The 53725-nt window shown below is 68.0% G+C and carries 55 protein-coding genes and 2 pseudogenes (1 of these 57 only partly in view); 28 read left to right on the top strand and 29 right to left on the bottom strand.

The features are described from left to right. Together HMPREF2581_RS24475 and HMPREF2581_RS24470 are read left to right on the top strand one after the other, a co-directional pair. Positions 1–256, top strand: the 3' end of a protein-coding gene (locus HMPREF2581_RS24475) for an acyl-CoA dehydrogenase family protein (protein WP_003082447.1). 884 nt of this gene lie to the left of the window's left edge; 256 of the gene's 1140 nt are visible here — the last part of the coding sequence; the start codon falls outside the window, past its left edge; its stop codon occupies positions 254–256. A gap of 88 nt (positions 257–344) precedes the next feature. Further along, complete coding sequence (locus HMPREF2581_RS24470; RefSeq protein ID WP_003140523.1) at positions 345–1526, top strand: CaiB/BaiF CoA transferase family protein; 1182 nt, start codon at positions 345–347, stop codon at positions 1524–1526. A gap of 1 nt (position 1527) precedes the next feature. On the opposite strand, the gene HMPREF2581_RS24465 is transcribed toward HMPREF2581_RS24470, so the two are convergent. From HMPREF2581_RS24465 to HMPREF2581_RS24455, 3 genes are all read right to left on the bottom strand, one after another. Continuing rightward, positions 1528–2025, bottom strand: coding sequence for a SprT family zinc-dependent metalloprotease (locus tag HMPREF2581_RS24465; protein ID WP_003140522.1), 498 nt, complete (start codon positions 2023–2025; stop codon positions 1528–1530). Between the two features lie 167 nt (positions 2026–2192). After that, the gene (locus tag HMPREF2581_RS24460) at positions 2193–2792 is read right to left on the bottom strand and encodes a Yip1 family protein (protein ID WP_003082455.1); all 600 of its coding nucleotides are present in this window, start codon (positions 2790–2792) and stop codon (positions 2193–2195) included. Between the two features lie 158 nt (positions 2793–2950). Next, on the bottom strand, positions 2951–3544 hold the full coding sequence (locus HMPREF2581_RS24455) for a DNA-J related domain-containing protein (RefSeq protein ID WP_003140521.1): 594 nt from the start codon (positions 3542–3544) through the stop codon (positions 2951–2953). 102 nt (positions 3545–3646) lie between these two features. Between HMPREF2581_RS24455 and ttcA the strand changes: the two genes are divergently transcribed. Then, positions 3647–4471 (top strand): tRNA 2-thiocytidine(32) synthetase TtcA, encoded by an 825-nt coding sequence (gene ttcA, locus HMPREF2581_RS24450; RefSeq protein WP_003082462.1) that lies wholly within the window; start codon positions 3647–3649, stop codon positions 4469–4471. A gap of 46 nt (positions 4472–4517) precedes the next feature. Beyond that, positions 4518–5189 carry a DNA-3-methyladenine glycosylase I gene (locus tag HMPREF2581_RS24445; RefSeq protein WP_003140493.1) on the top strand — a complete coding sequence of 224 codons (672 nt, stop codon included), beginning with the start codon at positions 4518–4520 and terminating at the stop codon, positions 5187–5189. Between the two features lies 1 nt (position 5190). On the opposite strand, the gene HMPREF2581_RS24440 is transcribed toward HMPREF2581_RS24445, so the two are convergent. Beyond that, complete coding sequence (locus HMPREF2581_RS24440) at positions 5191–6609, bottom strand: basic amino acid/polyamine antiporter (protein WP_003140492.1); 1419 nt, start codon at positions 6607–6609, stop codon at positions 5191–5193. Between the two features lie 104 nt (positions 6610–6713). Continuing rightward, positions 6714–7478 carry a dimethylargininase gene (ddaH, locus tag HMPREF2581_RS24435; protein WP_003086612.1) on the bottom strand — a complete coding sequence of 255 codons (765 nt, stop codon included), beginning with the start codon at positions 7476–7478 and terminating at the stop codon, positions 6714–6716. A 210-nt stretch (positions 7479–7688) separates the two neighbouring features. Here ddaH and ddaR point away from each other — a divergent pair, with 210 nt between their 5' ends. The 5 genes from ddaR to HMPREF2581_RS24410 all read left to right on the top strand — a co-directional run bounded on the left by ddaR (position 7689) and on the right by HMPREF2581_RS24410 (position 11853). After that, positions 7689–9089, top strand: coding sequence for a transcriptional regulator DdaR (ddaR, locus tag HMPREF2581_RS24430; RefSeq protein ID WP_003140491.1), 1401 nt, complete (start codon positions 7689–7691; stop codon positions 9087–9089). A gap of 12 nt (positions 9090–9101) precedes the next feature. After that, entirely contained in the window at positions 9102–9872 is a 771-nt protein-coding gene (locus HMPREF2581_RS24425) for an NAD-dependent deacylase (RefSeq protein ID WP_003133706.1), read from the top strand. 65 nt (positions 9873–9937) lie between these two features. Then, the gene (locus HMPREF2581_RS24420) at positions 9938–10555 is read left to right on the top strand and encodes a C40 family peptidase (protein ID WP_003082470.1); all 618 of its coding nucleotides are present in this window, start codon (positions 9938–9940) and stop codon (positions 10553–10555) included. An 82-nt stretch (positions 10556–10637) separates the two neighbouring features. Continuing rightward, positions 10638–11171: a C40 family peptidase gene (locus tag HMPREF2581_RS24415; RefSeq protein WP_003086623.1), complete on the top strand. Its 534-nt coding sequence runs from the start codon at positions 10638–10640 to the stop codon at positions 11169–11171. A 19-nt stretch (positions 11172–11190) separates the two neighbouring features. Continuing rightward, positions 11191–11853: an O-methyltransferase gene (locus HMPREF2581_RS24410; protein ID WP_003086626.1), complete on the top strand. Its 663-nt coding sequence runs from the start codon at positions 11191–11193 to the stop codon at positions 11851–11853. 7 nt (positions 11854–11860) lie between these two features. Here HMPREF2581_RS24410 and HMPREF2581_RS24405 read toward each other — a convergent pair whose 3' ends face one another. Beyond that, the gene (locus tag HMPREF2581_RS24405) at positions 11861–12775 is read right to left on the bottom strand and encodes a LysR family transcriptional regulator (RefSeq protein ID WP_003082475.1); all 915 of its coding nucleotides are present in this window, start codon (positions 12773–12775) and stop codon (positions 11861–11863) included. Between the two features lie 300 nt (positions 12776–13075). Between HMPREF2581_RS24405 and ycaC the strand changes: the two genes are divergently transcribed. The 7 genes from ycaC to HMPREF2581_RS24370 all read left to right on the top strand — a co-directional run bounded on the left by ycaC (position 13076) and on the right by HMPREF2581_RS24370 (position 19946). Beyond that, positions 13076–13693, top strand: a complete 618-nt coding sequence (gene ycaC, locus HMPREF2581_RS24400; RefSeq protein ID WP_003082476.1) for an isochorismate family cysteine hydrolase YcaC — start codon at positions 13076–13078, stop codon at positions 13691–13693. 142 nt (positions 13694–13835) lie between these two features. Then, positions 13836–14243 carry an OsmC family protein gene (locus HMPREF2581_RS24395; protein WP_003140490.1) on the top strand — a complete coding sequence of 136 codons (408 nt, stop codon included), beginning with the start codon at positions 13836–13838 and terminating at the stop codon, positions 14241–14243. Positions 14244–14271: 28 nt separating this feature from the next. Then, positions 14272–14829, top strand: coding sequence for an NAD(P)H-dependent FMN reductase (locus HMPREF2581_RS24390; protein WP_003140489.1), 558 nt, complete (start codon positions 14272–14274; stop codon positions 14827–14829). Between the two features lie 26 nt (positions 14830–14855). Continuing rightward, positions 14856–15803, top strand: coding sequence for a pirin family protein (locus tag HMPREF2581_RS24385; RefSeq protein WP_003140488.1), 948 nt, complete (start codon positions 14856–14858; stop codon positions 15801–15803). A 159-nt stretch (positions 15804–15962) separates the two neighbouring features. Continuing rightward, positions 15963–16436 carry an SRPBCC family protein gene (locus tag HMPREF2581_RS24380; RefSeq protein ID WP_003082488.1) on the top strand — a complete coding sequence of 158 codons (474 nt, stop codon included), beginning with the start codon at positions 15963–15965 and terminating at the stop codon, positions 16434–16436. A gap of 2 nt (positions 16437–16438) precedes the next feature. After that, complete coding sequence (gene kefB / locus HMPREF2581_RS24375; protein WP_003086638.1) at positions 16439–18280, top strand: glutathione-regulated potassium-efflux system protein KefB; 1842 nt, start codon at positions 16439–16441, stop codon at positions 18278–18280. A 166-nt stretch (positions 18281–18446) separates the two neighbouring features. After that, positions 18447–19946: a flavin-containing monooxygenase gene (locus tag HMPREF2581_RS24370; protein WP_003140487.1), complete on the top strand. Its 1500-nt coding sequence runs from the start codon at positions 18447–18449 to the stop codon at positions 19944–19946. 16 nt (positions 19947–19962) lie between these two features. Here HMPREF2581_RS24370 and HMPREF2581_RS24365 read toward each other — a convergent pair whose 3' ends face one another. The 15 genes and pseudogenes from HMPREF2581_RS24365 to HMPREF2581_RS33365 form a co-directional block, all read right to left on the bottom strand. After that, positions 19963–20898 carry a DedA family protein/thiosulfate sulfurtransferase GlpE gene (locus HMPREF2581_RS24365; protein WP_003109223.1) on the bottom strand — a complete coding sequence of 312 codons (936 nt, stop codon included), beginning with the start codon at positions 20896–20898 and terminating at the stop codon, positions 19963–19965. Positions 20899–21078: 180 nt separating this feature from the next. Further along, positions 21079–21777, bottom strand: a complete 699-nt coding sequence (locus tag HMPREF2581_RS24360) for a pirin family protein (RefSeq protein ID WP_003140486.1) — start codon at positions 21775–21777, stop codon at positions 21079–21081. A 117-nt stretch (positions 21778–21894) separates the two neighbouring features. Continuing rightward, positions 21895–22530 carry an alpha/beta fold hydrolase gene (locus HMPREF2581_RS24355; protein WP_003140485.1) on the bottom strand — a complete coding sequence of 212 codons (636 nt, stop codon included), beginning with the start codon at positions 22528–22530 and terminating at the stop codon, positions 21895–21897. Then, complete coding sequence (locus HMPREF2581_RS24350) at positions 22527–23756, bottom strand: MDR family MFS transporter (RefSeq protein WP_003082502.1); 1230 nt, start codon at positions 23754–23756, stop codon at positions 22527–22529. Before HMPREF2581_RS24350 ends, HMPREF2581_RS24355 begins: the two co-directional genes overlap by 4 nt. After that, positions 23753–24712, bottom strand: a complete 960-nt coding sequence (locus HMPREF2581_RS24345; protein ID WP_003082503.1) for a clavaminate synthase family protein — start codon at positions 24710–24712, stop codon at positions 23753–23755. Before HMPREF2581_RS24345 ends, HMPREF2581_RS24350 begins: the two co-directional genes overlap by 4 nt. After that, a complete protein-coding gene (locus HMPREF2581_RS24340; RefSeq protein ID WP_003140482.1) occupies positions 24709–26307 on the bottom strand; it encodes an asparagine synthase-related protein in 1599 nt (532 codons plus the stop codon). Before HMPREF2581_RS24340 ends, HMPREF2581_RS24345 begins: the two co-directional genes overlap by 4 nt. Continuing rightward, on the bottom strand, positions 26307–27785 hold the full coding sequence (locus tag HMPREF2581_RS24335; RefSeq protein WP_003086670.1) for an ANL family adenylate-forming protein: 1479 nt from the start codon (positions 27783–27785) through the stop codon (positions 26307–26309). Before HMPREF2581_RS24335 ends, HMPREF2581_RS24340 begins: the two co-directional genes overlap by 1 nt. A gap of 9 nt (positions 27786–27794) precedes the next feature. Next, complete coding sequence (locus tag HMPREF2581_RS24330) at positions 27795–28541, bottom strand: class I SAM-dependent methyltransferase (RefSeq protein ID WP_003112447.1); 747 nt, start codon at positions 28539–28541, stop codon at positions 27795–27797. Continuing rightward, positions 28538–29905, bottom strand: coding sequence for a 2-isopropylmalate synthase (locus HMPREF2581_RS24325; protein WP_003086676.1), 1368 nt, complete (start codon positions 29903–29905; stop codon positions 28538–28540). Before HMPREF2581_RS24325 ends, HMPREF2581_RS24330 begins: the two co-directional genes overlap by 4 nt. After that, entirely contained in the window at positions 29902–30780 is an 879-nt protein-coding gene (locus tag HMPREF2581_RS24320; RefSeq protein WP_003082507.1) for a phytanoyl-CoA dioxygenase family protein, read from the bottom strand. The genes HMPREF2581_RS24325 and HMPREF2581_RS24320 overlap by 4 nt, the downstream gene beginning before the upstream one ends. Then, positions 30777–31391 carry an alpha/beta fold hydrolase gene (locus HMPREF2581_RS24315; RefSeq protein WP_003109228.1) on the bottom strand — a complete coding sequence of 205 codons (615 nt, stop codon included), beginning with the start codon at positions 31389–31391 and terminating at the stop codon, positions 30777–30779. Before HMPREF2581_RS24315 ends, HMPREF2581_RS24320 begins: the two co-directional genes overlap by 4 nt. Then, complete coding sequence (locus HMPREF2581_RS24310; RefSeq protein WP_003109229.1) at positions 31385–32647, bottom strand: hypothetical protein; 1263 nt, start codon at positions 32645–32647, stop codon at positions 31385–31387. Before HMPREF2581_RS24310 ends, HMPREF2581_RS24315 begins: the two co-directional genes overlap by 7 nt. Continuing rightward, positions 32644–34464 carry a non-ribosomal peptide synthetase gene (locus tag HMPREF2581_RS24305; RefSeq protein WP_016254133.1) on the bottom strand — a complete coding sequence of 607 codons (1821 nt, stop codon included), beginning with the start codon at positions 34462–34464 and terminating at the stop codon, positions 32644–32646. Before HMPREF2581_RS24305 ends, HMPREF2581_RS24310 begins: the two co-directional genes overlap by 4 nt. A gap of 719 nt (positions 34465–35183) precedes the next feature. Then, the gene (locus HMPREF2581_RS24295; RefSeq protein ID WP_003140475.1) at positions 35184–36341 is read right to left on the bottom strand and encodes a murein transglycosylase A; all 1158 of its coding nucleotides are present in this window, start codon (positions 36339–36341) and stop codon (positions 35184–35186) included. 86 nt (positions 36342–36427) lie between these two features. After that, a pseudogene (locus HMPREF2581_RS33365) lies at positions 36428–36613 on the bottom strand (LysR family transcriptional regulator); the annotation flags it as partial. Between HMPREF2581_RS33365 and HMPREF2581_RS33645 the strand changes: the two are divergent. Continuing rightward, a pseudogene (locus tag HMPREF2581_RS33645) lies at positions 36596–36744 on the top strand (hypothetical protein); the annotation flags it as partial. The pseudogenes HMPREF2581_RS33365 and HMPREF2581_RS33645 sit on opposite strands and share 18 nt — an antisense overlap. A 3-nt stretch (positions 36745–36747) precedes the next feature. Here HMPREF2581_RS33645 and HMPREF2581_RS24285 read toward each other — a convergent pair. Then, positions 36748–37635 (bottom strand): LysR substrate-binding domain-containing protein, encoded by an 888-nt coding sequence (locus HMPREF2581_RS24285; RefSeq protein ID WP_003109234.1) that lies wholly within the window; start codon positions 37633–37635, stop codon positions 36748–36750. Positions 37636–37766: 131 nt separating this feature from the next. Between HMPREF2581_RS24285 and HMPREF2581_RS24280 the strand changes: the two genes are divergently transcribed. From HMPREF2581_RS24280 to HMPREF2581_RS24265, 4 genes are read left to right on the top strand one after another with little or no spacing between them, the layout of a single operon-like run. Continuing rightward, complete coding sequence (locus HMPREF2581_RS24280) at positions 37767–38807, top strand: agmatine deiminase family protein (protein ID WP_003109235.1); 1041 nt, start codon at positions 37767–37769, stop codon at positions 38805–38807. 3 nt (positions 38808–38810) lie between these two features. After that, a complete protein-coding gene (gene aguB, locus HMPREF2581_RS24275) occupies positions 38811–39722 on the top strand; it encodes an N-carbamoylputrescine amidase (RefSeq protein ID WP_003086694.1) in 912 nt (303 codons plus the stop codon). After that, positions 39719–40831: an extracellular solute-binding protein gene (locus tag HMPREF2581_RS24270; RefSeq protein ID WP_003109236.1), complete on the top strand. Its 1113-nt coding sequence runs from the start codon at positions 39719–39721 to the stop codon at positions 40829–40831. The genes aguB and HMPREF2581_RS24270 overlap by 4 nt, the downstream gene beginning before the upstream one ends. Beyond that, positions 40828–41949 carry an agmatine deiminase family protein gene (locus HMPREF2581_RS24265; protein ID WP_016254134.1) on the top strand — a complete coding sequence of 374 codons (1122 nt, stop codon included), beginning with the start codon at positions 40828–40830 and terminating at the stop codon, positions 41947–41949. The genes HMPREF2581_RS24270 and HMPREF2581_RS24265 overlap by 4 nt, the downstream gene beginning before the upstream one ends. Positions 41950–41965: 16 nt before the next feature. Here the strand turns inward: HMPREF2581_RS24265 and HMPREF2581_RS24260 are convergent, their stop codons facing one another. After that, positions 41966–42571 (bottom strand): NAD(P)H-dependent oxidoreductase, encoded by a 606-nt coding sequence (locus HMPREF2581_RS24260; RefSeq protein WP_003140470.1) that lies wholly within the window; start codon positions 42569–42571, stop codon positions 41966–41968. 105 nt (positions 42572–42676) lie between these two features. Between HMPREF2581_RS24260 and HMPREF2581_RS24255 the strand changes: the two genes are divergently transcribed. Both HMPREF2581_RS24255 and HMPREF2581_RS24250 read left to right on the top strand, forming a co-directional pair. Beyond that, positions 42677–43285: a TetR/AcrR family transcriptional regulator gene (locus HMPREF2581_RS24255; protein WP_003133652.1), complete on the top strand. Its 609-nt coding sequence runs from the start codon at positions 42677–42679 to the stop codon at positions 43283–43285. A 38-nt stretch (positions 43286–43323) separates the two neighbouring features. Beyond that, positions 43324–44172 (top strand): aminoglycoside phosphotransferase family protein, encoded by an 849-nt coding sequence (locus tag HMPREF2581_RS24250; protein WP_003140467.1) that lies wholly within the window; start codon positions 43324–43326, stop codon positions 44170–44172. A gap of 76 nt (positions 44173–44248) precedes the next feature. Here HMPREF2581_RS24250 and HMPREF2581_RS24245 read toward each other — a convergent pair whose 3' ends face one another. Both HMPREF2581_RS24245 and HMPREF2581_RS24240 read right to left on the bottom strand, forming a co-directional pair. After that, positions 44249–44599, bottom strand: coding sequence for a hypothetical protein (locus HMPREF2581_RS24245; protein ID WP_003086702.1), 351 nt, complete (start codon positions 44597–44599; stop codon positions 44249–44251). 109 nt (positions 44600–44708) lie between these two features. Then, on the bottom strand, positions 44709–45515 hold the full coding sequence (locus HMPREF2581_RS24240) for an AraC family transcriptional regulator (RefSeq protein WP_003082516.1): 807 nt from the start codon (positions 45513–45515) through the stop codon (positions 44709–44711). A 133-nt stretch (positions 45516–45648) separates the two neighbouring features. On the opposite strand from HMPREF2581_RS24240, the gene HMPREF2581_RS24235 reads away from it, so the two are divergent. From HMPREF2581_RS24235 to HMPREF2581_RS24220, 4 genes are read left to right on the top strand one after another with little or no spacing between them, the layout of a single operon-like run. Further along, on the top strand, positions 45649–45846 hold the full coding sequence (locus HMPREF2581_RS24235) for a DUF1656 domain-containing protein (RefSeq protein WP_003082517.1): 198 nt from the start codon (positions 45649–45651) through the stop codon (positions 45844–45846). Between the two features lie 12 nt (positions 45847–45858). Further along, complete coding sequence (locus HMPREF2581_RS24230) at positions 45859–46767, top strand: efflux RND transporter periplasmic adaptor subunit (RefSeq protein ID WP_003109241.1); 909 nt, start codon at positions 45859–45861, stop codon at positions 46765–46767. Then, on the top strand, positions 46767–48806 hold the full coding sequence (locus HMPREF2581_RS24225) for an FUSC family protein (RefSeq protein WP_003140463.1): 2040 nt from the start codon (positions 46767–46769) through the stop codon (positions 48804–48806). Before HMPREF2581_RS24230 ends, HMPREF2581_RS24225 begins: the two co-directional genes overlap by 1 nt. Continuing rightward, positions 48803–49060 (top strand): DUF2790 domain-containing protein, encoded by a 258-nt coding sequence (locus tag HMPREF2581_RS24220; RefSeq protein ID WP_003107483.1) that lies wholly within the window; start codon positions 48803–48805, stop codon positions 49058–49060. The genes HMPREF2581_RS24225 and HMPREF2581_RS24220 overlap by 4 nt, the downstream gene beginning before the upstream one ends. 21 nt (positions 49061–49081) lie before the next feature. Here HMPREF2581_RS24220 and HMPREF2581_RS24215 read toward each other — a convergent pair whose 3' ends face one another. Next, positions 49082–49585: a thioredoxin family protein gene (locus HMPREF2581_RS24215; RefSeq protein WP_003112042.1), complete on the bottom strand. Its 504-nt coding sequence runs from the start codon at positions 49583–49585 to the stop codon at positions 49082–49084. A 191-nt stretch (positions 49586–49776) separates the two neighbouring features. Between HMPREF2581_RS24215 and HMPREF2581_RS24210 the strand changes: the two genes are divergently transcribed. Then, a complete protein-coding gene (locus tag HMPREF2581_RS24210) occupies positions 49777–50559 on the top strand; it encodes an AraC family transcriptional regulator (protein ID WP_003133644.1) in 783 nt (260 codons plus the stop codon). A 2-nt stretch (positions 50560–50561) separates the two neighbouring features. Here the strand turns inward: HMPREF2581_RS24210 and HMPREF2581_RS24205 are convergent, their stop codons facing one another. The 3 genes from HMPREF2581_RS24205 to HMPREF2581_RS24195 all read right to left on the bottom strand — a co-directional run. Then, on the bottom strand, positions 50562–52073 hold the full coding sequence (locus HMPREF2581_RS24205) for an MDR family MFS transporter (protein WP_003112040.1): 1512 nt from the start codon (positions 52071–52073) through the stop codon (positions 50562–50564). Next, positions 52063–53214: an HlyD family secretion protein gene (locus HMPREF2581_RS24200; protein WP_003140460.1), complete on the bottom strand. Its 1152-nt coding sequence runs from the start codon at positions 53212–53214 to the stop codon at positions 52063–52065. Before HMPREF2581_RS24200 ends, HMPREF2581_RS24205 begins: the two co-directional genes overlap by 11 nt. Then, the coding region (locus tag HMPREF2581_RS24195; protein WP_139181926.1) for a TolC family protein at positions 53211–53725 on the bottom strand (515 nt) is incomplete at its 5' end. The genes HMPREF2581_RS24195 and HMPREF2581_RS24200, both read right to left, overlap by 4 nt.

The raw sequence follows: 53725 nt of genomic DNA, 5'->3' as shown, positions 1-53725 counted from the left end.
GCAGGTTTTCACCGACCGCTGCGTGATGGACCACAACCAGAAGAAGCTGTCCCCCGAGGTCGCCGCCGAAGCCAAGCTGTTCACCACCGAGCTGCTGGGCAAGGTGGTCGACGAAGGCGTGCAACTGCATGGCGGCTGGGGCTACATGTGGGAGTATCCGATTTGCAGGATGTACGCCAACGCCCGCATCCAGCGGATCTTCGCCGGTACCTCGGAGATCATGAAAGAGATCATCAGCCGCGGCATGAAGCTCTGACGCCACGGCCATGTCGCGCCGCGCGGCGGGTGGATAGGCTGCTCGGCAGGCGATCCCGACCAATGCCCGGCGACCCAGAGGAGGGAGCATGAAAGGCCCGTTGTCATCGTTGAAAGTGCTGGATTTCTCGACCCTGTTGCCGGGGCCGTTCGCCTCGCTGCTGCTGGCCGACATGGGGGCCGACGTGCTGCGCGTGGAGTCGCCCGGGCGCATGGACCTGGTGCGGGTGCTGCCGCCGCACGTCGATGGCACCTCGGCCAGCCATGCCTACCTGAACCGCAACAAGCGTTCCATCGGCCTCGACCTGAAGCGGCAGGGCGCACGCGAGGTGGTGCTGGAGCTGGTACGCGAATACGACATCGTCCTCGAACAGTTCCGTCCGGGGGTGATGGACAAGCTCGGCGTCGGCTACGAGGCGCTGAAGGCGGCGAACCCGCGACTGATCTACGTGGCCATCACCGGCTACGGCCAGACCGGGCCGTACCGCGAGCGCGCCGGGCATGACATCAACTACCTGGCGCTGGCCGGCGTCGCCAGCTACACCGGGCGCCGCGAGCGTGGCCCGTTGCCGCTGGGGGTGCAACTGGCGGACCTCGCCGGTGGTTCGTTGCATGGCGTGATGGGCCTGCTGGCGGCGGTCATCCACCGGCAGCAGACCGGCGAGGGGCAGTTCGTCGACATCAGCATGACCGACTGCGCCTTCAGCCTGAACGGCATGGCCGGCGCAGGCTATCTCGCGGCCGGGGTCGAGCCGGAGATGGAGGCGCTGGCGCTGAACGGCGGCAGCTTCTATGACTACTACCGCACCCGCGATGGCCGCTGGTTCTCGGTGGGCAGCCTGGAACCGCAGTTCATGCAGCAATTCTGCGCCGCCATCGGCCGCCCGGAACTGGCCGCCCGCGGCCTGTCGCCGAAGCCGGAAGAGCAGCGGGCGCTGAAGCGCGAGATCGAGATGGAGTTCGAGAAACGCGACTTCGCCGAATGGCAGGCGGTGTTCGCCGCCCTGGATGCCTGCGTGGAGCCGCTGCTGCCGCTCTCCGAGGCGCTGGAGCACCCGCAGTTGCAGGCGCGCGGGCTGGTCGCCCGGGTGCCGCTGGCGGACGGCGGCAGCCAGGCGCAGATGGCCTGTCCGATCAAGTTTTCCGCCGGCCTGTCGGCGCCTCGCCACATCGGCGCGGCGCTCGGCGCCGACACCGTGGCGGTGCTCGAAGGCCTGGGCTACTCCGCCGAACGGATCGCCGAGCTGAAGGCGGCCGGGGCCATTGCCTGAATCACTCGCGGAGCACTTCGCCGGTGAACACCAGGGTCGCCTTGCAGCGCCGGCAGTAGTAGCGGCGCCCCTTGGCCACCAGGGTGTGGCGTTGCGGGGAGAACGGGAACTCGTTGTGCTCCGGGCAATGGCAGCGGTACAGGTAGCGGGTGGTGGCGCGGCGCTTGACCGCGTAGGTGTGGCAGCGGTCCGGCGGCAGGCCGTAGATGCCGCGCATGATCAACTGCCACTCCTCGCCGTGGGGGCGGATGCGCGGGCCGAACAACTGGTGCGCGATCAGGTGCGCGACTTCGTGGGCCACGGTCTGTTCCAGGAAGTGCTCGCGATTCTCGCGGTACAGCTGGGGATTGAAGCGCAGCAGGTTCTCGTCGAGGTGGGCGACCCCGGCTTTCTGGCCGCGCAGGCGGAAGCTGACGGTCGGGCGGGGGAAGCTGCGTTGGAAGAAGTGTTCGGCCTGCCGATAGCAGGCCTCGACGCGGGCGTTGAGGTGTTCGGGCATTCGGGAAGACTCCAGCAGCGGGCGATTATGCCGGAGACAGGAGGGCGGGCGCAGGCGTCGGGACGACCGCTCGTCCGGGGTGCAGGATCAGGCAAGCGCGGCGGCGGGCAAGAAAAAACCGGGCGGCGGTTACCCGCGGCCCGGTCGTACGATGCGTTCGCTGGACGTCAGCTGGTGTATTCCGGGCCGACCCCGCTGCCCCAGAGGATCACCGACAGGGCGATCATCGCCACCAGCACCACCAGGCCCACCGCCAGCACCGAGCTGGAGAACAGGAAGCCTTCGTCCTTGTGGATGTTCATGAAGGTGGGAATCCCCACGTAGAGCAGGTAGACCGTGTAGCTGATCGCCGCCACCCCGACGATCATTCCCAGCCAGAGGTGCGGATACAGCGCCGCCAGCCCGGCGATGAACAGCGGCGTGGCGTTGTAGGCGGCGAACACGATGCACTGGGTCAGGCTCGGGTTGGCGTCGTAGGTCCGCGCCATCCAGTGGATGAACGCGCCCATCACCGCCACCCCGGCGAGCATCGCCAGGTAGGTGAGGACCGTCATCTGCAACGCGCTGGCCTGGGTCAGCTTGACCGGATCGCCGCCGCCGACCACCCAGCCGACCTGGGTCGTGCCGATATAGGCGGAAATCGCCGGAATGGCAGCCAGGATCAGGATGTGGGTCAGGTACATGTGGCTGATGCTTTCTTCTTCGCCACGGATTTCCTGCCATTCCTGATCGGGATGGGTGAAGAGCCCCCATACATGATGGATCATGCCGTTTCCTCCTCGTTCTTATGTGGTCGCCCCCCAGCGAAGCGCCGGGCGCGCATGGACAGCGCCACCTGGTGCTCGGCCGACCTATGCGACCTTATGTCGCAGTATAGGAACGGCCCGACCCCGCGTCGCTCGCGGGGTTAGAGCAAATCGAAGCTTCACGGCCGGCTGTAATAGCGTTGCAGTATTTCCATCGCCTTGTTGATCGATTGCAGGCGCGCGGTGCTGCCGCCGCGGTCGGGATGGTGCTGGCTGACCAGTTGCCGGTAGCGCAGCTTGATGGCGGGATAGTCGACCGCGCCTTCCAGCTCGAACAGGGCGAGGGCGGCGGCCTTCTCCTCGCTGCCCTGCATGCGCGTCCAGAAACTCTGCAGCAGCCGCTCGACGTCGGCCTCGCTGGTCTCCCCCAGGTGACGCAGGTTGAGGTAGTAGTCGCGCAGCGGATCGCCCTGTTCCAGCGCCTGCGTGCCATCCACGTAAGGACGCAGGCGCAGGCTCAGCGGGCTGATCTCCAGGTGCGCCTCGCGCTCGGCCCAGAGGTGGTCGCGCAGGTGGTAGAGCGCGTTGAACAGGAGGAAATGGGTGCGGAACAGCACCAGCTTGTCGGCCAGTTCGCGATGGGGGATATGCGTCGAATGGCGGGCCTTCAGCAGCTGGATCAGCTGGTATTCGGAAAGCCCCTCGGGATGCTCGCGCAGCAGGCAGAGGATCTGCCCGGCGAGGTCGAGGCGGTGGTCGAGGTCGGGAGTCATGGGGCAAGACTAGCATCGGGCGTCGGGAGGGGCTGGGGTCGGCGTCGCTTTGTGCGTAAAATAGCCAGCTTTTCTCCTCGAACACCCGGATTCCAGAGCACCATGGGCACCCTTTCGGTCAATCAGAACAAACTGCAGAAGCGCCTGCGCCGCCTGGCCGGCGAGGCCATCACCGACTTCAACATGATCGAGGATGGCGACAAGGTCATGGTCTGCCTGTCCGGCGGCAAGGACAGCTACACCATGCTCGACATCCTGCTCTACCTGCAGAAGGTCGCGCCGATCCGCTTCGAGATCGTTGCGGTGAACATGGACCAGAAGCAGCCCGGTTTTCCCGAGCATGTCCTGCCGGAGTACCTGAAGTCGATCGGCGTGGAGTACCACATCGTCGAGAAGGACACTTACTCGGTGGTCAAGGAGAAAATCCCGGAAGGCAAGACCACCTGCTCGCTGTGCTCGCGCCTGCGCCGCGGCACGCTGTACACCTTCGCCGACGAGATCGGCGCGACCAAGATGGCCCTCGGTCACCATCGCGACGACATCCTCGAGACCTTCTTCCTCAACATGTTCTACGGCGGCACCCTGAAGGCCATGCCGCCGAAGCTGCTGGCCGACGACGGGCGCAACGTGGTGATCCGGCCGCTGGCCTATTGCAGCGAGAAGGACATCGAGGCCTATTCCCAGCTCAAGGAGTTCCCGATCATCCCCTGCAACCTCTGCGGTTCGCAGGAGAACCTGCAGCGCCAGGTGGTCAAGGAAATGCTGCTGGAATGGGAACGCAAGTCGCCGGGGCGTACCGAGATCATGTTCCGCGCCCTGCAGAACGTGGTGCCGTCGCAACTGGCCGACCGCAACCTGTTCGACTTCGCCAACCTGCGCATCGACGAGAACGCCACGCCGCGCTTCCTCGACGTGATGAACCTCTGAGCCGCGCCGCGGGTCAGTTCTTCTCTCCGGTCTGCAAGGATTCCCGATGCGCGACTACGCCTGGATGTACGAATACTGCCTGAACCGCTTCGGCTCCAGGGAGGCGCTGGAAGCGCGCCTGCCGCAGCCGAAGAGCGCCGCCGAGCTGTGCGCGCTGGGCGACGACCGCTACCTGTCGCTGATCAGCCTGCGGATCTTCCGCGCCGGCCTCAAGCACAGCCTGGTGGACGCCAAGTGGCCAGCCTTCGAGGAAGTGTTCTTCGGCTTCGATCCGCAGAAGGTCGTGCTCATGAGCGCCGAGCATCTCGAGCGGCTGATGCAGGACGCCCGCCTGATCCGCCACCTGGGCAAGCTCAAGAGCGTGCCGCGCAATGCGCAGATGGTGCTCGACCTGGCCCGCGAGCATGGCAGCTTCGGCAACTTCCTCGCGGATTGGCCGGAAACCGACATCGTCGGCCTGTGGAAGCTGCTGTCCAAGCGCGGCAACCAGCTCGGCGGCTTGTCGGCGCCGCGTTTTCTGCGGATGGCCGGCAAGGACACCTTCATTCCCAGCGAGGACATGGTCGCCGCGCTGAAGGCCCAGGAGATCATCGACAAACCGCCCACCAGCCTCAAGGACCTGGCGGCCGTCCAGGGAGCCTTCAACCAGTGGCGCGAGGAGAGCGGCCGGCCGCTGTGCCAGCTGTCGGTGATGCTGGCGCATACGGTCAATCACTGAGCTAGAGGCTCAGCCGACCGCTGCCGATCATCCACAGCGCCGCCAGCGCGAGGACCAGCACCAGCGCCGCGACGCTGCCTTCGGCGCGATTGCCGAACGCCGGCAGGTCGCGCTGGCGACGGGCATGCAGGAAGAAGCCGAGGCCCGGCGCGTAGAGGATCATCGACAGCAGCAGGTATTTCAGCCCGGCGGCGTAGATCAGCCAGACCCCGTAGAGCGTCCCCAACAGCGCCAGCGCCAGCATCGCGCCCGAGTGCGGGCGGCGCGCCACCAGCTTCAGGCAGAAGCCGGCGCAGAGCAGGTAGGGGATCAGCGCCATCGAGGTGGCCAACTGGATCAGTGCGTTGTAGCCCGAGGCGTTGAGGAAGGCCACCAGCAGCAGCGCAGAGATCAGCGTGCTGGTCAGCCACAGTGCCGGCGCTGGGGTTTCCACCGCATTGGTGCGGCCGAACAGTGCCGGCGCGGTGTGCGTTGGGCCACGGCTGGCCAGGTAGAGCATTTCCACCGCGAGCATGGTCCAGGCCAGCAGCGCGCCGCCGACCGAAACGATCAGCCCGACGTTGATCAGCGTGGCGCCCCAGGGGCCCACCGCCGCGGCCATCACCTGGGCCATCGAGGGGTTCTTCATCTGCGCCAGTTCGTGCTGCGGCACCACGCCCAGCGACAGCACCGAGACGCAGACCAGCAACAGCAGGGTGACCACGAAGCCGAGCAGGGTTGCACGGCTGACATCGGCCGCGTGCCGCGCGTGGCTGGCATAGACCGTGGCGCTCTCGATGCCGAGGAATACCCAGACGGTGTAGAGCATGGTGGTTTCCACCTGGCGGGTGACGCTGCCCAGGGCCGGGCTGCCCCAGAAGTCCAGGTGAAAGGTCTCGATGCGGAAGGCCAGGGCTACGCAGAGGATGAACAGGGCGATCGGCACCACCTTGGCGAGGGTCACGATGGCGTTGGTGATCGCCGCGTTGTGCACGCCGTGGAGGACGAAGGCATGCATCAGCCAGAGCACCGTCAATTCGCCGAGCAGCGCCGGCCAGGTGGTTCCGTCGCCGAAGAAGGCCAGCGCGCCGAACGAGCCGAGGGCGCTGAACAGCACCACCAGGTAGCCGGCGTTGCCGACCCAGGCGGAAATCCAGTAGCCCCAGGCAGCATTGAACCCCAGGTATTCGCCGAAGCCTTCGCGGGCGTAGCCGTAGACGCCGTCGTCCAGTTCGGGGCGGGTGGTCGACAGCCACTGGAATATCCGCGTCAGGGTCAGCATGCCGACGAAGGTGATCGCCCAGGCGATCAGGATCGCGCCGGCGCCTGCGCCTTCGGCCATGTTCTGCGGCAGGCTGAAGATACCGCTGCCGATGATGCCGCCTACCACCAGCGCGGTCAGCGCCGGCAGCCCCAGTTTTCCCTTGTCCGAATCGGCCATGTGGCACCTCCGAAACTGCATCCGGTATGTCGCGCCAGGCGCAGGCGGAGCCTGCGCCGGGGTGCGACGGCGGGAGGCGGCGGGTCGGTCCGCCGCGGCATGGTTCAGAAGCGCAGTGACATGCAACTGACGCCGCCGTCGATCTTGCGGTATTCGGAGGTGTCCACCTCGATCACCCGGTAGCCGAGGCGGGCGATCTTCTCGCGGGTCCGGGGATAGCCGGCGGGCATGATCACCCTTTCGTTGACCCAGATGCAGTTGGCGGCGTAGGACTCCTCTTCGGGGATCTCGATGATGTTGAAGTCCTGGAACTCCGGCTTGCTGACGAACTCGCCGGCGGCCAGCAGGTTGTTGTGTTCCAGGTAGGCGAGCCCGGTCTTCAGGTGCAGGACCTTTTCCAGGCGTACCACCGAGCCGCTGAGGCCATGTTTCTCCAGGATCGCGATCATCTGCCGGGCGCCCTCGGCGTTGGTGCGGGCCGATTCGCCGATGTAGAAGTGGTCGCCGACCATCATGATGTCGCCGGCTTCCACCGTGCCGGGTGCCTCGATGCGCTCGACCTTGCCCGGATAGAAGCGCTGCACGGTCTCCTCGATGATCTCGGTCTCGCCGCGCCGCGATTCGGCGCCGGGGCGGGTGATGATGGCGCAGCGCGAGGTGCAGAGCACCGGGTCCTCGACGAACACCGAGTCGGGGAAGCGTTCGTCCGGCGGCAGCAGGGTGATGTCCACGTCGCAGGTCTGCAAGGCGCGGATGTAGGCGTTGTGCTGCTCCAGGGCCTTGGCGTAGTCCGGCTTGCCGAGGTGGCTGGAGGTCAGGCCGTCGACCAGGCTGCGGGCGGGCGTGCGAGCGATGATGTGCTTGAACATAACGATTTTCCTCGTGTGGGGACGACGAGGTCGTTGCAAGCCACGCGCCAGCCAACGCCCGGGAATTGCCTTGGAAATCCTTGATAAATCGGAGGATTTTCCTGGTTTTCCGAGGGCTTGGTTGATCCACGCCAAGGATGCTCGGTCGCGCTGCGTCGAAAATGGGTCAACTGACGAGATTTCGACATCCGGGAAACCGAGGGGGAGAGCATGGCGCTTGTCGAGGAGCCGACGATTTCCGCGCGAAGCGGTGAACTAGCCTGGTTGGTGGACTGCCTGGCGCCGATTTTCGACGGCCTGCGGCAACCGGTCACGGTGGTCGACCCCTCCGGTCGCTTCGTCTACTACAACCGTGCCAGCGGCCTGCTCGATGGTCTCGACCCGCAGCGGGCGCTGGGCATGCACCTGTTGCAGAGCGCTCCCTGGCTGGCGGCCGAGCAAAGCACGCTGTTGCGTTGCCTGGCCGAAGGGCGGCCGTCGATCGATACGCTGCAGGCCTACGTGGGGGCCGGCGGCGAGCTGTTGCAGTATCGCCACCGGGCGATCCCGCTGCGCGGGCGCGACGGTTGCCTGCTCGGCGCGATGGAGCTCGGCGAAGTCGTCGCCGAGACCGAAGAGGCCGCAGGCCCGGCGGATTGCCCGAACATCCTGAGCGTGGCGCCGAGCCTGCTGCGGCAGTTGCAGCGCCTGGACGTCTTCGCGGCCACCGACCTGCCGCTGCTGATCCATGGCGAGACCGGCACCGGCAAGGAACTGTTCGCCCGTCGCGCCCATGCCCTGAGCCCGCGACGCAGCGGTCCGATGATCAGCCTGAACTGCGCAGCGATTCCCGAGACGCTGCTGGAAAGTACCCTGTTCGGCACCACCCGCGGCGCTTTCACCGGCGCCGAGAACCGCAAGGGCATGTTCGCCCTGGCGCAGGGCGGCAGCTTGTTCCTCGACGAGATCAATTCCATGCCGATGGCCATGCAGAGCAAGCTGCTGCGGGTCCTGCAGGACGGCAGCTACCTGCCTCTGGGCAGCCTGAGCCCGCAGCGGGCCGATGTACGCCTGATCGCGGCGAGCAACCAGCCGCCGCGCCAGGCGATCGCCGAGGGACGCCTGCGCGAGGACCTGTACTACCGTCTGGACGTGGGCAGCCTGTGCATCCCGCCGCTGCGCGAGCGCCCCGGCGATGTGGAACTGCTGGCACGGGCGTTCGTCCGTCGCGATGCGCGCAGCCTCAACCCACGTGTCACCGCCCTTGGCGAACGGGCGCTGGCGCAGTTGCTGGCCTGCGACTGGCCGGGCAACGTCCGGCAACTGGAAAACGTGATCCGACGCAGCCTGTTGCTGCACGGGGAGGGCGGCGCACTGCTGGATGAGGTGGCGTTCGCCGACGACGGCGCCGAGGCCGTGGGCGGCGAGGCCGCGCTCTCGATGAACAGCGCGGCGGTCGGAGGCCTGCGCGAGGCGCTGGCGCAACAGGAGCGCAACCTGATAGAAGACGCCTTGCGCCAGGCGCGCGGCAATCTCTCCCGGGCCGCCGCCCGGTTGCGGATTCCGCGCACGACCCTGCTCGGGCGCATGCGCCGGCTCGGCTTGCCGGCTTCCCTCGATCCGCCAGCCTGACAGGAGCCAACCATGGACAGCCACAGCCCGATCGCCACCGTCGCCCAGGCCCTGCGGCGCGCCGAACGCATCCTGGTCATCACCGGCGCCGGCCTCTCCGCGGACTCCGGTATGCCCACCTATCGCGGCCTCGGCGGTCTCTACAACGGTCGCACGGAAGAGGGCCTGCCGATCGAGGCGGCGCTTTCCGGACCGATGCTGCGGCGCGATCCGGCGCTGTGCTGGAAGTACCTCGCGGAACTCGGCAAGGCTTGCCTGGCGGCCCGACCCAACGCCGGCCACGAAGCCATTGCCGAGTTGCAGAAGCGCAAGCCGGAATGCTGGGTGCTGACCCAGAACATCGACGGCTTCCATCGCCAGGCCGGCTCGCCGGCCGAGCGGCTGATCGAGATCCATGGCGAACTGGCGCCGCTCTACTGCCAGTCCTGCGGTGCCGAGAGCGGCGGCCTGGAGGAACATCTGCACGGCCAGTTGCCGCCGCGCTGCGCGGCTTGCGGCGGGGTGCTGCGGCCACCGGTAGTGCTGTTCGAGGAAATGTTGCCGGAAGAGGCGATCGATACCCTGTACCGCGAATTGCGCAAAGGCTTCGATGCGGTGCTGGTGGTGGGAACCACCGCGAGCTTCCCCTATATCGTCGAACCGGTGCTGCGCACGCGGCAGGCGGGAGGCTTCACCGCGGAGGTGAATCCTGGCGTGACCGACCTCAGCGAGCGGGTCGATGTGAAAATGACAGGACGAGCCTTAGACATCATGCCGCAGGTGGTAAGTCACATTTATCGATAAAAAACTTGCATAGGATTGATCGAGAAGGCAAATTAGCCCGCTAGTAAAACTAATGAGACACGGTCGTGCCCATGCTTAAACGCTTAGCACCCCTCGTGCCCATGAGTTTCGTTCTGCTGCTGGCCGCTTGCGCCAGCCATTCGCCGGAGCCGCAGGTCGCCAAAGAGCCGACCGCAGCCAAGAGCAGCATCGACGTCGAACGCGACGCGATCGCTTGGCAGGATGTTGAGGACGAAGGGGCGGACAATTCATCGGCTGGTACGCCTGCGCTGGCGTCCAGCATCCTCGAGCGCGCTTTCGAACTGATCGGTACGCCGTACCGTTTCGGCGGTACGACGGCGAAAGGCTTCGATTGCAGCGGCTTCGTCGGCTACCTGTTCCGCGAGGAGGCCGGCATCAAGCTGCCGCGCTCCACCCGCGAACTCATCGATATGGACGTGCCGCTGGTCTCCAAGGACGAGTTGCAGCCGGGCGACCTGCTGTTCTTCAACAACCGTGGCCGTGGCCGCGTCAGCCACGCCGGCATCTACATCGGCGATGGCCAGTTCATCCATTCCGCCAGCCGTCGCGGCGGCGGGGTGCGGGTGGACAGCCTGGACTCCAGCTACTGGAGCCTGAGCTACATGGAAGCCAAGCGGGTGCTCGAACCCGGCTACAAGGACGCCCTGACGAGCAAGCGCTAAACTTAAAGTTTTACTTTAAGTATTGCGTTTAACTACTTGTCGTAGCAAAGTGGAAGCATTCCTCACCAGGAAGGCTTCCACTATGCATGCACTGGCCCGATTCTCGATCCTCGCCTTTGCTGCGCTGCTTACCGCCTGCGCCAGCAAAGCGCCGCCCCCCGCGCCCGCCAAACAGGTCGTATTCCGTCCGGCGACGAATTTCTCGCCCGCCGCCGACGATGTGCTGTTCCGTGCCCTCGGCCTGGTCGGCACGCCCTACCGCTGGGGCGGCAACACGCCCGATTCGGGCTTCGATTGCAGCGGCCTGATCAACTTCGTCTACCGCGACATGACCGGCATCAAGCTGCCGCGCTCGACCCGCGAGATGATTTCCATGCGCGCGCCCAGCGTGCCGGTGCAGGCCCTGCAGACCGGCGACCTGGTGTTCTTCGCCACCTCCGGTGGACGCACTGTGAGCCATGCCGGCATCTACGTCGGCGAGGGTCGCTTCGTGCATGCGCCGCGCACCGGCGGCACGGTGCGCCTGGACAGCCTGCAGAACAGCTACTGGCAACGCGCGTACCTGGACGCCAAGCGCGTGCTGGTTGCGCCGTCACCCTTGGCGCGGATGCCCTGAGGCGGGGAGGTCAGGGCCGATGACCACCCGCACCCTCAACCTCGACGACAACCTCTACCGCTACCTGCTGGACGTTTCGCTGCGGGAAACCCCGCTGATGACCCGCCTGCGCGAGGAAACCGCGAAGCTGCCCAACGCGCGCTGGCAGATCGCCCCCGAGCAGGGCCAGTTCATCGCCTTGCTGCTGACCCTGATCGGTGCGCGGCGGGCGCTGGAGGTCGGCACCTTCACCGGCTACAGCGCCCTGTGCATGGCTACCGCCCTTGGCGAGCAGGGGCGCCTTACCTGTTGCGACCTGCCCGGCGACTACCATCTCACCGCGCGCCGCTACTGGCGCGAAGCCGCTGTCGAGGAGCGCATCGAGCTGCGCCTCGGGCCCGCCCTGGAAACCCTGCGTGCGTTGCTCGACGAAGGTCTGGCCGGGCAATTCGACCTGGCCTTCATCGACGCCGACAAGGCCAACTACCCCGAATACCTGGAGGCCGCGCTGGCGCTGGTGCGCCAGGGTGGGCTGGTGCTTTTCGACAACGTGCTGTGGAGCGGCCGGGTGCTCGAAGCGCAGCCGAAGAGTGCGGATACCCGCGGCATCCAGCAGCTCAACCTGGCGCTGAAGAACGACGCGCGGGTGGACTACTCGCTGCTGCCGATCGGCGACGGGCTGAGCGTCTGCCGCAAGCGCTGAGCGAGGCTCAGCGTACGCCCCACGGCGGGCTGCCCAGGGCCTGCTGGAGAAACTGGACGAACAGCTTCACCTTCGGCGAGAGGGTCGCCGCTCGCGAATACATGGCGTAGATCAGGTCGTCCAGCGGCCGCTCCTGGGGCAGGGCCTCGACCAGCCGGCCGGCGGCCAGGTCTTCGGCGGCGATGAACAGCGGCAGCATCGCCAGGCCCAGGCCGCGTACCGCGGCGTCGCGCATGGTCTGGCCGTTGTTGGTGTTGAAGCGTCCGCGCGGGGTGATCATCCGCGCCGGCTCGCCGGCCACCCGCGGCTCGAAGCTCCATAGCTGCGACGGGGTGTTGTGGCTGTAGCCGATGCAGGGATGGCAGAGAATGTCTTCGATGCGTTGCAGCGGGCCATGCCGTTCCAGGTATTCCGGGCTGCAACACACTACCCGGCGGCTGGTGCCCAGTTGGCGGGCGATCAGCGAGCTGTCCTGCAGGCGGGTGATGCGGATCGCCAGGTCATAGCCTTCCTTCTCGAAGTCGACGATCCGGTCGTCCAGTTGCAGGACCACTTCCAGGCGCGGGTTGCGCGCCATGAATTCCATCACCAGCGGCCCCAGCCAGAGCGTGCCGAAGCTCATCGGCGCCATCACCCGCAATTCCCCGCACAGGTCGTTCTCGCGCAGGGCCACGCTTTCCGCGGCGTTGTTCAGGTCCTGCAGCGAGGCCTTGGCCGACTTGTAGAAGAAGCCGCCGGCCTCGGTCGGCTCGACGTTGCGCGTCGAGCGGTAGAGCAGGCGCACGCCGAGGTGGCGCTCCAGGTCGCTGACGCGTTTGCTGATCACGGACTTGGACAGGCTCATGCGTTCGGCGGCGGCGCTGATGCTGCCCAGCTCGACCACGTTGAGGAAGGCCTGTATGTCTTCAAGGCGCAGGCTCATGGCGAATCTCGAAACAATCGGGAGGCAGACTGTCGCATGCGGGAGAACTCCTGGTAAGGGGACGCGCGCGTCGAACGTGCAGGAACGGCAATGGCAGGGCAAGCGTAGCGCGCCCGGGGAATGGCATTGTTCTGGTATCGAGAACACCGTTTTCGCATTTTGCCGGGCGGTAAATCGTTGTCGCTGTCACTACTCTTGATGGGCGGCGTGCGCTCCCGAGACCGCCCATGCATGCCTCCCAGGAGGCGCTTCGTTTCACACCGCGCGGCGACGGACGCCGCACGAGACCGGAGAAACACCATGTCCTTCACCTACAAGCGACTCGACAAGAACGATGCGGCGGTGCTGTTCGTCGACCACCAGGCAGGCCTGCTCTCCCTGGTCCGCGATTTCAGCCCGGACGAGTTCAAGAACAACGTCCTGGCATTGGCCGACATCGCCAGGTTCTTCAACCTGCCGACCATCCTCACCACCAGCTTCGAGGACGGCCCCAACGGCCCGCTGGTGCCGGAACTCAAGGAAATGTTCCCGCAGGCCCCGTACATCGCCCGCCCCGGCAACATCAACGCCTGGGACAACGAGGACTTCGTCAAGGCGGTCAAGGCCACCGGCAAGAAGCAACTGATCATCGCCGGCGTGGTGACCGATGTCTGCGTAGCCTTCCCGACCCTCTCGGCGCTGGAGGAGGGGTTTGACGTATTCGTCGTCACCGACGCCTCCGGCACCTTCAACCCGGTGGTGCGCGACGCCGCCTGGGCGCGCATGACCGCCGCCGGCGCGCAACTGATGAACTGGTTCAGCGTCGGCTGCGAACTGCACCGCGACTGGCGCAACGACATCGAAGGCTTCGGTGCCATCCTCGGCGGCCACCTGCCGGCGTACGCCAACCTGATCCAGAGCTTCGGCACGAAGAAGTAAGCCGGCTTCGCCGCTGTCCCGGACACAAGGCACTCCGACCATCGGGTGCCTTGTGTCGTTTTCCGTCCAGGTGTTTTCATCGGAACGCCGCTTCGCCGGAACCCGAGGTTCCGGCACGCCCCCCATGCACAGGAGAAACCCCATGGCTACCCAGGTCGTCAACGCTTCCCTCGGCGCCACCCCTTACCGCGTGACCCTCGGCGACGACAGCCACCAGTGGCTGAGCGACGTGCCGGCCGCCCTCGGCGGCGGCGACAGCGGTCCCTCGCCGCACGAGATCCTGCTCTCGGCGCTGGGCGCCTGCACGGCGATCACCGTGGCGATGTACGCGCAGCGCAAGGAGTGGCCGCTGGAAGGCATCGACGTGCAACTGAACATCGTCGAGGAACGCACCAAGCCGGAGCCCTTCACCCATATCCGCCGCGACATCCGCTTGGCCGGCGATCTCGATGCCGAGCAGCGCCAGCGCCTGCTGGAGATCGCCAATGCCTGCCCGATCCATCGTGTACTCTCCGGAGAGGTCAGCGTCAGCAGCCAACTGCGCGACTGAACCCCGCACACACATCGAGGAGCACGGCATGAGCGACGACATCAAGGTATTGGGCATTTCCGGCAGCCTGCGCAGCGGCTCCTACAACAGCGCGGCGCTGCAGGAGGCGATCGGCCTGGTTCCGCCGGGCATGAGCATCGAGCTGGCGGACATCTCCGGCATCCCGCTGTACAACGAGGACGTCTACGCCCTCGGCTTCCCGCCCGCGGTGGAACGCTTCCGCGAGCAGATCCGCGCGGCGGACGCGCTGCTGTTCGCCACCCCGGAATACAACTATTCGATGGCCGGGGTGCTGAAGAATGCCATCGACTGGGCCTCGCGGCCGCCGGAGCAGCCGTTCTTCGGCAAGCCGGCGGCGATCCTCGGCGCCAGCGCCGGGCGTTTCGGCACCGCGCGGGCGCAGTATCACCTGCGCCAGACGCTGGTGTTCCTCGACGTTCATCCGCTGAACAAGCCGGAAGTGATGATCTCCAGCGCGCAGAACGCCTTCGATGCCCAGGGCCGGCTGCTCGACGACAAGGCGCGCGAGCTGATCCAGCAGCAGTTGCAGGCCCTGCAGCTATGGGTGCGCCGCCTGCGCGGTTGAATGCCTCGTCACCGGAGAGCCTGAACATGAGCAATACCGAAGAGCGTTGCGACCTGTCCTCCTCGCGGGACTGTCCGGAGCGCCGCGAACACCTGCTGCAACGAGTCACCGCGCGCGCCGCGGAAATCGGCGGCGGGATCACCGTCAGTCGGCTGATGCCGTCGCGCCAGCGGCGGATGATCGGCGCCTGGTGCTTCCTCGACCATGCCGGTCCCGCCGAATTCGAACCCGGCGGCGGCCTGGCCGTGGGCCCGCACCCGCACATCGGCCTGCAGACCTTTACCTGGATGATCCAGGGCGAGGCGTTGCACCGCGACAGCCTGGGCAACGTCCAGGTGATCCGTCCGGGCCAGGTCAACCTGATGACCGCCGGCCATGGCATCGCCCACACCGAGGAGTCGCTGCCCGACGAGCGCCACGCCCACGCCGCGCAGTTGTGGATCGCGCTGCCCTACGAGCAGCGCGACATCGCCCCGGCCTTCGACCATCATCCCGACCTGCCGCGCTGGCAGGAGCAGGGGGTCACCTTCACCCTGCTGGCCGGCGCTCTGGACGGGCGGCAGGCGCCGTGCCGGCTTTACTCGCCGCTGCTCGGCGCCGACCTGGCCTGCGACGATGCCTCGACCCTGCAACTGACGCTCGACCCGCACTTCGAGTACGGCCTGCTGCCGCTGGAAGGCGGGTTGGAAGTGGGCGGCGAGCATTTCGCGGTGAACGAACTGGCCTACCTGGGCGACGGCCGCGACGGCCTGCAACTGCAACTCGATCCTGGCGCGCGGGTGCTGTTGCTGGGCGGCGCACCGTTCGGCGCGGAGATCTTCATGTGGTGGAACTTCGTCGGCCACAGCAAGGGTGAGATCGCCCGGGCGCAGAAGGCCTGGGAGGAGGGGGATGCCCGCTTCGGCCGGCTCGACGCCCTGGAAGGGCCGCGCTTGAGCGCTCCGCCGATTCCCTGGAAGATCGACGCCGAGTGAGGTCGATGTGCCGCCGGGTGCCCCGGCGGCGTCCTCGAATGCCTGTCGGCGATCGTTGCGGACCTGCGGTCTGGCGATTCGCCGGCAGCGGGAAAACTTTCTGCACCCATCGCCGGTCAGAACTCGCCTATCGCATGCACCGAACAGGAAGTGAGCCACATGCAATTCGAACACCTGGTCCAGGTCAACGACCGGACGCTTGTCGACCTGCCGGTCCTCGACCGGCTGCAACTCTGGGAAGGCCTGGTCTGCCGTGCGCGCGAGCCACAGTATTTCGTCGTCGGCCTGGAGCGTTTCGAGATCCTCGTCGATGACGGCGACCGCCTGCACCGGCGCCTGTACCTGCCGGGTCTGGTGGTCGAGGACGAAGTCGTGCTGAAGGCGCCGGACAGTGCCCACTACAGCATCAAGCCGAGCGCCGAGGTGGCCGGCGGCAGCCTCGACATGACCATCGAGGAGCCGGAGCCCGGCTCGCTGTTCGTGCGTTTCGCCTACTGCACCCGCTACCTGCAGCCGCTGGGCGACGAACTGCCCTACGACGCCTTCGTCAAGCAGGCCTATATCGCCATGGATGTGGAGACCATCGCCACCATCCGCGACCGGTTCGGCGCCAGCGCCGCCAGCGGGAGTTGAGCGTGGAACACGGAAGCAGTTTTCTCCAGTCCGGCGTGGTCTTCCTGATCGCGGCGGTGTTCATGGTGCCGCTGGCCAAGCGCCTGCAACTGGGCGCGGTGCTCGGCTACCTGCTGGCCGGCGTGCTGATCGGTCCCAGCGTGCTGGGCCTGGTGGACAACCCGGAAAGCGTCGCGCAGATCTCCGAGATGGGCGTGGTATTGCTGCTGTTCATCATCGGCCTGGAGCTGTCGCCGCGGCGCCTGTGGGTGATGCGCAAGTCGGTGTTCGGCGTCGGCCTGCTGCAGGTGCTGCTGACCGGCGTGGTGATCGGCACCGTGGCCCTGGTCGGCTTCGACCAACCGGTGAACAGCGCGGTGGTGCTCGGCCTGGGCCTGGCGCTGTCGTCCACCGCCTTCGGCCTGCAGATCCTCGCCGAGCGCAAGGAACTGACCCAGCCCCATGGCCGCCTGGCCTTCGCCATCCTGCTGTTCCAGGATATCGCGGCGATCCCGCTGATCGCCATGATCCCGCTGCTCAGCGGTGCGCACAGCGACGCCGGCGGTAGCGAACTGACCCAGACCCTCAAGGTAGTCGGCAGCATCGCCGCGGTGGTGGTCGGTGGCCGCTACCTGCTGCGCCCGGTGTTCCGCATCGTCGCCCAGACCAAGCTGCAGGACATGTCCACCGCCACTGCGCTGCTGGTGGTGATGGGTACCGCGCTGCTGATGGAGCTGGCCGGCGTGTCCATGGCCCTCGGTGCCTTCCTCGCCGGCCTGCTGCTGGCCGACTCGGAGTACCGCCACGAACTGGAGGCGCAGATCGAGCCGTTCAAGGGCCTGTTGCTCGGCCTGTTCTTCATCAGCGTGGGGATGAGCGCGGACATCAGCCTGCTGCTCAAGTCGCCGTGGATGGTGCTCGGCCTGACTGTGCTGCTGATCGCCCTGAAGGCGCCGGTGCTGTACTTCGTCGGACGCATTTCCGGCGGCCTCGACAAGGCCTCGGCGCTGCGCCTGGGCGTGGTCCTGGCGGCCGGCGGCGAGTTCGCCTTCGTCGTGTTCAAGATGGCCCGCGACCAGGGCCTGTTCCAGAACGACCTGCACAACCTGCTGGTGCTTTCCATCACCCTGTCGATGGCCCTGACCCCGTTGCTGGTACTCGGCCTCGCGCGCCTGCTGGCGAAGGAGCCGGAGGCGACGAAGCCGCCGCCGGAAATGGAACGCATCGACAACGACGACACCCCGCGCGTGGTGATCGCCGGGGTCGGCCGCATGGGCCAGATCGTCGCTCGCGTGCTGCGCGCCCAGCGCGTGCCGTTCATCGCCCTGGACACCTCGGTGGAGACCATCGAGCTGACCCGTACCCTCGGCGCGATCCCGATCTTCTACGGCGACCCGATGCGCCCGGAGATCCTTCGCGCGGCCCAGGTAGAGAAGGCCGAGTTCTTCGTCATCGCCACCGATGACCCGGAGACCAACATCGAGACGGCCAAGCGCGTGCGCAAGCTGTATCCGCACCTGAAGATCATCGCCCGCGCGCGTAACCGCCAGCACGTCCACCTGTTGCTCGACGCCGGGGTCGAGCCGGTGCGCGAGACCTTCTTCTCCAGCCTGGAGATGAGCCGCATGGTGCTCTGCGGCCTGGGTCTGAGCGAGGAACAGGCGGACGCGCGGATCCGTCGTTTCCGCCGGCACGACGAAGAGGTCCTGGCCTCCCAGCACCTGTTCTACAACGACCGCGACGCGCTGATCAAAAGCGCTCGCGAGGCGCGGGTCGAGCTGGAGACGCTGTTCCAGACCGACCAGTTGGAAGACCGTGGCGCGGTAGCGGCGGAGACCCCGGAGAAACCTTCCCGCGCGTCCTAGCGCCCGACCCATGCCGGTACGCCGGCATGGGTGATTCCCACGCCTGGGTCCATACTTTGCGGATATCGCAGTACGAAGGTTGGGATACCCGCGCGGCATCCCCTCTGTAGGGTGGAGGGCATCAGCCCAGCAGACGGCTGGACGCTTCCGCCGATCGAGGAACCTTATGCCTGTCGAACACCTGGACGTACTCATCGTCGGCGCCGGATTGTCCGGCGTCGGCGCCGCCTACCACCTGATGAAGCATTGCCCCGGCAAGAGCTTCGCCCTGCTCGAAGGGCGCGCGGCGATGGGCGGTACCTGGGACCTGTTCCGCTACCCCGGCATCCGTTCCGACTCGGACATGTTCACCCTCGGCTACAACTTCAAGCCATGGAGCGATCCCAAGGCCATCGCCGACGGTCCGTCGATCCGCCGCTACATCGAGGAGACCGCGCGGGAGAACGGCATCGACCGGAAGATCCGCTACCGCCACCGGGTGCTCAGGGCCGACTGGGATTCCGCCAATGCGCGCTGGAACCTCGACGTGCAGCGCGGTGACGAGCCCGAGCCGCTGCGCATGACCGCGCAGTTCCTGCTGATGTGCACCGGCTACTACCGCTACGAGGCTGGCTATACCCCGGAATTCGTCGGCCGCGAGGACTTCGCCGGGCAGGTCGTCCATCCGCAGCTGTGGCCCGAGGACCTCGACTACAGCGGCAAGAAGGTGGTGGTGATCGGTAGCGGCGCGACAGCCGTGACCCTGGTGCCGTCGCTGACCGACAAGGCCGCCCACGTCACCATGTTGCAGCGCTCGCCGTCCTACGTGATCACCCTGCCGCAGAAGGACGCGATCTCCAATTTCCTTCGCCGCTTCCTTCCGGAAACCTGGGTCTACCGCCAGGCGCGGGCGCGCAACGTGGCCATGCAGATGGTCTTCTTCATGCTCGCCAGGACCTTCCCCGGCCTGGTCCGCAAGGTCCTGCTCAAGCTGGCCAGCCTGCAACTGGGCAAGCGCTTCGACATGCGTCACTTCAGCCCGCGCTACAAGCCGTGGGACGAGCGGGTCTGCGCGGTGCCGGACGGCGACCTGTTCAAGGTGCTGCGCAAGGGCAAGGCGTCGGTGGTCACCGAGCACATCGACCGCTTCGTCGAGCGGGGCATTCGCCTGAAGACCGGCGAGGTGCTGGAGGCGGACATCATCGTCACCGCCACCGGTCTCGACCTGGTGATGTTCGGCGGCGCCGAGCTGGCGGTCGACGGCAAGCCGTTCCAGGTCAACCAGAGCATGGGCTACCGCGGCATCATGCTGCGCGACCTGCCGAACCTGGCGGCGGTGGTCGGCTATACCAACGCCAGCTGGACGCTCAAGGCGGACCTCTCCAGCGAATACTTCTGCCGCCTGATCAATCACATGGACGCCACCGGCATGCGCCAGGTGACCGCCCGCGACAGCACCGGCGACGTGCGCGAGGAGCCCTTCCTCAACCTCGACTCCGGCTACATCCAGCGCGCCGCCGAGCGCATGCCCAAGCAGGGCGACCGGATGCCCTGGAAGCTTTACCAGAACTACGTCCTCGACCTGGCGCTGCTGCGCTACGGTAAGGTCGAGGACGGCTACCTGGTGTTCTCCTCGCCGGCGCCGCAGCGGCAAGCCGGCGGCGCGGCGGTGCAGGCCCTGGGCTGAACCCGGCGGGCACCGCTCAGGCGTTCGCCGCGACCTGCCCGTAGGCCTTGCGCCAGGCGTCCAGGCCGCCGGCCAGCGCCCAGGTGCGGGTGAAGCCGGAGGCGTTGAGGCGCTGGGCAAGCATCGCGGCGGAAAGTTCGTGGGGACAGGCGCAATAGATGACGATGCTGGCGTCCCTGAGGTCGCCGGGCAGGTCCTTCAGCGACACGTTCAGCTCCACCGGGATGGCTCCCGGAATGCCGCTCGGCTCGTCCTCGTGGTGGGCGCGAACATCGAGGATCACCGGCAATTGCCCCTGTTCGCGAAGGCTTTCCAGTTCCTCCACGCTGATTCGCGGAATCCGCCGGCTGCGCGACAGCAGGCGCTGGCGCTGCCAGAGCTTCCAGGCGATGAAGGCGGCGAAGGCGCCGGCGATCAGCAGCGCGCCGATGGCCGCGTAGTCGCTGAGCAGGGCCAGCAGGTGGTCCACCGCATCGCTGAAGATCACCCCCAGCAGCAGCGCGGAACCGGCCCAGAGTGCCGAGCCGGCGGCGTCGTAGGCGAGGAAGCGGCGCAGGTGGGTGCGGGTCATGCCGGCCAGGGTGGTGGACAACGCACTGGCGCCGGGCAGGAACTTCGACATCAGCAGCGCCCTCGGACCGACCCGCAGGTACATGTTCTGGCTCTGGCGGATGCAACTGTCCTGGGACAGCGAGACCTTGCAGATGCTGCGCAGGAGGAAGCCGCCATAGCGGCGCCCGGCCAGGTACCAGGCGACGTCCGCCAGCAGGCAGGCGAGCACCACCACCAGCAGGACCATGCCCAGCGGTGCGCCGACGCCCTGCATGGCCAGCGCGCCGGCGACGATCAGCGCCGGGTAGGCGGGGATCGGCAGCCCGGCCTGTTCGCAGAGCACGTTGAGGAACAGCAGGAGCAGCCCGTGGTTCTCCAGCAGGGGTTGCAGTTCACGCATGGCGGAGCCTCTCGAATTCTTCTGCGGGTAGTGTGAGCGCGAAGCGTGAAGCTGGGAAGAACCAAGTCGGCAGGGCCGGAGGCGTTGCGGCGGATAACGCCGCTGCGTCGAGAGAGGCGGCCCTGGGCTGGGGCGAAACGAAAGCAGCCCCTCGCCCGTGGGGGGCGAGGGGCTGTCGGGTCAGGCCACTTCCACCAGCAGCACTTCGCTGTCTTCCAGGGCCGTGACCTTCAGGGTCGGTTCGTCGCGTACCGCCAGGCCATCGCGGGCCTCGGCGCGCACGCCGTTGACCTCGATGCTGCCGGTGGCCGGCACCAGGTAGGCGCGGCGACCGTTTTCCAGGGCGTACTCGGCGCTCTGGCCGGCCTTCAGGGTCACCGCGGCGACCTCGGCGTCGGCGCGGATGTGCAGCGCTTCGCTGTCCTGCTCGTCGCCGCTGGCGAGAGTGACGAAACGACCGTCGCGCTCGGCCTTCGGGAACGGTTTGGAGCCCCAGCGCGGCTGGTCGCCGCGGCGGTCCGGGATGATCCAGATCTGGAAGATCCGGGTGGTCTCGGCTTCCAGGTTGTACTCCGAATGGACGATGCCGGTACCGGCGCTCATCACCTGCACGTCGCCGGCCTCGGTGCGGCCCTTGTTGCCCAGGCTGTCCTGGTGGGTGATCGCGCCTTCGCGGACATAGGTAATGATCTCCATGTCGCGGTGCGGGTGCGGCGGGAAGCCGCTGCCGGCGGCGATCTCGTCATCGTTCCAGACCCGCAGGCGGCCCCAGTCCTCGCGCTCCGGGTCATAGTAGTCGGCGAAGGCAAAATGATGACGCGCGTTCAGCCAGCCGTGGTTGGCATGGCCCAGACGGTCGAAGGGACGACGTTCGATCATGATCGGATCTCCATTGGGCCCGTCGCCGCTCGTTTGCGCGAGGGTGCGGGCGGTTGATGGGGTCATCATCCGTCAGATCATTGCGATAAAAAAGCGCGTATTTTCGGATTTATCTATCTAATTATTAGATTCGATCAGGGCGCGAAGGAAGCGCGGGTCCGCCAGTGCGGCGAGGTGCCCGCCCGGGTATTCCCGCACCCGAGCGTCCAGGCGACGGGCGAAGGAACGTTGCAGCGACGGCGGGCTGAGCCGGTCGGCGGCCGCCACCACGTAGGTGACCGGGCAGGCTGGACGAGTCTGCCGTGGCGAGTCGATCAGCAATTGCGCTGGCTCGCTGGCGCTGGTCGGCACCTCGGCGCCGAGCAGTTCGAGGAAGCCGGCGCGGTCTTCCAGGCGGACCCGCCCTCCGAGCGGGTCGAGGCGGCATAGCCCGAGGAGATTGTCCTGGCCGCTGTCCTGGTAGCTTTCCAGCGCGCCGCCGCCCTCGCTGACCAGCGCGCTGAACAGGTACAGGTGCGCGGCGCGCTCGCCCAGGCGGGCCGCCAGGCATTGCGCCAGGTAGCCGCCGAAGCTGTGGCCGCAGAGTATCACCCGCTCCTCGCCGGCCAGCGTGGCGGCGGCCTGGTCCAGCCAATGCGCCAGGTCGCATCCGGGCGCGTCGCGCAGATGGTCGCAGCTTCGCCAGCCGGCGCCTTCCACGGACCAGGCGGAGCGGCGCAGGAAAAATCCCGAGACCAGCAGCGCGCCGCTCATCCGCCGGCCCGCTCGGCCTGGCGCAGGCCGACTGCGCCGACCTGCAGCAGCATGATCACCCCGCACAGCGCGGCCAGGCCGAGGTACAGCGCCTGGCTGCCGGCATGGTCGAGCATGATCCCGCCGTACAGCGGTGCCAGCGCGGTGCCGAGGCTGTAGAGATTGGCCGCGCCGAAATAGCTGCCGCGCAAGTCGTCGGGGGTCAGTTGGTCGACCTCCACGCTGAAGGTCGGGAACACGATCAGTTCGCCGAGGCTGAGCACCACCGTGGCCAGCGCCAGGCCGGCGAACAGGGTCACCGGGGTCCAGGCGAAGCCTAGCTGGGCCAGGAGCATGAGCAGCATGCCGAGCATCAGGCGGCCGCCGGTGCCGGTGTTTTCCAGCAGGCGGAGGAGGGGAAACTGGGCGACCACTATGGTCAGCGCGTTGATGGTCACCAGCAGGGCGATGCTGTTGACCACGTCGGGCAGACCGCTGCGGGTGAGGTACTGCACGAGGGTCGAATCGAAGGTGGCGTAGATCAGCGCGGCCAGCATGTTGCACAGCAACAGCAGGGTGAAGGCGCGATGCCGGGCCATGCTCAGGCAGGCTTCGAGGAACCCGGTCGAGGATCGCGGGGCAAGGCTGCGCCGCTTCAGTTCGAGGTGGTGCAGCAGGCGCCAGAGCAGCAGGCCGTAGCAGAAGTAGACCAGCGCGGTGACCAGGAAGGTGCCGGCCTGGGCGGCGACGCCGAGGGTCAGGCCGATCAGCGGGCCGAGGGCGGCGCCCAGGTTGATCAGGAAGTACCGGCAGTAGAGCGCCAGTTCCCGCGAGCGGCGATCCTCGACGCGGTCGCCGATCAGCGCCTTGCAGCTCGATTCGAGCAGGGCGCAGCCGATGCTCACCCCGGAGATCGCCAGTCCGTAGGACAGCGGCTGGCCGCTGAAGCCCAGCAACACGAAGGAAAGTCCGCTGAGACTGGTGCCGAAGAAGATCAGGCGCTTGCGCCCGAAACGATCCGACAGCCAGCCGGTGTAGATGCCGCTGAGCGCGCCGCAGACGGTCGCCAGCGCCAGCAGCAGGCCGATGGCGCTGGCGGACAGCCGGAACTCGCGCCACAGCAGCAGTGCCAGGAACGGCCAGACCATGAAGTAGGCGCCGCGGGTCAGCAGCGTACCGACGAGCATCACGTGAATTTCCGTCGGCAGGGCGCGGAAGCGTTGCACGCTGAAGGTGTTGTCGCTCACGGGCGGGGCTCCTGGGCGAGGGGACGGATGCCGCCGCGCAGGCTGCCGGCGGCTACCTGGTGGAACAGCGGCAGGAAGCTTTCCGGCAGTTCGCGGGTGAACTCGCTGCTCAGCCAGCAGCGCAGCAGGCAGCGGCGCTGCCGCTCGTCGTCGCTGAACTCGGTGCGCGCGTGCAGGGTGGTGTGGTTGTTCACCAGCACCAGCATGCCCTTGCTGAAGTCCAGTTCGGCATAGCCGTCGGCGCGTTCGATCGCCTCGTCCAGGCCGTCGAGCATGCTTCGCACCTGCGGGGCGAGGCTTAGCCCGTGGCGCGTCACCGATTCGTTGAACTTGCGGATATAGCGCAAGACGAAGGTCCGTGGGGTTTCCGTGAGCAGCGGCACCAGCGCGTAGTCGGCGTCGCCTTCGTCGCGCAGGTCGTGGGGGATCGGTTGGCCGAGCAGGGGCAGCCAGGCCGGATTGGCGGCTTCCAGGGTGGCGAGGACGTCGGCCGAGGAACGGATGCGGAAGGCGCCGCCCCGGCGTGCCGGCGACCAGCAGGCGAGCACGGTGAGGTCGGCGCGATCGGAGTGGAAGGCCAGTTCCTGACTGGTCAGGTGGCCGCGCTGCGGCGCGTCGCGGGCGTCGCGCAGACCGAGGTCGCGCACTTCCTTGAGGTACTCGCCGTTGCGGTTGATCGCCACGGTGCGTCCCAGCCATTGGCAGAATGCGCGGAACACCCGCTGGAATTCGTCCTCGGCGAGTCCGCGCAGCAGCGCGGAATCGTGCAGCAGCACGCCGCTGCCGTGCTCCAGTTCGTGATGCAGGCGCTGGCGCAGGAGAGCCTCCGCGCTATCGGCGGGACGCCGCTCCAGCAGGCGCGCGAACAGCGTTTCCAGGCCGGCGGCGAAAGCGGCCGAAGCGCAGAACACCGCGTTGCCCCGCCAGGGCGCGGGGCGACGATGGATGGTTGTCATAGCGAGGCTCCGTATTCCTGCTGCCAGAGCGACAGGGTGGTGAGGGTGAACAATTGGTCGCCGGGCAGCGCCGCGACGCTCGGTGCATCCAGGCCTTCCAGGCCGAGGTCGTGGAGCGCCGGCAGGCGTTCGGCGAGGTGCCGGCGCATTTCCCCGAGGGCCTGCGGCCACCGTTCGAACGGCAGGCGGAAATGCCGTTTCGGCTGCGCCTGCCAGCGTTTCTCGCGCTGCTCCAGGAGCGCCACCAGCGGTGCCTTGGCGGTGTCGCCGACGATCCGCTGGAGGCGCCCGGCGCGCTGCGCCAGGGCGCCATGCAGGTAGGGGGTGCGCGCTTCGATGGTGCGCGACATCAGCAGATGGTCGGCGCGGCGCAGCAGCGGCTCCAGCGAGTAGTGCAGGTCGAACTGGCCGATCGCCGCCTCGAGGCCCTGGCCGAGGGCCTCGTGGGCGAGTTCCTCGATCCGCTCGGCGACCCGTCGGCCCGCCGGTTCCGCCAGCAGCGCGGCCTTGCGCCGGTACTCGCCGAACCAGGCGGCGGCGAAGCGCCGCGGTTCCGGCGCGTCGCGCCGGCGCCAGAGTTCGAGATGGCGCGGGTAGCCCCAGAACAGTTCGTCGGCGCCTTCGCCGAGAAGCACGCAGTGATAGCCCTGCTCGCCGATACCGTCGGCCAGGCGCTGGTACATCAGCAGGCTGGACATCCGTGTCGCCCCGCCGAAGTTGCCGACCGCGCGACGCAGCAGCGGCATGAAGGCTTCCTGGCGCAGCTCGAAGCGTTGCAGCCGAGGGTGTGGCAGCAGGCTTTCCTCGTCGCCTTCCAGGCACAGGTGGAAGCGTTGCAACTGCGGGTCCAGGTAGCTGCCGAGCAGGTTGGAATCGACCCCGCCGCTGACCAGCAGGGCGCAGGGGCGGAAGGTCTGGCGGCAGCGTTCGAGGGTTTCACCGAGCTGCTCGTCGAGGCTGTCCGCCTCGCTGGCCGGGGCGGTGGCCAGCCGCTGGCGCTGGCAGAGGCGCGGACGCTCCTGGGAGAGATCGAAGCGCAACACCTCGCCGGGCAGTAGCAGACGGACCTGCTGGAACAGGGTCTGGCCTTCCAGCGGCACGCCGGCGGCGACCACCTGGGCGATCGCCTCGGCGTCGGCACGGGCGCCGCCGAGCAGGTGCAGCAGCGCCCGCGGCTCGGAGGCGAAGGCCAGCAGGCCGCGCTCGGGCTGGTAGCTGTAGTACAGCGGCTTGATGCCGAACTCGTCGCGCAGCAGGGTCAATTGCCGGGTCTGCGGGTCCCAGCTGGCGAGGGCGTACATGCCGTCCGGCAGTACCCCGCGCTGCAAGCCGTCGAGCAGCAGGCGGATCTCGCCATGGATTTCGCAGCCGGCCTGGTAGACCTCGCCGTTGTAGGCGACCCGCCGCAGGCCCTCCTGCGGCGGCAGCGGTACCGCCGCGGCGCCGGACATCGGCAGGCGGGTCATACCGATGGCGCCGTTCGGCAGGGCCGCGATGCCCTCGCCGAACGGACCCCGATGGGCCAGCAGGCGTAGCGCTCCGGCGAAGCGCGAGACACTGAAACCGGTGCCGACGTAACCGAGGATGCCGCACATCACGAGGCTTCCCGTTGCAGCAGCGTGGCGAGCGCACGGCGATCGTGCTTGCCGGCGCCATTCAGCGGCAGGGCCTGGTGCGACAGCACTACGCGCTGCGGCGCGCGGAGGGTGCCGAGCTGCTGCTGGAGCCAGGGCAGGAAGGCGAACTCGACCTGCGGCGCGGTGTGGATCACGGCGACATAGTCTTCGCCATAGAGCGGGCAGTCGACCTTCAGGCAGCAGACGTCGATCACCTCGTCCAGGCCGTTGAGCGCCCGTTCGCATTCATTCAGGTGGAACAGGTTGCCGCCCTTGTTGATGGTGCCGTCGCAACGGCCGAGGACGTGCACGCAGCGGTCCTCGTCGAAGTAGGCGAGGTCCTGGGTGTTCAGCCAGCCGTCCTCGAGCACCTGGGCGGTCAGGTCGGGGCGGTTGACGTAGCCGGAGAACAGGCTCGGCGTGCGCACCCACAGGCGCCCGCGTTCGCCGCTGCCCTCCAGCGGGCGGCCGTCGGGGTCGGTCAGCTTGAGTTCCAGGCCGACGGCCGGTCCCACCGAGTTGTCGAACGCGTCGCCGCGACGCTTGCCGAAGAGGAAGGCGAAGCCGCACTCGCTGAGGCCGTAGATGTTCGCCAGCGCCGCGTAGTCGCGCTGGAAGGCCGCCTGCAGGTCGGCGTCCAGGCGCGCCGAGCCGGCGACGCAGAGCAGGCGCTGCAACGGCAAGCGGCGCGGCGGCGGGGAGCCTTCCTTGACCATGTGGTTGACCACCGGCGGCACCAGGTAGAGGAAACTGATGCCGAAGCGTTCCACGTATTCCCAGAAGCCTTCGCTGTCGGCCCAGCAGTGCAGCGGCAGGAGCACCGCGCTGCCGCCGTACAGCAGCGGGAAGAGGAAATTGATGCCGAGGATGCCCAGGCCGCTGATCCGGTAGAAGCAACCGGAGCGCGTGTGCTCGCCGATGCCCAGGCAGTCGCGGCCGATGCGGTAGGCATGGAGCATGGCCTGCTGGCTGAGTTCGATGCCTTTCGGCTGGCCGGTGGTGCCCGAGGTGAACAGGATCATGTGGCTGTGCGCGGCGCGGTCGAGCCGGCGCGTCGCGCTGCGCTCGAAGTCCAGCGCCAGGCGCAGCCCGGCCAGCGCGCCCTCGAGCGGATGTTCGCTGGCCAGCGCTTCCAGGCGCATCTCGTCGACGATGGCCTGCTTCGCGGCCTCCCCCCACTCGGGATCGATCAGCACCAGATGCTTGCCCGCGCGCATGACCGCATAGATCAGGCAGAGGTTGCGGTAGCTGTTGTCCAGCAGCACGCCGACACTGCGGCAGGCATGCGCGGCGATCTGCTCGGCGAGGGCGTCGACCTGGCGGTCGGCGTCGCCCCAGGTGTATTCCAGCGGTCGCTCCGGCTCGCGGGCGTCGATCAGGAACGGCCGCCGCGGGTCGGCGCTGCCGAGATGGCGGAGGGTGCTGTCGAGCGATACGGGTACGGGGAGGCTGCTCATGCCGGCTCCTCAGCGATTCAGCGCGGTGAAGGCGTGGATGTCGAAGTTCACCGCCACCTGCGGCGCGCTCTCGATCTCGCGCACCGCGGCGATGAAGCGGTCGGCGTAGTCTTCGCCGCCTTCCTGCTCGATGTAGCGGGTCACGTAGCTGGTGGAGAGGAAGAACAGCGCGACCTCCTCCGGGCTGAGGAAGATGATGTTGGCGAACACTTCGCGGCGGCAGTCGCGCAGGTGCGGGCAACTGCCCATGATCTCCAGGGTGTCGTCATAGCGGGTCAGGCGCGGATCACGGTGTTTGGCCCACTTGTTCACCAGTTCGTGCTCGATGAAGTCGCGCAGCGGCCCGTAGGCGATCGGGAAGTCGTACTTGTAGGCGCAGAACAGCCCGCCGGGGGTCAGCCAGTCGGCCATGCGCGTCAGCACCTGCTTGCGGTCCATCCAGTAGAAGGAGGTGGCGCTGGTGACCAGGTCGAAGCGGCGTTGCGGCGCGAAGGTTTCCGCCGGCGACACGCTGAAGCGGATCTCCGGGTAGTTCTCGCGGGCCTTGGCGATCAGCGCCTCGCCCAGGTCGCTGCCTTCCACGTAGCGGAACCAGGGTTGCAGGCGGACGGTCGAGACGCCGTTGCCGCAGCCGATGTCCAGCGCCGCTTCGCGTGCCGGGGCGCGTTCGGCGAGGTTGCGGTAGAGCGAATCCGGATAGGCGATCTTGCCGCGGACCACGTTGTAGGCGTCTGCGTGCTTGTCGAACTGCTTCATTGGGTAATCTCCAGTAGGCTCTCGTGGTAATCGCCCTTGTGGACGAAATTGATGTAGGTGCCGCTGCCGCCGAGGTAGCGGTAGCTGTGCTCGACGCCGGCGGGGATGAACACGCTGGCCGGGCTCTGCAAACGGCGCAGCTGGCCGCCTAGCAGGACTTCCACCTCCAGGCCGCGGTAGTCCTCGTCGCTGCCGAGGAACAGGAACACCGAGTCGCAGTTGTGTACGTGGCTGTCGACGTGGCCCGGCCCGCCGTCGCCGACGTCGTGGAACTGGCGGGCGATGAAGTAGAACGGCGAGCCGTCGAGCAGGCGCCGGTCGAGCATGACGAAGCGCTTGCCGGGGCCGTGGCGGTGGTACTTCAGTTCGCTGGCGGACTTCTCGAAAGGCGTGAGGAACAGGGATTGGCGGTGCATCGGCGTGTAGCGTTGCAGCGAGACGCGGCCGTTGATCAGTTCCGGATCGAAGGCGCTGTAGGCGTCCTGGTTTTCCTGCATGGCCAGCTGGTGCAGGCGGGCGACATGGACGAAGGCGTTCTCGCCGACCACCGGGTGCATCGGCGAACGCTTGATCCGGCTGTGCGCCTCGACCAGTTCGGAGACCGCGAGGACGTTCTTCAGGTTGAAGCGGTCGGCGGCGAACTTGGTGTGCAGCAGGGTCAGCAACTGGAAGGTATCGGTGATCCCGGCGCGTTCGCCGATCCCGTTGCAGCTCGCCGAGTGCCACTGGACCCCGGCCTGGATCGCCGCCAGGGTGTTGCCCAGGGCCAGGCCGCGGTCGTTGTGCACGTGGTACTCGAAGACCACGTCGGGGAACTCGTGGCGCAGCAGAGAGAGCACGTCGAAGGTCTCGTCCGGCAGCAGGATGCCCACGCTGTCGGCGAAGCAGATGCGATCGGCGCCGGCGTCGCGCGCGGTGGCGATCATGCTGACCAGGTCGCTGACCGAGGTGCGCGCGGCGTCTTCCACCGTGGCCCGGACCCGCAGGCCGCGTTCGCGGGCGTAGCGGATCGCGTCGTGGAACAGTTCGAGCACCTCCTCGCGGTTCATGCCCTTGAACTTGGTTTCCAGCGAGATCGCGTTGATCGAGGCGAACAGCCCGACCCACTGGGCACCGGTTTCCAGCACCGCGTCGATATCCTCCCGGCGCGCCCGGGCGTGGGCCAGCACCGGCGTGGAAACCGCCGCCACCACGGCGCGTACCCGCTCGCGTTCGTCCGCGGAAATCCGCGGGTGGCCGCACTCGATCATATCCACCCCCAGCGCCGCGATTTCCCGTGCCAGCTGGACCGACTGCGCGCTGTCGAAGCTGCACTGGCGGGCCTGGCACCCCTCGCGCAGGGTGCAGTCGATGACCCGGATCATCGTCTCGCTCCCGCGTCCGAGGCCGACAGCGTCGCCAGCCGCGGCTCCCTGATGAAGTCGTGGATCTTCGGCGCATGACCGAACTGGCGGGAGAAACGGGCGAGGAAGGTGACCATCTTCAGCGAGTAGTCGCACAGCTGCGGAAGATAGTGGTCGAGGTTGTCCTCGGTGATTGCCTCGTCCGGGAACACGCTTTTCAGGTTGGAAGCGATCCAGGTTTTCATGCTGTCCTCTCGATTCAGTTGGTGGAATTCGTCGTCCTCGACGAAGACGATCGGCATGCCGATGCGCAGCTGGCCGCTGCGGTTGTTGTGGCTGCCATGTGCGGTGCGGGCGGGCCAGACCAGGACGTCGCCGGCGTCCAGCTCGGCATCCACCAGTTGCTCGCGGGAAATGCCGTTGGCCTGGAGGTCGATGCACTTGAACATCGGGTAGGCGAGGTCGAACTCGTGGGGGAAGATGGTGCGGTCGTCGGGGTAATAGAACATCCCACCGTTGTCGTTCCGCGATGGGGTCAGGGCGACCCAGAAGGTCTGCGCGCTTTCGTAGCGCTTCTCCCACAGCGCGATGTCCTGGTGCAGCGGGATGTAGGACTCGTCGGCATGGCGCTTGATGAACGCCGCGTGGCGCAGCAGGCGCGGCTTGCGCAGATGGTCGCGGACCAGCGCGTCGAGCCCGGAGCGGGCGAACCAGTCGTCCCAGAAGAGCGGGTCGTGGCGGTGCAGGTTGCGCACCTTCTTCGCCTCGCGGCGCTCGTCGTCGGCGATGTCGAATTCCGGTTCCAGCGCCGGGTCCGGCCGCTGCGCCGCGGCGAGGATCCAGTCCAGCGCCTGTTGGCGCAATTGCGGGGATACCACCTGCCGATAGTGTTTCATTGGACGGACTCCTTGCTGACGGTGTGGACGATGAAATCGATCACCGCCGGGTCCTGCAGGGCCAGGTGGTGCGGACGCTCGCAGGGGAAGGTGTCGAGCCGCTCGATCAGGTCGCACCAGCGTTCGGCGGCCGGGTCGCGGCCGGCGTCGTCCCGGCAGCGCACCCAGCTGGCGCGGGCGAGGCGATGGCGGGGCTGCCAGCGGCCGAACAGCTCGACATTGCGCAGCAGGACCTCTTCGCGCAGTTCGCCAAGCTCGCTCATCAGGGCGATCCACTCGCGCATCTCGGCGCTCAGCCAGCGCTGGTATTGCTCGCTTGGCGGCATTCGCCGCAGGGCCGGCCAGGGCAGGTGGCTGTCGATCATCAGCAGGCGGCTGGCCGGCAACTGGCGGGCCATCTCGTAGCCGACCAGGCCGCCGAAGGAATAGCCGATCAGCCAGTCCGGTTCTTCCGCCAGGCCGTCGAGTACCTGGCTGGCGAGGGCTTCGATGCTGGCGTAGGCATCCAGCCGGTGGTAGTCGACCAGCCGGCAGTCCGTTGCGCCGAGGCGTGCCAGCAGCCCGCGGAAGCAGCTCGGGTGGCCGATGAAGTCAGGCAGCAGGATCAGCATGGGCGCAGCGCCTCGGCCATGGCCGCCGCCAGCGACAGGGTCCGTTCGCGGCCGAAGCGGCTGGCCAGGCTGGCGTCCCAGCCGCCGTCGTCGCGCCGGACCAGGGTCAGGGTCAGCGGCAGGCGGCTCTTCAGTGTCGGCCGGTGGATGAACCCGGCGCTGCGGAATGGCTGGTCGATGACATTGATCATCACCTGGGCGTCGGCATAGCGCAGCCCGGCCCGTTCGGCGATGGCCTCCGCCGGCAGCAGGCTGTGCTCGAAGGCCTCGAGCCTGTGTCGTTCGAAGGTGTCCTCGGCGATCGCGGCGTCCAGCAGCAGCGGCACCAGGTTCAGCCAGCAACCGGAAACCGCCGTGCCTCGGCGACTGCGCAGGCTGACCGGGGTCAGCGCCAGGACCTTGCCGGTGGCGCCCTGGCTGGCCAGGGCGAGAGCCAGGGCGCAGGCGAGCCGGGTCAGCAGGGCGGCTTCGCCGTCTCCTGGCGTGGCGGCCAAGCGGAAATCCTCGCAATGGCTGGCGCGCTCCGCCCAGGGCAGGCTCGCCAGTTCACGGAACGCCTCGCCGCGCTCGCTCCAGTAGTCTTCCAGCCTGGTCCTGCGCTCGCGCAGCTGGCGCTCCAGGCGCCATTGCTGCTGGAGGAAGCCGAACTCGGGGGCCGCCGCTTCGGTCGTGGGGTCGGCGTTGAGCGCGGCCAGGCGGGCCAGCAGCACGCTGGCGAAGTCGGCGTCGGCGACCAGGTGATGCAGCCAGACGCCCCAGCGCGCACGTCCTCCGCAGCGCCCGTGGAACAGTCGCAGCAGGCCGCGCTCGAACAGGGAATGCGGGCGTTGCAGCAGCGCTGCGATGAGCGCGTCTTCGTCGGCGAAGGGGCCGACTTCCAGCGCCGGGCTCTCCTCGGGCCGCCCGTGGACGACCAGTTCGAAACCTTCCGCGCCGCTGTCCACCTGGCTGTCGAGCAACGGGAACTCTTCGCGCAGGCGCCGACCCAGGCGCGTCAGGTCGGATGCCGGCACCTCGGCCGGAGCCAGGTAGCAGAGGCCGAAGCGGGTCAGGTCGGCGCCGAGCAGCTCGCTGAAGACCATCCCGCAGGACCAGGGCGACAGGTCGACGCGCAAGGATTGCGCGGCCTCATCCGGCATCGGTTGGTGCCGCAGGCGGTCGCGCTCGGAGGGGGACAGGCGGTGCCAATCGCCGACCACCACCAGGTGCTCGCGGAACCAGTGGTAGCGCACCTCCGCGGAGAGACCGACGTTCATGCCGCGCTCCTCGACAGCACCAGCGGCTGCTCCGGCGTCGCCGCCCGTTCCAGCAGACGCTCCGGCGCCAGGCCGTGGCTGCGCAGGAGACGGCTGAACTGGTCGAGGCGCGAGTTTGCCTGCAAGTCGGCGAGTCCCAGGTTTGCTCCCGCACCCGCCGATTGACAGAGGGCGACCAGTTGCAGGGCGAGCAACGAGTTGCCGCCGCAGAGGAAGAAATCCTGGTCGGCGGCGCCGACCTCGCAACCCAGCAATTCGCTCCACAGCTGCGCGCAGCCGCGTTGGTCGGGATCGAGCGCGCTGGCGCAGCGCTCCAGCGGTTCTTCCAGGCGGCGCAGCAGGGCGGCGCGGTCCAGCTTGCCGTGCGCCGTCAAGGGCAAGGCCTCGACCCGGACGCAGGCATGCGGGCGCTGCCAGGTGGGCAGTTGGCGGAGCAGGGCCTGTGGGCTGGCGTCGGCTTTTCCCGTCCAGGCGCAGAGCAGTTGCTTGACGCCGTTGCGCTTGCGGACCAGCAGGGCGCAGTCGAGGATGCCCGGCTGGCGGCGCAAGCGCTGTTCCAGGGCGGGGAGGTCGAGGCGATAGCCGTTCAGTTTGACCTGGCCATCGCCGCGGCCGATGAAGCGCAGCCGACCCTGCTCGTCGTAGCGAGCGCGGTCGCCGGTACGGTAGGCACGCAGCAGGCGGCCGCGATAGGGCAACTCGACGAAGCTGGCGCGGGTGCGCGTCGCATCGTTCCGATAACCCTGCGCCAGGCCGGCGCCGAAGGCGACGATCTCCCCGGCCCGGTCGGGCTCGGCGATCTCCTGTCCGTGCTCGTCGAGCAGGAGCACCGCGGTGCCGGCGATGGCCTTGCCGATGGGGATGTCGTCTTCCTCGAGGTCGTCGTTGGTGACGACATGGCAGCAGGTGAAGGTGGTGTTCTCCGTCGGTCCGTAGCCATTCACCAGGTGCAGTCGCGGATGCCGCAGCAGCGCCCGGCGCACGTGCGGCACCGAGAGGATGTCGCCGCCGGTGAGCAACTGGCGAAGGCCGCCGAGGCAGTCCGGGTCGAGGTCCACCAGGGTGTTGAACAGCGAGGCGGTGAGCCAGGCGCTGTCGGCTCCGCGCTCGTCGATCAGCCGGCGCAGCACGCCCGGGTCGAGGGGGCCGAGGTCGTTCAGCACGCAGCAGCCGCCGTTGAGCAGCGCGCCCCAGATCTCCAGGGTCGCCGCATCGAAGGACAGCGGCGAGTTCACCAGGAAGCGCATCTGCGGAGCGAACGCGAGGAACGACTGGCCCAGGCACAGACGGGTAATGCCGGCGTGGGTGCAGGCGATGGCTTTCGGGCGGCCGGTGGTGCCCGAGGAGAAGTTGATGTAGGCGATCTGGTCCGCCGCGAAGCATGGCCGGGCGACCGAGGCTGGAGCGGCAGGCAGGTGCCTGACCGGGACGCAGGGAAGACCGTTGGCGGGCGTCGGCGTGGTCGAGCAGTCGAGGATCAGGCGGCAGTCGACCTGCCGGCACAACTCTGCATTCCAGGCCGCCGGTTGTTTCAGGTCTATATATAAGTAGTGATGGCCGGATAATAGTATGGCGAGCAGGCAGACAATGCTTTCCCGAGAATATTCGCCGTACACTCCAAGACAAACTCCCGGCTGCGGATAATGCTCGAGAAGATAGTCGGAAAGTTGTTCGGCGCTATGCAGGAGTTGCCGATAGTCGACACTTCCGAAACGGTCCCTGATGGCTTCGCGATGGGGATGAAGCGCTGCCATTTCGCTGAAGCGGGCCACCACCGTTGGGTGCGCGTACAGGTCGAGCAGGGAGTTCTGGGACATTCTGGCAATCGCCTTTTTTTGAAAAAATGAGTCCATCTGCCGGCTTCTTCGGCTAAATGAAGGGTTTTTGGTTTTTCGTAAGGACGGCGGCCGAGTCTTCCCGGGAACTGCCAGTCGTCCGCCGCCCACCGGCTCGCTCACGCGAGCGGCAAGCGTCGAGGCGCCTTGCCCGGAAAAAACGTTATGGAAATACGGAGTGCCGTCGACTCAAGGGCAGTCAACTGCTGCCATGCAGACTTATCGTCAGGAAAGAGAGAAAAGCGATGAGAATGGATTCACGGTCACGCATTGCACTTCCACCTTGCGTTGGGTTTCCGAAGTGTTTCGCTGTGTGTGTTTTTATATGTTTCGTGGGTATTTAAAATAAGATACAAATTTCCCCTCACAACTATGAGAATTGGTAGTTGGCGAAAGGGCGGTATGAGGGGCGTCGAAGCGCGCCGGCTGATGGCTTTTTGCCGAGGCAGGCTGCCGCGGCTACGCCTGCCGGGGGTAGCACGGACAAGTGGTGTCGGGGGGCCTGGCCGCTGCGGCGAGGCGCGGAGGTCCGGCTGGCGCGGCGATCATCACAGAAGATTCTGCGGCGTCATTCATCGTTTGAATGGTTGCTGCCGCAAGCGCGCCCGGCGCCGTCGATGCTGGTCGGCGGTGTCGGGCGCTCGCTGGCGTTGCGTTGGCCAGCCGTCCCGGCCGGGTGCGTAGGCACCGGCCGGAGGTTTTCAGGAGGCGGGCAGCGGCGCACCCTTGGGCCATAGCAGCCAGAGCCGGCCCGGCTGCTTCATGTGTCCGGCGAGTTCGCCGGCGGCGTCGCCGGTGCCCCAGAACAGATCGGCGCGGACCTCGCCGACGATGGCCCCGCCGGTATCCTGGGCCGCCACCGGACGGACCACCGCGCTGCCGTCGTCAGGGCGAGTGGTGGACAGCCACATCAGGCTGCCCAGCGGAATCACCTTGCGGTCGATGGCTACGCTGTAGCCGTCGGTCAGCGGTACGTTCAGCGAGCCGCGCGGACCTTCGTCGCTGTCCGGACGCAGGCTGAAGAACACGAAGCTGGGATTGCTCGCCAGCAGTTCGGAGACCCGCTGCGGATTGGCCTCGGCCCAGTCGCGGATGCGCTTCATGCTGATCTCTTCCTTCGGCACCAGGCCCTGCTCGACCAGCCAGCGGCCGACCGGCTTGTACGGGTGGCCATTCTGGTCGCCGTAGCCGATGCGCAGTTGCCGGCCGTCTTCCAGCTGGATGCGCCCGGAACCCTGGATCTGCAGGAACTGCAGGTCCATCGGGTCGCCCAGCCAGGCGAGCACCGGCGCGCTGGAGCCGTTGTCGCGGATCGTCGCGGCGTCGTCGTAGGGTTTCAGCACCCGGCCTTCCAGGCGTCCGCGCAGGCGCTTGCCCTTGAGTTCCGGGTAGACGCTTTCCAGCGCGACCACCACCAGGTCGTCCGGTACGCCGTAGATCGGCACCGGGTTTTTTTCGCCCTGGCTCAGGCTGCCGTGGTAGACCGGTTCGTAGTAGCCGGTGATCAGGCCCTGGTCGCCGTTGCTGGAGGAACGCAGGCTATAGACCTGCATCCGCTCCTGGAGGAACGCGCGCACAGCCGTCGGATCGGCGGCGACCGTCGTGGCGCTCGCACAGGGCTCGCCCCATACCGGGTCCTTGGCCAGCCGCGCGCAGGCCGAGCGCCAGGCATTGAAGCCGGCGAGCAGGTCGGCGTCGCTGGTGGCCGGCAGGGCGTCCCAGGGCACGCTGTTGTAGGTGGTGACTTCGGCGGGTTTGGGCGGGGGCTCTTTCTTGCCGTCGTCGCATGCGGTCAGCAGGGCGGCGAAAGGGAGCGCGCAGAGCAGCAGGCGGCGCCAGGGATGGAACGGAAACTTCACGCCAAGGACTTCCTGATGGTGGATCGAAGCCCGCTAGCTTGGGCAAAGCGCGACGGTGCGTCAAACCGCGGCGACGACCGAAGCGTATCGCCGCGTTCCGCCTGCCTGACGATTCGCGGCGGCGCCAGGTCCAGCACCGCCAGGCGGCTGCCCGGCGCCTGGCGGCGAAGACTGGCGAGGATCGGCAGGAGGATCGCCGACTCGGCGTAGTCGGTGGCGGCGACGCGCCAGGTATGCCGCGACTGCGTCGGATCGAACGGCGCGGCCGGCGCCTCGATGACCTGCAGCGCTGCGCGCCGATCCCGTTCCGCCGGCAGAACGGCGGCGACCACCTGATCCCGGCGCTGACCTGCGCGACGAACTCACCCCGCAGCGGGTCGGTTTCGCCATGCACCTGGAGTGAGCGTTATCCGCGCCGTCCGGGGGCTGTGCGCGATGCTCCGCCAATGGTTTCTTCCAGCCATTGGCAGAATGCCCGGGTCAGGCTGTTGCGTTCGCTGTCGCGGTGCACCAGCCAGGCCCATTCGGGCCCGCGGACATTCTGTTCGCAGAGCGCGACCAACTGTCCGGCGGCTCGCGCGGGTGCGGCCAGCAACTGGCTGACCAGCGCGATGCCGAGGCCCTGGGTGGCGGCCTCCAGCAGCAGTCCGGGGTCGGAGAAGTTCAGGCCGGCACTGCGTTGGCCAACGTCCGCGCCGCCCTGTACCTGCCAGTGGCTCCAGTCCATTTCGCGCTCGCCGTGCAGGGTGCCGCGCCGTTCCGCCGGCAGCGCCAGCAGGTCGGGATGGCAGGCGGGGTAGAGGCGGTCTTCGAGGAGCGAGCGAAAGCTGCATTCGGCCTGGGCGCAAAGGTCGTCGCGGATGGCTACGTCGATGGTCTGGCTGGCCATCTCGGGTACCTCGTCGGTGGTCAATAGCCAGAGGTCCACCTGTGGGTGATGGCGATGGAAATCGCCCAGGTGCGGCACCAGCCAGTGGCGGGCGAAGGCCGGGGTGGTATTGACCACCAGTTGGTTGGGCTTGCGGTACTGGTCGAGGCGACGGACCCCCGCGGCCAGTTGCTGGAGCAGGGACTGGGTGGTGCTGAGCAGATCGAAGCCAGCGTCGGTCAGGCTCACCTTGCGTCCGTTGCGAAAGAACAGCGGTTGCTCGAGATAGCCTTCCAGGCTGCGGATCTGCTGGCTGATCGCCGACTGGGTGAGGTGCAGCTCCTCGGCGGCCTTGTGGAAGCTGCCGAGGCGGGCGGCGGCTTCGAAGCCACGAAGGGCATTCAGTGGGGGCCAGTGTTTGAGCATTGCTGATAAGCCGGGCTAATTAGGTTTGCGCAGAATTTATCGTTTGTTGAGCCTGATGCCTAGCCATAGCATCTCTTCAGGCAATCCACGCCTATTCCGCCAGATAAAAAATACTTACTGGAAGCCGACCCATGAATACGCTCGACACAGGCTGGCGCATGCCCGCCGAATGGACTCCCCATGCCGCCACCTGGATGGCTTTTCCGCACAATCGGATGCTCTGGGAGTCCGAATGGGGCGTGAGCCTGGCGGACGTACAACAGGACTTCGCCGCAGTGGCCAACGCCATCGCGCGTTTCGAACCGGTGAAACTGGTGGTCGACCCCGCCGCGCTGGACAGGGCCGGGGAGCTGTGCGCGGGCAATGTCGAACTCATCGAGCTGGCCATCGATGACAGTTGGTGCCGCGATTCCGGACCGAGTTTCGTCTGCCATCCGCAACTCGGGTTGGCCGGTGTCAGCTGGCGTTTCAACGCCTGGGGTGGAAAGTCCGCCTACGCGCAGGACGCCAGCCTGGCGCGGCGGATTCTCGATGGCCTCGGCCTGGAGTGTTTCGGCGTGCCGCTGGCCAACGAGGGCGGGGCCATCCACGTGGACGGCGAGGGCACGCTGATCACCACCGAGTCCGTGCTGCTCAATGCCAATCGCAACCCTGGCCTGAGCAAGGCCGAGATCGAGGCATTGTTCGCCCGCCTGCTCGGCGTGACCAGGACCATCTGGTTGCCCGGCGATCCCGACCGGGTCACAGGCGACATGACCGATGGCCATGTCGACGGCGTCTGTGCCTTCGCCCGGCCCGGCGCGTTGTTGCTGGACGCCACCTGCGACACCACCTCCGCCTACGCCGAGGTGGTGCGGGAGAACCGTCGCGCCCTGGAGCTGGCGCTCGACGCCCGCGGTCGGCGTTTCGAGCTGATCGAACTGTTCGATGCCGGCGAAGTGGCTCCGGAGGAGGGGGTGTTCTGTGCCTCCTACACCAATTTCTATATCGCCAATGGCGCGATCATCATGCCGGCCTACGGTGTCGCCGCCGACGACGCGGCCGCCGCGACCCTGGCCCGGGCCTTCCCCGCTCGCGAGGTGGTGCCGGTGCGCATCGACCACCTGGCCCACGGCGGCGGCGGCGTGCATTGCATCACCCAGCAGCAGCCGGCCTGGCCGGCGCGGAGGTGAGCGATGCGCCACCTGACCCTGGCCACTACCCAGTTCGCCTGTAGCTGGAGTCTCGACGACAATCTCGACCGCGCCGAGCGCCTGGTCCGCGAAGCGGCTGCCCGGGGCGCGCAACTGGTCCTGTTGCAGGAGCTGTTCGCCACCCCGTACTTCTGCATCGAGCAGGACCATCGCCATCTGCGCCTCGCCGAAACCTTCCGTGGCAGCCGGGTGCTGGCGCGCTTTTCCAGCCTGGCGCGGGAGCTTGGCGTAGTCCTGCCGCTCAGCTGGTACGAGCGCGCCGGCAACGCGCGCTTCAACTCGCTGGCGGTGGCCGACGCCGATGGCCGGTTGCTCGGCGTCTACCGCAAGGCCCACGTCCCCAACGCCATCGGCTACCAGGAAAAGGAATATTTCAGTCCGGGGGATAGCGGCTTTCGCGTCTGGGACACCGCGGTCGGCCGTATCGGCGTCGGCATCTGCTGGGACCAGTGGTTTCCCGAGACCGCGCGCTGCCTGGCGCTACTGGGCGCCGAGGTGCTGCTGTTTCCTACCGCCATCGGCTCCGAGCCTGGCGCCGCGCAGCTGGATTCCCGCGATCACTGGCAGATCGCCCAGCGCGGCCAGGCCGCCGCCAATCTGGTACCGCTGGTGGCTGCCAACCGGATCGGCCGCGAGGTCGCTTGCGGCGACCCGGCGCTGGCCATGCGGTTCTACGGTTCGTCCTTCATCGCCGACCACAAGGGTGCCTTGCTCGCCGCGGCCGGCCGCGACGAGGAGGCGGTGCTGGTCTGTGGCCTCGACCTCGATGCGATAGGCGAAGAACGCCTGGCCTGGGGTGTCTATCGTGACCGGCGGCCAGAGCTGTATGGCCCGCTGATGAGCCTGGACGGGCGTGACCCGGCCAGCCGACACGCCTGGGAGGTGTCCCCATGAAACGTTCCGCGCGACCGCTGCTCGCCGCGCTGCTCCTGGGCCTGGGCGTGGCCCAGGCGGAAGAGAAAGTGCTGCGCCTGTATAACTGGGCCGACTACTTCGCGCCCGATACCCTCGCCGCGTTCACCCGGGAAACCGGCATCCGCGTGGTCTATGACGTGATGGACAGCAGCGAGACCCTCGAGGCCAAGTTGATGTCGGGGAACAGCGGCTACGACCTTATCTTTCCCGGCGATACCGTGGCCGAGCGGCTGATGCGCGCCGGCGCCCTGCAGAAGCTCGACCCCCGGCGCCTGGAGCATCTCGACGAGATCGAGCCGGGCCTGCGCGAACTGCAAGCCCGCTACGCGCGTTCGCGCGACGCCGCGGTGCCCTACACCTGGGGCACCATCGGCCTGACCTTCAACCGCGAGCAGATCGAACGGCGCCTGGCCGACGCTCCGCTGGACAGCCTCGACCTGCTGTTCAAGCCGGAATTGGCGGCGAGATTCGCCGACTGCGGGATTTCCCTGATCGACTCGCCGGACGAAGTGCTGGCGCTGGCCCTGCATTACCTGGGGCGCGATCCGCGCAGCGGCAAGCCGCAGGACCTGGCCGCCGCGCTGGCCTTGCTGCAGCGCATCAAGCCCTACATTCGCAAGTTCCAGTCGCAGCCGGTGGCGCAACTGGTGAACGAGGAGATCTGCCTGTCGCTGGGCTACAGCGGCGATGCGATCCAGGCCCAGCGCGCCGCCGACGAAGCCGGCAAGGCACTGCGCTTCGTCTACCGGGTGCCGCGCGAAGGCACGTCTCTGTGGATGGACAGCATGGCGATTCCGGTCGACGCGCAGCACCCGGAATATGCCTATGCGTTGATCAACTTCATCATGCGCCCGCAGAACATGGCCGCGATCAGCAGCGCTACCGGCTACCCGACCTCCAGCGCCGGGGCGCGGGCCCTGGTATCCGCCGACATGCGCGACAACCCGGACATCTATCCGGACGCGGCGACCTACGCCCGGCTGTTTCCCGGCCAGGACATCCCGCAGCGCGACATGCGGGCGCGGATGCGCGCCTGGACTACCTTCAAGACCACCCGTTCCGATCCCGTTCCCGAGGACCCGAAATGATGACCCGCAGACATTTCCTCCAGCGACTCGGCGCCAGCGCCGGCCTCGGTGCCGCCCTCACGCTCGGCCTGGAGTTCGGCTCGCCGCGTGGACAGGCGGCGGCAGCCGATCACTGGCACATGCCCGACGAGCACCTGCCGCAGGAACGGGTGTTCCTTGCCTATGCCGCGTCCCCGTCGATCTGGAAGGACCTGGCCGAGGACGTGAACCGCAGCGTCGCCCTGCTGGCCAGGACCATCGCCCGCTACCAGCCGGTCACGCTGCTCTGCCGGCCCACGCAGGAGGCCGCGGCGCGCCGCGCATGCGGCGGCGCCAACATCGACTACCTGGCGTTGCCGCTGGACGATATCTGGGTCCGCGACTACGGCGGCTGCTTCGTGCTGAACGGGGAGGGCGAAGCGGGCCTGGTGGATTTCAACTTCAACGGCTGGGGCGGCAAGCAGCAGGCCGGCAACGATAGCCGCGTCGCCGGCGTGCTAAGCGAGCGACTGGAGGTCCGCTACATCGCCAGCCAACTGACCGGCGAGGGCGGCGGCATCGAAGTGGACGGGCGTGGCACGGCGATCCTCACCGAAAGTTGCTGGCTCAACGACAATCGCAACCCCGGCATGGACAAGGGCCAGGTCGAGGCCGAATTGAAAGCCCTGCTCGGCCTGCGCAAGATCGTCTGGCTGCCGGGTATCCGCGGCAGGGACATCACCGATGCGCATGTCGACTTCTATGCGCGCTTCGTCAGGCCGGGCGTGGTCATCGCCAATCTCGACAACGACCCGGACTCCTACGACTACGCCGTGACCCGCGAACACCTGGAGATCCTGCGCACAGCCACCGACGCCGACGGTCGCGCGCTGCAGGTGCATACCCTGTCGCCGCCCCTGAAGCCGCGCCGCGACTACTCGCGAAACAACCCGGACTTCGCCGCCGGCTACATCAACTACCTGCCGATCAACGGCGCGGTGATTGCCCCGCAGTTCGGCGACGCCAGCGCCGATCGCCACTGCGGGGAATTGCTGGGCCGCCTGTATCCGGGGCGGGACATCGTCCAGCTGAACATCGATCCCATCGCCGCCGGAGGCGGCGGCATCCATTGCGTGACCAAGCACATGCCACGTGCCTGAGTCGCCTGCGGCGGGCTCAGGCCGGCATCGGCCGCCGGGCACTGGCGAACAGCTCGGCGCCGATTCGCCGAGCCTGCTCCAGGTGCGCGGCTGGATCGGCGCTCTCCGACTCCAGCAACAGTTCGGAACGGACCACCCGTGCGCCGCAGTAATCGAAGATGCCATGGTCGATCTGGGTGCGCATCGCCCCGGCGTAGCCGTGCCGCTCGAAGGTGCCGGCATCGGCGCCGCCGACACCGACCAGCACCACGCGCAGGCGCTGCAGCTTTTTCCGCAGGTCGCCGCCGATGCTGTAGTCGAAGGCCCAGCCATTGGAGAACACGCGATCGATCCAGCCCTTGAGCAGGGCCGGCATCGACCACCAGTAGATCGGGTAGACCAGCACCAGGGTATCGGCGCGATCGATGCGCGCCTGCTCGGCGAGGACGTCGGCGGGAGGCGACGCCTGGCCGCGATGCACGGCGTGGTCGGCCAGGCCGAAGCGCGGCTCGAAGCCTTCCGCCGCCAGATCGGCGGTTTCCGCGGAATGGCCGGCGCGGACTACGCCTTCGGCGATGCGCGCGGTGAGGGCGAGGGTGAGAGAGCGGGGATGATGATGAGCGACGACGATCAGGGCATGCATGGGCGAATTCCTCCGGGAATTGCGGGAAGGGGGGCAAGTCGATAGTCTGGGTAAAACCTACCTTTTGTAGGTTACCTTTAGTAAGTTACTTTTAGTAGGTTATCTATGTCAATGCACTCCCCAGACGACCCGTCGCCACGCCGCCGCCTGTCCCGCGACGAGCGCCAGCGCCAGTTGCTCGAGGTGGCCTGGCGGCTGGTCCGCGAAGAAGGCACCGAGGCGCTGACCCTCGGTCGCCTGGCCGAGCAGGCCGGGGTGACCAAGCCGGTGGTCTATGACCACTTCGGCACCCGCGCCGGCCTGCTGGCGGCGCTCTACCAGGATTACGACCTGCGCCAGACGGCGCTGATGGAGGCTGCCCTGGAAGCGAGCGAGGCGACCCTGGAGGGGCGCGCTGACGTCATCGCCCGCGCCTATGTCGACTGCGTGATGCAACAAGGCCGGGAGATTCCCGGGGTGGTCGCGGCCCTCGCCAGCTCGCCGGAGCTGGAGCGGATCAAGCGCGACTACGAGGTTCTCTTCATGGACAAGTGCCGCGCCGTGCTGGAGCCCTTCGCCGGCGGCGGACGGCTGACCGTCGCCGCTCTGCGCGCAATGATCGGCGCCGCCGAAGCGCTGTCGCACGCGGCCGCCACCGAAGAGATCGCCCCGGAAGAGGCGCGGCGGGAACTGTACGAGGCGATCGTGGCGATGGTCGCGCGGAGTCGTCGGTGAAGGAACCGCGTGCCCTGGAGGAATATCGCCGGGCGATAGTGGCGGCCTGTCCGGAGCTGGTGGACGCCACGTTCGCCATCCTGGCCTCGGGCTGGCATTCCACGGCGGTGGAGGTCGGAGGGCGCTGGGTGTTCAAGTTTCCGCGCGGCGCGGAGGCCGAGGCGGCGCTGCTGCGCGAGGCCGCCGTGCTACGCCTGGTGCGTCCGGCGGTGAGCCTGGCGGTGCCGGCGCCGCAGGTGTTTGCGGGACCGCCGCTGTTTTCCCGCCACGAGAAACTGCCTGGCGGTTACCTCCTGGGCGAGGACTATCGGCGCCTGGACGAACCCGCACGGCAGGCGGTCGGCGATGCGCTGGGGCGCTTCTACGCCGAGCTGCATCGACTGCCACCGGCGCGCATGCGGGCGGTTGGAGCCTTGCCGGTGCGTCCCTGGGAGTCGCCCGCGGCGATGCGCAGGCACGCCTTGCCGCTGCTGCCTGCGGCCTGGCGCGAACGCGCGGAACGCTTGGTGCGGGAATATGCCAAGCTGCCTGCCGATCCGCTGGGTTCGATCTTCGGCTTCTTCGACGGCCATGGCTGGAACATGGCATTCGATAGCGAGGCCGGGCGGTTGAACGGTGTGTACGACTTCGCCGACGCGGGCATCGGTCCGCTGCACCAGGAATTCATCTATTCCGCGTTCATCGATGCCGACCTCACCGAGCGCATCGTCGCCGCCTACGAGCGCTTCAGCGGTCGGCGCCTGGAGCGTCGGCGGATCGCCTTGCTGACGGCGGCGCATCGGCTGTCGGAGCTGGCCGAGCTGGCCGACGAGCCGCGCCATCTGCCGGACATGCTCGCCGGCGCCCTCGACGGCCTGGCCCTGGCGGAGGCGCAGGGCCTGGCCTGATGAGGGGACGCGCGGTCGTGCTGGGCAGGACGGATATGCCCGCGTGCGGACATTCGCCGCGAAGTACCGCTACCGCTCAGAGATAGGCTTGCGCGCGGCGCCGCGAGCGCGGCATGCGGTTCTTCCCGGACAATTCGTTGAGACGCGCCTGCCAGGCCTTGCGGGCGGCATCGCGGTCCTGGCGCTGCGCGGCGGCGGGCCTGGCCTCGGCTTTCGGCCGCGGCGCGGCCTTGTCGGTCACTGGCGCAGCGGCGGTGGGGGTGACAGGGGCACTGGCCGGAGCGGCGTTTTCCTGGGCCTGGGCGAAGGCGTTGGTGCGCCGGCAGGTCTTGCAACTGACCTGGCCGACATCGCTCGAGCCGTTCACGTTGCTGTCGCCGCGCCCGCAGGCTGCCTGGCCGGATTCGCTCAAGAAGTGCGTAACCATCTGATCCTCCTGGAGAAAAAAGGGCGGCATTATTCCCAGAAGTGCCTTCGAGTGCCAGTCTCGGGGGAGAACAGCTGACGAACTGCAAGACCTTTCCGTCGACCTCCGTTCAGTCGGCTGGCCGCCGCATGCTGTCGCGCACGTAGCGGGCCGGGGGGCTGCCGAGCGCCTTGCGGAACATGCCGATGAACGAGCTGACCGACTCGTAGCCGAGGATCTCGGCGGTGCGTTGCACCGAAACGCCGGCGGACAGTTGCTGCAGGGCGATGATGATCTGCAATTGCTGGCGCCACTGGCCGAAGGTCATGCCGGTCTCCCGGCGCACCATCCGCGCCAGGGACCGCTCGCTCATCGCCACTCGCCTGGCCCATTCGGCCATGCTGGCGCGGTCGCCGGGGGCGCGGGTCAGTTCGTCGGCGATGCGGCGCAGGCCGCGGTTGTCCGGCAGCGGCAGGTAGAGCTGTTCGGTCGGCGCCTGTTCCAGGAGTTCCAGCAGCACCCCGGCGAGACGTGCGAGCGGGCCGTCGTGCGGATAGTCCTGCGGTTGCGCGCTCAGGTGCAGGATCAGTTCGAGGACCAGCGGCGACAGGGCCAGGGTGCAGCAGTCGCTCGGCAGGCGTGCCGCCCCCGGCTCGACGAAGAGGAAGCAGACCTTGCCGTTGGCGGTGACCCGGTTGCTATGGGCGATGCCGCCGGGAATCCACACACCGAACCCGGCCGGCACCATCCACAGGCCATCGGGCACCGTGCAGGTGATGCCGCCGCGGCAGGCCACCACCAGCTGGCCCTTGCGATGCCGGTGCACCGGCACTTCGGTGTCGTTGTGCCGGGCCTCCAGCTGCAGGGCCAGGGCCGGCTGGCCGAGCGCGTCGGGATCGAAGCGTTGGGCGAGGTAGGTCTGCGGTTCACGGCTCACGGCAGGTCCTTTGGTTGTCCGAATTCGATTATTTTCTGGCTGAGTAGTCGATATTTGCAAATCGCCACGACCCGTAGCCTGTGCTCCTCAACCCGACAGGAGCGGCCGACCGCTCCGCGCCCTCGATACCCTGGTGCCCTGCATGCTGAGCGAAGTCTCCGTTTCCGGCCTCTACGTGCCGCCATTGTTCCTCTACCTGTGCCTGGCGATGCCGCTCTACCTGCTGCTGGAGCGCCTCGCCTGGCGCTGGCTGGAATGCGCCTGGCATCCCGGCCTGCTGCGTTTCTTCCTGTCGTTCATCGTGCTGTCCGTGCTGGTGCTGAAGTTCTGAGCCGAGGTCCCCATGTCCATCGTTCGTCTTTCCAAGGTGGCTGCGACCTTCGCCTGCGGCCTGCTCGCCCTGTGCCTGGCGTTGCAGTTGTGGCAAGCCTACGTGCTGGCGCCCTGGACCCGCGACGGGCGGGTCAGCGCGCAGGTGATTCGCATCGCGCCGGAAGTTTCCGGCAGCGTCGAGGCGGTGCTCGTCGCAGATAACCAGCGGGTGGCCCGCGGCGATCCGCTGTACCGCATCGATCCGCGCAGCTATCGCCTGGCCGTGCGCCAGCGCGAGGCGGAGCTGGAGCAGGCGCGGGAAACCCTGCGCCAACGTGACGAGCAATGGCGCCGACGCATGCAGTTGGCCGGCGCGGTTTCGCGCGAGGAGGTCGCCAACGCCGGTCGCGCCCTGCGTATCGCCCGCGCCCGCGCCGAGGCCGCTGGGGCGGCGCTCGACCAGGCGCGGCTGGACCTGCGGCGCAGCGAGTTGCGCTCGCCGGTGGACGGCTATGTGACGCAGTTGCGCGTGCAGCCCGGCGATTACGCGGCGGCGGGCCGGACCAACATCTTCATCGTCGATCGGCGAAGCTTCTGGGTCACCGGCTATTTCGAGGAAACCAAGCTGCGCAATGTACAGGTCGGCGCGCCGGCGACGATCAAGCTGATGGGGTTCGATCCGCTGCTCGACGGCCATGTCGCGAGCATCGGTCGCGGTGTCGCCGACCTCAACGAAAGCCGTGCCGACAGCGGCCTGCCGCAGGTCAGCCCGAACTTCAGCTGGATACGCCTGGCGCAGCGCGTGCCGGTGCGCATCGAACTCGACCGGGTACCGGCGGGCGTGGTGCTTGCCGCCGGCATGACCGGCAGTGTCGAGGTGCTGCAGGCGGGGACCGCGCGGCACTGGCGGCTGACCCGCTGGTTGCAGGAGTACCTTTGATGGCGGCGTCGGCGTCCGGCGGGCGCGATTGGTACGCGGCGTTGCCGTTGCCCTGGCGGACCGACAGCCTGGGCTACGTGCTGCGCAGCATCGGCGCTGCCGCTCTGGCGCTCGGCCTGGGGCTCTACCTGCAACTGGATTCGCCGTTTTCCGCGGCGTCCACTGTGCTGTTGCTGATCAATCCGGTGCAGGGAGCGGTGGTCGGCAAGGGCTGGTGGCGCGCCGTGGGTACCCTGGTCGGCACGCTCGCTGCCTTCGTCCTGACCGCGCTGTTCGCCCAGAAGATGCTGCTGTTCGTCGTCGCCCTGGGTTTCTGGCTGGGTCTCTGCGTCGGCGTCATGAGCCTGGTCCGGCACTTCTACGCCACTGCCGCGGTGGTCGCCGGCTACACCGTGTGCCTGGCGCTGGGACCGGCCATGGTCGAGCCCGAGGCGGCCTTCGAGCACATCGTCACCCGCGCCTCGGCGGTAATCGTCGGGGTCTGCTGCCTGAGCTTGGTGACCGTGCTCTTCAGCCGCAGGACCGTGTCCGGGCGGGTGCGCCAGCGTCTCGTCTCGCTCTGCGCGGCGACGCTGGCGCTGGTCGCTGCGCGGCATGCCGGTGCGGCTGACGGGGAACTGGAGCGCCGTCGCCGGACGCTGGCCGGCGAGGTCTACGCGGTAGACGACCTGCTGGGCGTCGGTCGCGCCGAGTCGCGGGCGCTGAGCGCTGCGCTCCCGGCGATCCGCGGTGGCCTGGCGGCGCTGTTTTCCACGCTGATGGAGTTCCGCTTCGCCGGCGAGACGCATTGGGCCCGGCGCTTGGCGGAGCGTGGACTGGCGCTGCCGATGGCCGACGACCTGTGCCTGCTGGGCGGCCAACTGGAGCGCGGCGAGCTCGACTTCGCCGGCGCCGCGCGACGGCTCGCGAGCTTGCGCGGTCGCCTGGCGGCGATTCGGCGCGGACTTCCGACAGACCAAGCGGATGCCTGTCGCGAAGGGCTGTTCATGGAGCGTCTCGACGAGCAACTGGATGACCTGCAGGCCGCCCTGCGGGGGTTCGCCCGGCTCGACGGCCGGGCCCGCGCCGACGTCCGCCCAGCGGCCTTCCATCGACATTACCGCGAGGCCTTGCGCAACGGCGCGCGAGCCTGGCTGGCGATGCTGGTCGGCGGCGCCCTGTGGTTCCTCAGCGGGTGGGACCAGGGGCCGACCCTGCTGGCGGTGCTCGGCCCCTACTGCACGCTGCTGGCAGCCTCGCCCTTTCCCGCCGAGGGCACGCGCAATTTCATTCGCGGCACGCTCTACGCGATACCTGCCGCATTGCTCTGCAAATTCCTTCTGCTACCGCTGATCAACGGTTTTCCATTGCTGCTGCTGTGCCTCGCCTTCTTCTGGTCGTTCGGTATCCAGGCCACCACAGTGCCCAGGCGGGCGTTGCAGGGAATCGCCTACCTGATCGCCTTCAACACCCTGGTCGCCACCGGCAATCTCGCCCGCTTCGATTTCGGCGACTTCGCCAACCAGTCCTGCGCCTGGGTGCTGGCGCTCTGCATCAGCCTGCTGGTCTACCGCCTGCTGCCGAAGGACCTGGAACGGCATTCGGCGTCGCTGCTCGACCATCTGCGCCGCGAGACCCTAGCCTTGCTGCGTCGTCGCGCCGGTTTCGACGCGCATGCCTGGCAGGCCCGCCAGCAGCATCGCATCGCCCAGCTGGGCGCGTTGCATGGCATGGAACATCCGCGCAGCGCGCTGGCCCTGCGCCTGGGCTTCGTATCCCTGCAACTCGGCCGCGAGTCGCGGCGCCTGTGGCGCGCCCTGGCCGGGCTCGACCCGGCCGCCGCGGAGGCGCGGTGGATCGAGTGCGCACTGCGAGCCATCGCCGTCCGCCATCGCGATCCGCCGCTCGCCGCGCGGCACGCACGCCGTGCCGGCGCTCGCCTGGCGGCCGCCGGCGAATGGCGCCTGGCCGCGATCCTCACCGACCTCGCCTGGTTGCTCCGGGCCTATTCGCAAAGCGTCTCGTCCGACGGGGCGCAGCATGGAGAAAAGACCTCATGAAAACCTCGTTCTTGCTGGCCTTGCTGCTGTCCTGCTGGTCCCAGGTCCAGGCGGCGGACGACGACGGGAAAGAGTTGCCGCCGATCGAGCGCTACGACTACGGCATGCCGCTGGACATCGAGCGGGTGCTTTCCGTCACGCCGGTGCCGGCCACCTGTGGCGTGGTGCCGCTGGTGATGCTCTACCGCGACAGCGCCGGACGCCTACATCGCTTGCAGTACCGAGGCCTTGGCGCGGGCTGTTCGCGGCACTGAGAAGCGGGCGCAGGCGCTGTCTCAGCGCACCGCGCCTTCGATGATCGCCAGGACGTCGCCGATGGCGTGCTCCAGGTAGTCGCCCGCCTTGTACGCCGCAAGCGCCTGCGGACCGCCGTCGAGCACCGCCTGCGGCCGTTCGACGAAGCGTCCGAGCAGGTTGAACTCCTCGTCCAGCACCAGTACCAGCGGAATCGGGATTCGCTCCAGCGCCAGGCGCTGGCGCAGGTCGTCCTCGGCGCGGCCCTTGGAAATGATCGCCAGCTCGATGTTCGGTTGCAGGCGCTGCGCGAAGTCCAGCGCGGCCAGGTTGATCTGGCAGTCCGGGCACCACATTTCCCCGGCGACCAGCAGGCGATAGCGCCGTTCGATGCGTTGCAGGCGTTCCGTCAGCGCGCTCGGCAGCCCGTTGCTTTCCAGCTTCTGCCGGAACCGCGCGACCGCGCCCTGTTCCGTGGCCAGGCCATGGCCGACGAAGGCGGCGAAGTCTTCTCCGATATCGAACAGTTCCGCGTAAGAGGCCATGCTGGTTTCGCTCCTGTGCTTGGGGAGGGATGGCGCGGCGGATACGCCAGGCAGTCGCGCCACGCCGGGGCGGCCAGGGTAGCGCGCTCGCCGCGTCGCGGCGAGCGCCGGCGTGCTTCGCCGGGACTGGTCGTTAGCATGGCGCGGCTGGTAAAAAGACAGCGCCCCCACTGCCCGCCAAGGCCCGCCCGATGCTGATCGACCTGCCTTCCACCCGTCCGGTCTTCGCCTATGCCCAGGATTATCTCCACGGCGAGCGCGTCGAGCTGCACCGGCATTCGCGCGCGCAATTGATCCATGCGCTCAGCGGGGTGGTCACGGTCGGCACCGCCGAGGGCACCTGGGTGGTGCCGCCGGGACGCGGTGTCTGGTTGCCGGCCGGTATCGAGCATGCCCTGCGTTTCGCCGGCCAGGTGCGCATGCGCACCTTGTTCATCGCCCCGCAGGCGCGCCACGACCTACCGCAGGACTGCCGGGTGGTGGACGTGCCGCCGTTGCTGCGGCAATTGATCGTCGCGGCGATGCGGATCGCGCCGGACTACCCGCCGGGCGGCCGCGACGAGCGGGTGATGGAGCTGATCCTCGATGAACTGCGGGTGCTGCCGATCCTCGCCCTGCACGTGCCACAGCCGGTCGATCGGCAACTGGCGGCGCTGTGCCGCAGCCTGCGCGCCGAGCCGGCCGCCGACTGGAGCCTGGGCGATGCCGCGCGTCGCCTGGGCGTCAGCCCGCGGACCCTGACTCGCGCCTTCCAGCGCGAAACCGGTCTCAGCTTCGTCCAGTGGCTGCGGCGCATGCGCCTGCTCGCCAGCCTCGATGCGCTGGCGGCAGGGCATTCGATCCTCGAGGTCGCACTGGACCTCGGCTACGACAGCCAGAGCGCCTTCAGCGCCATGTTTCGCCGGACCCTGGGCGTTTCGCCGAGCCTCTATTTCGGCCGCGGCGCCGCCTACGGGGTGGCCGAGGGCGACTGAGTTCAGTCCTTCTGGCGCAGCATCAGCGAGGCCAGGGCGCAGGCCAGGAGCGCCACGCAGGAAAGGTAGAAGGCGTCGGAGTAGGCCATCAGGTAGGCCTGCTGGCGCACCCCGTGGTCGAGCAGGGCCAGCGCCTGCTGCTGCTCCGGCAGTTGTATCCGCACCTGGCTACCGCCCAGGCGCTGTTGCAGGGCGCCGTCGAAGATCGTCAGGGTCTCGCCGATCCGCTCGGAGTGGAAGCGCTCGCGCAGCGAGACCAGTTGCGTCAACAGCGCGGTGCCGATCGCGCCGCCGAGGTTGCGCAGCATCGAGATCAGCGCCGAGGCCGAGCCGGCCTGGGCCTTGTCCAGGCCCTTCACCGCCAGTACCGAGAGCGCGACCATGATCAGCGGCTGGCCGATGCCGCGCACGACGATGGAGGGGATGATCACGTTGCGTCCCGCGTCGGCGTTCAGGTGCGCGCCCATCCAGCAGCCCAGGGCCATGATCGCGAAGCCGCCGGCCACCAGCAGCTTGGGGTTCAGCCAGCGCATCAGGCGCGGCAGCAGCGGCGCCAGGAGCAGTTGCACGAGGCCGTAGAGGATCAGGCTGTCGCCGATCTGCCGGGCGTTGAAACCCTGCAACTGGGACAGGTAGTTGGGCACCAGGAACACCAGGCCGAAGGTCGCCGCGCCGAACACCGCCATCGCCAGGCTGGACACGCCGAAGTTGTAGCTGCCCAGCAGGCGCAGGTTGATGAACGGCCGCGCGCCCCACAGTTGGCGCTGTACGAAGAGCAGCAGGGCGAGCACGGCGAGGACGGCGAAGGTGCGGATGAAGCCGGACTCGAACCAGTCGCGGCGGCCACCTTCCTCCAGCACGATCTGCAGCGCGCCGAGGCCGGCGACCATCGCGCCGATGCCGAGCCAGTCGGCCTGGCGCAGGCGTTCGCGGTCGCCGTCGCGGGGGCGGATCGACCAGGCCACCGCGGCCAGCAGGGCGATCCCCGGCAACAGTTGCAGGAGAAAGATCCAGCGCCAGGAATAGGCATCCGCCAGCCAGCCGCCGATCGACGGGCCGGCGGCCTGGGCCACGCTGTTGGAAAGGCTGAACAGCGCCATGCCGAGGGGTATCCGGCTGGACGGCAGCTCGGTGAGGATCAGTTGCATCGACAGCGGGATCAGCACCGCCCCCGAAGCCCCCTGGATCACCCGGATCAGGATCAGCGTCGACAGGTTCGGCGCCAGCGCGCAGCTCAGCGAACTGAGCAGGAACACCAGCGAGCCGAGGAGCATCACCCGGCGCAAGGAGAACACTTCCACCAGCCAGGCGGTAAGCGGGATCATGCTGATTTCCGCGACCAGATAGGCGGTGGATATCCACGAGCCCTCCTCGAAGGTGGCTCCCAGCGCGCCTTCTATCTCCGGCAGCGCCGCGCTGGTGACGTGCACGTTCATGCCAGCCATGAAGCAGCCGAACAGGCCGCCGGTGACGGCGACCCAGGCACGCAGCGATACCTTGTCGTCAGCGCTCATCGGCGGAGGCTCCGTCCGGTTCGCGAGTGTCCACGGTGGCGATCACCGACATCCCCGGCAGCAGCCGGCCCCGCTCGGCGGCGTCGGTGTCCAGGCGGATACGCACCGGGAAGCGCTGGACGATCTTGGTGAAGTTGCCGGTGGCGTTGTCCGGCGGCAGCAGCGCGAATACCGCGCCGGAGGCCGGCGCCACGCTGTCGACGCGGCCGCGCCAGCGGCGGCCGAACGTGTCCACCTCCAGCTCTACCGGTTGCCCGGGGCGGATGTGTTCGAGCTGGGTCTCCTTGTAGTTGGCCACCACGTAGGCCTGCTCCAGCGGCACCACCGCCAGCAGCGGCAGCCCCGGCGTGACGTACTGGCGCAGGCGCACCTTGCGCTGGCCGACGCGGCCGGCGAATGGGGCGCGGATTTCGGTATCGTCCAGGGCGTGGCGCGCCAGTTCGCGCGCCGCCGCGGCTTCCTGCAGCTCCGCCTGGCGCTGGGCGAGCGCCGCCTCCGCCTCGCGTCGCCGGCTCTTCAGTACGTCCCTGGCGGCGCGCTGGCGGCCTTCCTCGGCGCTTGCCCGCCGCGCCGCCGCCCGCGCTCGCTGGTGCGCCGCGTCGGCATTCTCCAGGCGCTGGCGACTGGTGGCATGCTCGTCGGCCAATTGCCGGTAGCGTCGCCAGTCGGTCTCGGCGCGGCGCCATTCGGCTCGCGCCGCTTCGCCATCGGCGCGGGCGCGGCTGATCGTCTGCACCTGCTCCAGCAGTTGCCGATCGAGGGTCTCCAGCTTCGCGCGCTGGGCTTCCAGCGCCGCCTGCGCCGCCGCTTCGCGGGCCTCGGCGGCGCGCAGGCGCTGGCGGAAGTCGCGCGGGTCCAGGCGCAGCAGCAGGTCGCCGGCCTGGACGTCGGCGTCGTCGGCCACCAGCACCTCGGCGACGTAGCCGGAGACCTGCGCGCTGACCGCCACCCAGTCGGCGCGTACATAGGCATCGTCGGTGCCCTCCAGGAAGCGTCCGCTGCTCCACCACCAGGCCAGCAGGGCGGCGAGCGCGATGGCGCCGGCGAGGCCGCCCAGCAGCCAGGTTCGGCGCCGGCGCGTGACTGCTGGCATGGTTTCGCCAGTGGTGTGTTCGATGGGTTCCCTGATTGCCTGGTTCATTGTCCGTTATCCTGGTGGGAGGGGCTGGGAGCGGCTTGCCAGCCGCCGCCGAGAGCCCGGAACAGTTCGACCTGGCGCTCGGCGACGCGCATCTCGGCGTCGACCAGGCGCGCCCGGTCGGCGACCAGGCTGCGTTGACTGTCGAGCAGCTCGAGGGCATCGAGGGCGCCGGCGCGATAGTTGCTGCGCGCCAACCGGTAGGCGTGGCGCTGCTCGTCGAGGGCACGCTGGAGGTCGGCACGCCGCTGGCGCTCGCCGGCATACAGCGCCAAGGCACGCTCGACCTCGCGCAGGGCGCCGAGCACCGCTCCGTCGAAGCGCGCCAGAGCGGCGTCGCGCTCTGCCGCTGCGCTGTCCAGGCGGCCTCGCGCGCTTTCCCGGTTGGGGAAGCGCCAGCCCAGCAGAGGACCGGCCGCGTAGGCTAGCGCGCCGCTGCCGCCGAGGCCGGCGAGGGTCGCTGCGGAGGTTTCGGCGCCGACGGCGAAGCTGATGCGCGGGTACAGCTCGGCTT

Origin of the sequence: Pseudomonas sp. HMSC057H01 (assembly GCF_001836405.1) — a bacterium.
Lineage (GTDB): Bacteria > Pseudomonadota > Gammaproteobacteria > Pseudomonadales > Pseudomonadaceae > Pseudomonas > Pseudomonas aeruginosa.
Note: the sequence above shows the minus strand (reverse complement) of the source record. Positions and strands in the feature narration are given on the sequence as shown.

Excerpts from the sequence above, each read along its gene's own strand:
- HMPREF2581_RS24470 (WP_003140523.1), top strand. The coding sequence starts at position 345 with ATGAAAGGCCCGTTGTCATCGTTGAAAGTGCTGGATTTCTCGACCCTG.
- HMPREF2581_RS24465 (WP_003140522.1), bottom strand. The coding sequence starts at position 2,025 with ATGCCCGAACACCTCAACGCCCGCGTCGAGGCCTGCTATCGGCAGGCC.
- HMPREF2581_RS24460 (WP_003082455.1), bottom strand. The coding sequence starts at position 2,792 with ATGATCCATCATGTATGGGGGCTCTTCACCCATCCCGATCAGGAATGG.
- HMPREF2581_RS24455 (WP_003140521.1), bottom strand. The coding sequence starts at position 3,544 with ATGACTCCCGACCTCGACCACCGCCTCGACCTCGCCGGGCAGATCCTC.
- ttcA (WP_003082462.1), top strand. The coding sequence starts at position 3,647 with ATGGGCACCCTTTCGGTCAATCAGAACAAACTGCAGAAGCGCCTGCGC.
- HMPREF2581_RS24445 (WP_003140493.1), top strand. The coding sequence starts at position 4,518 with ATGCGCGACTACGCCTGGATGTACGAATACTGCCTGAACCGCTTCGGC.
- HMPREF2581_RS24440 (WP_003140492.1), bottom strand. The coding sequence starts at position 6,609 with ATGGCCGATTCGGACAAGGGAAAACTGGGGCTGCCGGCGCTGACCGCG.
- ddaH (WP_003086612.1), bottom strand. The coding sequence starts at position 7,478 with ATGTTCAAGCACATCATCGCTCGCACGCCCGCCCGCAGCCTGGTCGAC.
- ddaR (WP_003140491.1), top strand. The coding sequence starts at position 7,689 with ATGGCGCTTGTCGAGGAGCCGACGATTTCCGCGCGAAGCGGTGAACTA.
- HMPREF2581_RS24425 (WP_003133706.1), top strand. The coding sequence starts at position 9,102 with ATGGACAGCCACAGCCCGATCGCCACCGTCGCCCAGGCCCTGCGGCGC.
- HMPREF2581_RS24415 (WP_003086623.1), top strand. The coding sequence starts at position 10,638 with ATGCATGCACTGGCCCGATTCTCGATCCTCGCCTTTGCTGCGCTGCTT.
- HMPREF2581_RS24410 (WP_003086626.1), top strand. The coding sequence starts at position 11,191 with ATGACCACCCGCACCCTCAACCTCGACGACAACCTCTACCGCTACCTG.
- HMPREF2581_RS24405 (WP_003082475.1), bottom strand. The coding sequence starts at position 12,775 with ATGAGCCTGCGCCTTGAAGACATACAGGCCTTCCTCAACGTGGTCGAG.
- ycaC (WP_003082476.1), top strand. The coding sequence starts at position 13,076 with ATGTCCTTCACCTACAAGCGACTCGACAAGAACGATGCGGCGGTGCTG.
- HMPREF2581_RS24395 (WP_003140490.1), top strand. The coding sequence starts at position 13,836 with ATGGCTACCCAGGTCGTCAACGCTTCCCTCGGCGCCACCCCTTACCGC.
- HMPREF2581_RS24390 (WP_003140489.1), top strand. The coding sequence starts at position 14,272 with ATGAGCGACGACATCAAGGTATTGGGCATTTCCGGCAGCCTGCGCAGC.
- HMPREF2581_RS24385 (WP_003140488.1), top strand. The coding sequence starts at position 14,856 with ATGAGCAATACCGAAGAGCGTTGCGACCTGTCCTCCTCGCGGGACTGT.
- HMPREF2581_RS24380 (WP_003082488.1), top strand. The coding sequence starts at position 15,963 with ATGCAATTCGAACACCTGGTCCAGGTCAACGACCGGACGCTTGTCGAC.
- HMPREF2581_RS24370 (WP_003140487.1), top strand. The coding sequence starts at position 18,447 with ATGCCTGTCGAACACCTGGACGTACTCATCGTCGGCGCCGGATTGTCC.
- HMPREF2581_RS24365 (WP_003109223.1), bottom strand. The coding sequence starts at position 20,898 with ATGCGTGAACTGCAACCCCTGCTGGAGAACCACGGGCTGCTCCTGCTG.
- HMPREF2581_RS24360 (WP_003140486.1), bottom strand. The coding sequence starts at position 21,777 with ATGATCGAACGTCGTCCCTTCGACCGTCTGGGCCATGCCAACCACGGC.
- HMPREF2581_RS24355 (WP_003140485.1), bottom strand. The coding sequence starts at position 22,530 with ATGAGCGGCGCGCTGCTGGTCTCGGGATTTTTCCTGCGCCGCTCCGCC.
- HMPREF2581_RS24345 (WP_003082503.1), bottom strand. The coding sequence starts at position 24,712 with ATGACAACCATCCATCGTCGCCCCGCGCCCTGGCGGGGCAACGCGGTG.
- HMPREF2581_RS24340 (WP_003140482.1), bottom strand. The coding sequence starts at position 26,307 with ATGTGCGGCATCCTCGGTTACGTCGGCACCGGTTTCAGTGTCTCGCGC.
- HMPREF2581_RS24335 (WP_003086670.1), bottom strand. The coding sequence starts at position 27,785 with ATGAGCAGCCTCCCCGTACCCGTATCGCTCGACAGCACCCTCCGCCAT.
- HMPREF2581_RS24330 (WP_003112447.1), bottom strand. The coding sequence starts at position 28,541 with ATGAAGCAGTTCGACAAGCACGCAGACGCCTACAACGTGGTCCGCGGC.
- HMPREF2581_RS24325 (WP_003086676.1), bottom strand. The coding sequence starts at position 29,905 with ATGATCCGGGTCATCGACTGCACCCTGCGCGAGGGGTGCCAGGCCCGC.
- HMPREF2581_RS24320 (WP_003082507.1), bottom strand. The coding sequence starts at position 30,780 with ATGAAACACTATCGGCAGGTGGTATCCCCGCAATTGCGCCAACAGGCG.
- HMPREF2581_RS24315 (WP_003109228.1), bottom strand. The coding sequence starts at position 31,391 with ATGCTGATCCTGCTGCCTGACTTCATCGGCCACCCGAGCTGCTTCCGC.
- HMPREF2581_RS24310 (WP_003109229.1), bottom strand. The coding sequence starts at position 32,647 with ATGAACGTCGGTCTCTCCGCGGAGGTGCGCTACCACTGGTTCCGCGAG.
- HMPREF2581_RS24305 (WP_016254133.1), bottom strand. The coding sequence starts at position 34,464 with ATGTCCCAGAACTCCCTGCTCGACCTGTACGCGCACCCAACGGTGGTG.
- HMPREF2581_RS24285 (WP_003109234.1), bottom strand. The coding sequence starts at position 37,635 with ATGCTCAAACACTGGCCCCCACTGAATGCCCTTCGTGGCTTCGAAGCC.
- HMPREF2581_RS24280 (WP_003109235.1), top strand. The coding sequence starts at position 37,767 with ATGAATACGCTCGACACAGGCTGGCGCATGCCCGCCGAATGGACTCCC.
- aguB (WP_003086694.1), top strand. The coding sequence starts at position 38,811 with ATGCGCCACCTGACCCTGGCCACTACCCAGTTCGCCTGTAGCTGGAGT.
- HMPREF2581_RS24270 (WP_003109236.1), top strand. The coding sequence starts at position 39,719 with ATGAAACGTTCCGCGCGACCGCTGCTCGCCGCGCTGCTCCTGGGCCTG.
- HMPREF2581_RS24265 (WP_016254134.1), top strand. The coding sequence starts at position 40,828 with ATGATGACCCGCAGACATTTCCTCCAGCGACTCGGCGCCAGCGCCGGC.
- HMPREF2581_RS24260 (WP_003140470.1), bottom strand. The coding sequence starts at position 42,571 with ATGCATGCCCTGATCGTCGTCGCTCATCATCATCCCCGCTCTCTCACC.
- HMPREF2581_RS24255 (WP_003133652.1), top strand. The coding sequence starts at position 42,677 with ATGTCAATGCACTCCCCAGACGACCCGTCGCCACGCCGCCGCCTGTCC.
- HMPREF2581_RS24245 (WP_003086702.1), bottom strand. The coding sequence starts at position 44,599 with ATGGTTACGCACTTCTTGAGCGAATCCGGCCAGGCAGCCTGCGGGCGC.
- HMPREF2581_RS24230 (WP_003109241.1), top strand. The coding sequence starts at position 45,859 with ATGTCCATCGTTCGTCTTTCCAAGGTGGCTGCGACCTTCGCCTGCGGC.
- HMPREF2581_RS24225 (WP_003140463.1), top strand. The coding sequence starts at position 46,767 with ATGGCGGCGTCGGCGTCCGGCGGGCGCGATTGGTACGCGGCGTTGCCG.
- HMPREF2581_RS24220 (WP_003107483.1), top strand. The coding sequence starts at position 48,803 with ATGAAAACCTCGTTCTTGCTGGCCTTGCTGCTGTCCTGCTGGTCCCAG.
- HMPREF2581_RS24215 (WP_003112042.1), bottom strand. The coding sequence starts at position 49,585 with ATGGCCTCTTACGCGGAACTGTTCGATATCGGAGAAGACTTCGCCGCC.
- HMPREF2581_RS24210 (WP_003133644.1), top strand. The coding sequence starts at position 49,777 with ATGCTGATCGACCTGCCTTCCACCCGTCCGGTCTTCGCCTATGCCCAG.
- HMPREF2581_RS24205 (WP_003112040.1), bottom strand. The coding sequence starts at position 52,073 with ATGAGCGCTGACGACAAGGTATCGCTGCGTGCCTGGGTCGCCGTCACC.
- HMPREF2581_RS24200 (WP_003140460.1), bottom strand. The coding sequence starts at position 53,214 with ATGAACCAGGCAATCAGGGAACCCATCGAACACACCACTGGCGAAACC.